The following is a 57671-nucleotide window of genomic DNA, read 5'->3' as shown; positions in this document are numbered from 1 at the left end:
TCTCCCAGAACGGATGTGGAGGCCGAGGGGAACTTCCTGATCCCCAACGGAACCTTCTTCGTCGAGCTTTTGATCTTCCTGATAGTGCTCGGTGTCATCTGGTTCTTCGTTGTTCCGCCGGTGCGAAAAGTGCTGGCGGAACGGGAGGCACGGGTCAACGAGACGACGGCGACCGCCAAGGAAGCAGCCGAGATATTCGGTGAAGCCGAAGCCCGCTACGAGTCGGCACTCGCCAAGGCCCGTGCCGAAGCGGCAGAAATTCGCAACGAAGCCAGGACCGAGGGCCGCGCCATCCTCGACGAGATGCGCGGCCAGGCCCAGCAAGAAGTCGACGGCATCGTGGCCGAGTCCACGGCACAGCTGCGTGCCGAATCCGACCAGGTTGCCGCCGAACTCCGCGAATCCGTCGAACCACTGGCCCAGGGTCTCGCAGACAAGATCCTCGGTGTGGACGATCGTGCCCGGACCAGCGCGGGCCAGCAGAGAGGACGGGGGTCTGAATGATCCTCACCAACGGCCTTCTCGCCGACGGCGGTTACAATATCGTCTTCGATTGGAAAGTCTTCTTCAGCCAGCTCTTCGGTTTCGCCGTCATCGTCTGGTTCATTGTGAGATACATTGTGCCGCCGTTCAAAAAGATGGTGAACAACGCCCAGAACAACATCCGCAAGCAGCTCGAAGAGAGTGAGCAGGCGGCGCAGCGCCTGACCGACGCCAAGACGGCCTACGACTCGGCGGTCGCCGAAGCGAAGGCCGAACTCGACCGGATGCGCGTGGAGGCCCGCGAGGACGCCGACCGCATCATCGCGCAGATGCGTGAAGCAGCCGCCGAAGAGGTCGAACGGGTCCGCAAGCAGGGCCGCGATCAGATCCTGCAGTTCCGCAGGCAGATGATCCGCGACTTGGAGGCCGACCTCGCGGCCGCCATGCTGGCCCTCACCGAGGAGAAGGTGCGCGAGCAGATCAGCACACCGCAGGCCCGCGCCGACAGCATCGAGAAGTTCCTCGAAGATCTGGAAGCCCTGGCCAATTCGGGCGAGGCGACGGTGAAATCGGGCGAGGCGACCAGAGGCCGCCAGCCCGAGAGAGAACGCAACTAGTCGAATTTCAGGCAGGTTCCCGTCCGGTCAGGCAGTACTGCTGACCGGACGGGTCTGTCATGACGATCCAATGCTTGCCCTGCTGCCCGCGCTGCGCGCCGAGCCGCTCGTGCCAGGCCGCGGTGGCCTCGATATCCGTGCAGGCCAGATCCACATGCCCGGCGGTGGGACGATCCTCGCCCAGCCGCTGCAGCAGCAGGTCGATCGGGATCCCGGGCCGCGCCGAGAGGCGGGAGAACTCCGGCAGACTGCCGGGGCGCCAGGCCCAGCCGGTCAGCTCGGTCCAGAAGCGGGCCTCGGTCTCGTAATCGTTGGCGCCGATGTCCAGGCACACCTGATCGAGTCGGCTGCGAGCGCCCTCCGGTCCCTCGACCGCCGGTGACAGGCCCTCGACGGCATCGCGAAAAGGCGTGAAGCAGAACGTCATTCCGTGCGGTGAACGCAGCACCGCATAGCCGATGTGCTCGGTGAGAATGTAGTCCGCCACCAGCGTCGCGCCCAGCGCCACCGCGCGATCGGTGGCCGCCTGCACATCGTCCACGTCGAAATCCAGGTGGATGCGCGGATCACCGCCGATGGCCTGCATCTTCACCGTCGGCGAGCCGGAATCCGGTAGCAGCGTGACGAATTCGCCGTGCTCACCACGCGGCGCCGACAGGCTCGTACCGGTGACCGCGGTCCAGAACTCGGCGCAGTCGTCGAATTGCGCGGCCGGCCGGTCGAGGAACGCCCAGACCCAGCGGATCGTCGTCATGCTGTCTCCTCATGCTCGCGAAAGGTCTTGCTTGCGAAACGTCTTGCGATAGGTCAACGGTGGCACACCGAGTTCCAGGCGCATGTGGTGGCGTAGCGAGGCGCTGGTGCCCATGCCCGCGGCGCGCGCGACCTCGTCGATGGGGAGGTCCGTGGACTCCAGTAGATGGCGTGCGTGGCGCAGCCGCTGCTGCAGGATCCACGCGCCGGGTGCGAGACCGGTCTCGGCTTTGAACCGGCGGGTGAAGGTGCGGACACTCATCCGGGCATGCGAGGCAAGGCAGTTCAGGGCCAGGTCACGGTCCAGGTGCCGCAGCGCCCACATTCGGGTGGGTGCGGTGCCGTCGATGCCGGGCTCGGGGATGTGGCGTTCGATGAACTGGGACTGACCGCCGTCCCGGAACGGGGGCACCACGCAGTAGCGGGCTGCGCGGTTCGCGGGGCCGCTGCCGTGATCGGTGCGGATCAGATGCAGGCACAGGTCGACGCCGGCCGCGAGACCGGCTGCGGTCCAAACATTTCCGTCGTCCACGAACAGCAGGTTCTCATCGATGAGGACGTCGGGGTAGAGGGCGCGGAAGTCGTCGGCGTACTGCCAGTGTGTCGTGGCGCGGCGTCCGTTCAGCAGGCCTGCCGCGCCGAGCACGAAGGCGCCCGTGCAGATGGACACGACGCGGGCATCCGGCCGGATGGTGGCCAGCGCCGCGGCCAATTCCGGGGGCAGGTGACCCAGTACGCGCGGTTCCCGCATCTGGGTGCCGGGGACGATCACGGTGTCGGCGTGGGCGAGCAGTTCCGGCCCGAATTCCGGGATGATCGCGTACCCGTTGGTGGCGCGGACCGGGGCCGTGCTCAGCCCGCAGACGTGCACCTCGTACAGCGGGTTGCCCGATTCGTCGACGGCCGCGCCGAGCACGGTCGGCGGAATGGTCATATCGAACCCGATGGTGGGTTCCAGGGCGAGCACGGCGACCAGATGCGGTGTGGGCACGGGCTCCTCCATCCTTCGTGGCTAGATATTGACGCATTGTGGCATTCCGGCCACTCGATCGGGAAGCGAATATCGGCGACGCTCGACGGGTGAGTGAACTTCGCATCGATCAGGCCCCGGAAAAGCCGCACGGCACAGGGGAATTGCCGCGCAGGCCCCGCCTGCATCCCGCCTGGATCGTGGCGGTCGTCGGATTCGTCGCACTCTTGGGCGCCGCCGGATTCCGGTCGGTGCCCGGGGTGCTCATGGATCCGCTGCACGACGAATTCGGGTGGTCACACGCCACCATCGGGGCGGCGGTCTCGCTGAACATGGTGTTGTACGGCGCGATCTCGCCGTTCGCGGCCGCGCTCATGGAACGGTTCGGCATCCGGCTGGTGGTGTCGTGCGCGCTGGTGCTGGTCGCGGCGGGGTCCGGGCTGACGGTGTTCATGACGCAGTCGTGGCAGCTCATGGCGACCTGGGGGCTGATGGTCGGGGTGGGTGTGGGGTCGATGTCCATGCCGTTCGTCGCCACCATCACCGGGCGGTGGTTCGTGAAGCAGCGCGGATTGGTCACCGGTGTGCTGACCGCGGCCGGGTCCACCGGGCAGCTGGTGTTCCTGCCGCTGATCGCATGGCTCGCGAACCATCACGGGTGGCGGACTCCCGCGCTGCTGGTGTCGGCGGCGGCGCTCGCGGTGGTGCCGCTGGTGCTGGTGTTCATCCGGGACTATCCCAGCGATATCGGGCATACGGCGTATGGCGCCGGGCCCGGCGATGAGAGCGGGCTGCGGACCTCGCATCCCGGTGGCATGACGCGTGCGCTCGTGGTGCTCGGGCGGATTGTGCGTAAGCCGGTGTTCTGGCTGCTGGCAGGCACTTTCGCCATCTGCGGCGCGACCACCAACGGGCTGGTTCAGACCCACTTCGTGAGTGCCGCGCACGATCACGGGATGCCCGCCACCACCGCGGCCGGTCTGCTTTCCGTGGTCGGCATCTTCGATATCGCCGGGACCATTGCCTCCGGCTGGTTCACCGACCGCATGGACTCGCGCTATCTGCTGATCACGTATTACGCGCTGCGCGGGCTCTCGCTGTTCGTGCTGCCGATTCTGCTGAAACCCGAAGTGCAGCCGCCTATATGGGCGTTCATCATCTTCTACGGCCTGGACTGGATCGCTACAGTGCCGCCGACGGTCGCGCTCTGCCGCGAGCATTTCGGAGCAGACGGACCGGTCGCCTTCGGTTGGGTCTTCGCCTCCCACCAGGTGGGTGCCGCGCTGGCTGCATTCGGCGCGGGCCTGATCCGCGACACGCAGGGCAGCTACAACCTGGCCTGGTTCATCGCGGGCGGACTGTGCGCGATCGCGGCCGTGCTGTCGGCCGGCATCCGGCGTCATCGTGCCGACGTCGCCATCGCATAGCCACTACGAAGCGGGCGTATTACCCGTCGATGGCCTTGTGTGGCCGTGACTCCAACGCGGCTTGATCGCGGCGGCCGTCCCAGCGGCTGGGCTCGTCCTTGGTGCGCGGGGGACGGTCGTTGGCGATCAGGACAGCGATCCACGGTAGCGGGATGGAAACGCCGATGATCAGCAAGGACAGCCACCAACTGTGCCAGAGACCGTAGGCGATGGCCGCGCCGACCAGGCAGGGGATACGCATCGCCATGATCAAGGTGTACCGCCGCACCCGGTCGCGGTGCTGCTGTTCCAGCGAGGTCGACGCCTCGGTGATCAGCGCCGGATTGGTCTTCTGCTCGCCAGGGAAGTACCCCTGCTGCGCACGCGGCGGCTTGGGAATCGAACCAGCGGGATGGAACTCGGCTTCGGGGCGCTCGCCGTCGCCGCTGGATTCGGCCTGGGGATCGCCGTCACGCTGCATACCTCGAGTCTTGCACTACCGCCCGTCGAATGCACACGCCCCCACTTCTCCCATACTTCCGGCAGCCTTCCGACCCCCGGCTGGCATTATTGATGTCGTGAGCGCAGACACCCTGGTACGTCCCGACGAGACCACCGACGAATCGACGGACAACGACACCCCCAAAGTCTTCCACTACGTGAAGAAGGACCGGATCGCCGAGAGCGCCGTCATGGGCACCCACGTCGTGGCCCTCTGCGGCGAGGTCTTCCCGGTCACCCGTTCCCCCAAGCCCGGCTCCCCGGTCTGCCCGGACTGCAAGCGCATCTACGAGATGATGAAGAAGGACTGACCGGTCCGTCTGATCGATTCCGTGGAGGACTGGGCCCGATGACCGCGGCACGTCAGATTCCCGATCCGTGGTCGGACAGCCGCGGCACCACGCACTGGATCCCGGCTCGCGGCCTGAGCAACGGCCTCCAGGCGCGAGCCTTCGGCGTCCTCGCGGACCTCGACGAGTCCCAGGTCTACCGAGTCCTCTTCGCACTCTCCGACGCCGGAATCGCCGGCTACGTCCTCCCGGTCCGCGTGACGGTGATGGAAGCCGGCGACCCGGAGATCCTCTGGCGACTCCGCGTGGACATCCCCCGCTACCGAGCCGCCGAGGACCTCCTCATGGAACTCCTCCGCTACGGCCGCCCCCGGCGCCCCCGCAAACCCCCACCCCAAGGCCGACGCCGCCGCATGAGCGTGGCGCTCGTTCGTAAAACGCCTCGAGCGTCTGCTCCGCACAGCCCGGCCGATCGGCAGCCGTGAACGGCTGAGCGGGATGATCGCGGGAGTCGCGGTATCCGGGATCGACTGACGGGGAAGGGGATTCGGCGGATAATCGAGGGGTTCCGGGGTGGCTGGGACGGGCGGGAGGAGGCCATCGTGGTGGGCTCGGGTGATCGGAAGTCGTTTGCGGTGGGGACCATGGCGGGGATCAATCCGCCGGTGGGGGCGGCGCGGTTCGTGGTGCGGATGGCGCGGGTGGGGCGGTTGGATTCGGTGCTGGCTACCGATCATTTGATCGGGGTGTTTCCGCGGGCGGCGTGGGATGGGGAGTTCACGCCGATGGCGAAGGGGGGAAGTCCGGACGAGCAGTTCGACTTCGCGCCGCTGCTGGCGCATTTGGCGGCGGGGGCCGGACGGGTGCAGTTGGGGGTGGGGACCACGGATCCGCATCGGCGGCATCCGGTGTTGCTGGCGCAGACGTTTCTGACATTGGCGCATCTCACGAAGGTGCCGCCGATTCTGGGGATCGGGGCGGGGGAGCGGGAGAATCTGGAGCCGTACGGGTTTGCGTGGAATCGGCCGGTGGATCGGCTCGAGGAAGCCCTGCAGGTGTTGCGTGCGGCCCTGAGTTCGACGGAGCCGATCGATTTCGCGGGGCGCTACTACCGGATGGACCGGGCGCCAATGGATTTGACGGTGCCGCCCGAGCGGATGCCGCAGATCTGGCTGGGTGCGCATGGGCCGCGCATGCTGGAGCTGACCGGTCGGTACGCCGATGGGTGGTATCCGTGGGAGACCATGTCGCCGGGCGAATACGAGCGCCGGTTGGCGGTCGTCCATACTGCCGCCCGCACGGCGGGGCGTGATCCCGACGCGATCGTTCCCGCGCAGATGGTCACGATCCTGCCCGCTCGTACCGAAGAGGGTGTGCGCCGGCTGCTACGCGCGCCGTCCGTCCGCTATGTCGGGCTGTTCGCGCCGGCCGCGGTGTGGGCGCGCTGCGGCGCGAAACATCCCTTCGGCGAAGACTTTCGCGGCCTGATCGATCTGATGCCGCACCGTCTGACGAAATCCGAGGTGCGGGAAGCGTCGGCCGAGGTCACCGAGGAAGTCCTGCGCGAATGGCTCTTCGCCGGTACGCCACGCCAGATCCTCGCCCGCCTGCGGGATCTGGCGGACGCGGGTCTGCGGCATGCGATCATCTTCCCGACCTCGGCCCTGGTATCCAATGCGGACGCGGCCTTCGGCTACGGCACCGTCCTCTGGCTGGCGGACCGACTACGCCGCCAGCCGAGACCGGAAAGCTGACAGGCGGTCAGCGCATCCGGGTGAAAGTGGCGTAGTGATCGCCGGTGTACCAGGCCGAACCGTCATCGCCGGTGACGATGCGCTCGGCATCGCGGGAGCGGCCCGGGATCTTGCAGTTGACGTCCCATTCCAGGTAGTTGACGCCGCTCGGCAGTTGGCCGCTGCGGTTCTGCCAGACCGTGCCGCCCTTGGTGCCGGGGCAGTCGCTCGGCGGCCATTGGCCCTGATCGATGAGACCCAGGGTGGTCCACGCCTGTTGCGGAACGGTGGCGGAGACCAGCTGGATATTCGCGGGGGCGGGCGCCGGATCGGCGGTCGTCCGTACGGTGTTGGCGCCTGGGAGCAGCAATGTCACTGCCGCGAGCAGGGCCAGTAGGACGGTAATCGCCCGGCGCGAGCGAACTTCCGATCGGAAAGTATTCCTCGTCATGAGGCCACACCGTCACCCCTGCGCATGAACCCCACGTCACGTCATGCTTTCCCGGGTGTGAACAACTGCGGTCCGGAGCAACCGGCACAGTATGTTCATGGAGGTCGTGAAACCGGCTGAGCGGGAACGTTTTCCGGATTTCCCGGATGCCGGGGTCGCGCGGCGTATGTTGGTAGTGATCATGTTCGGCCACGGGTGTGAGGGTGATGGTGGATGTTGGATTACGGTCTGGATCTGTCCGAAGTGAAGCGCGATATCGCCCTGCCCGACCTGGTGGCCGAGGGCGATGAACTGGACACGCTGGTCTCGGCGCAGGACGACTGGACCGTGCCGACACCGGCGGCAGGGTGGACGACTGCCCACCAGATCGCTCACCTCGCCGTAGCGGATGCGAACGTCGTCATCGCCATCCGGACGCCGGAGGCGTTCGACGATGTGCTGAAGCACGCGGAGGCCGCGGGCAGCCGATCCGCCGATCTCGATGCCGACGCGGGCGCCGCGAAACCGCGCGCGGTACTGCTGGACGAATGGCGTGCCGGGCGCGCCGAGGTCGCGGCCGCGCTACGCGATGTGCCACTGGACCAGAGCTTTCCGTGGTTCGGCTCGGAATTGACCGCGACCCTGATGGTGCCGCTACGGCTGATGGAGACCTGGGCGCACGGGCAGGACGTTTTCGACGCGCTGGGTGTTCCGCACCCACCGACCGGCCGGCTCCGCCATGTGGCCGCGCTCGGCGTCGTCGGCCGCGAACTGTCGTTCTACGCCGCCCAATTGCCCACTCCGGCAGAGCCTTTCCGCGTCGAGCTGAAGGGCCCCGACGGCGACACCTGGGCGTGGGGCCCGGAAGATGCCGTGCAACGAGTCCAGGGCAGCGCCTTCGACTTCTGCCTACGAGTCACCCACCGCCGCCCCCTGGCCGAGACCGACCTCACGGCGATCGGCGCGGACGCCCGGAAGTGGCTGGAGATCGCCCGCGTCTTCCTCTGACGCGACTGTGCATGCGAAACGCCGGTGTGTCCGCGAATGATCGATTGTGCCCGCGGCATGCCGGACACTGGTTTCTCGATATCTGGTGGAGGCGCTCATGGCGGGCTGGCGGACGATACTCGGGGTCGTGGGGGCGATGTTCCTCTGCCTGGCTTCCGCGCCGACCGCGCCGCGCGCCGCAGCGGCCGACCCGGACCGCGAACAATTCACCAATCCCGTCCTGGCCGCCGGGGCCGACCCCAGCATCACCTTCTACCAGGGCCGATTCCACCTGGTACAGGGCGACTTCTACAACGACGACAATATCGTCATCCGCAATTCCGACACGCTCGGCGGATTGCAGAACGCCGAACCACACGTGGTCTGGCAACATCCGGCGTGCCCGGCGCCGGCCTGCACCAAGATCTGGGCGCCCGAACTGCAGCGCATCGGCGACCGCTGGTGGATCTACTTCGCGGGCCAGCAGAACGACGACCCCACGACGCATCGGATCTACGCGCTGCAATCGGTGGGTGACGACCCCGCCGGACCCTACGACTTCCTGGGCGAAGTCAACCTGCCCCGCACCGTGGCCATCGACGGCGTCTACCTGACGTACCGGAATCAGGGCTACTTCCTGTGGTCCTGCCTGAAGCCGGAAGACGGCCGCGTACAACAGATCTGCGCGGTCCACATGTCGGACCCGATGACGGCCGTCGGTGACACCGTCGCGATCTCGACCCCGACCGCCGCCTGGGAAACCGTCCCCAACAATGCGGGCCTGCTCATCAACGAAGCGCCCCAGCCGATCTACGCCCCCGACGGCACCCTGTACGTAACCTTCTCCGCCAACGCCAGTTTCGACGACAGCTACCGCCTCGGCCTGCTACGCCTGACCCCCGGCGGCGATCCCATGGACCCGGCGGCCTGGACCAAATCCGGCGGCCCCATCCTCCCTGGCGGCCCGCACTCGATAGCCCCGGGCCACAACGGCTTCTTCACCATCGACGGCCAGCCGTGGATCACCTACCACGCCCGCCTGGACCCCGGCACCGGCTGGGCCGGCCGCAGTATCCGCGTGCAGCCCATGTCCTTCGGCCCCGACAACCGTCCTCAACTCGGCGCGGCCCTCGACCCCGACGTCACAGTCATCGTCGGCGACAATCGGCCACCGACTACTCCGGCCCCCGGCCGCCAACCGGCAGCCGCGGTTCCGGCACGCTGATCGCGTCGATCGGCTGCTCGCAGCATAGGAAGCGGGGTATCACTGCGGGTGTGTCCTCGATGAGCGGTAGTGCGAGTGCTTTCGGGCAGTGGACCGAGATCGACGGGCTCCCGGCCTTCCGATCCGTCCCGGTCGGCGACACCTGGGATCCGATCACCGATCCACCGACGACGCGGCGCTGGATCCACGTCGGCAATCGGCGCATCACCCTGGTGGCCGACACCGAAGGACGGTCGGGGCTGTGGGACGAATTCACCGGCTGCGATTGGCTTGTCGAACCTCGGCCTCGCGGTACCGGGGTCGCGACCGTCACTTGCGGCGACGGCGTGGTGACCAGTGATGGCGCCGCGCCGCTCTTCGGGCCGACCTTCGCTCGCACGTGCGCTGATGGGGCCGGGGCTCGGCTGGAACGCACGGTGCTGTGCCCGGAGGGTGAACAGCCGTGGGTGCTGATCCGGGTGGATGTCACCAACACCGCCGCGAACCCGCGGGCCTACACCGTGGCCGAGGACTGGGAAGTGCGTTCCCACCGTGTGAATCTCGAACTCGGGCCACCGCCGGAACACGTGCCGGGTGGGCATCGGACGATACTGCTCGAAGCCCTCGGCGGCGATCGTGTCCAAGGCAGTGAGGGGCTGCTGACAGTCAGCAGAGAACTGGACGTGCCCGCGGGGGAGACCCGGACCGTCTGGTTTCGCTGTGGACTGGATGACGGTGTGCCCGTGCCGGACCCGGCCGGACTCTACCGCGACAGCCTCGCCGGTCTGCGTGAGCGGCTGCCATCGGCCACCGCCGAACAGGCTCCGGAGGCCGGTGAAATCGCCTGGCATGCGGCCCTGTTGAGTGGCGGCGCGTGCGCTGACGGCGTGTACGGCGGGCACACGCTCAATCAGGGCTCGGTGTATGCATTTCGCCTCGGATCCAACTGCGCTGCGCGTGATCCGCTGCAGCACGCGCTTCCGCTCGTCTACACCGAACCCGACCTTGCGCTGTCGGTACTGCGGAACGTCTGCGCCTGGGCTACACCCGACGGCGATCTGCCGTACGGGCTGGACGGGGACAAGAAGCCGTGGACTTCGGTGTTCCGGCCCTCCGATCAGAATCTGTGGGCCCTGTGGCTCGCCGCCGAATACGCGGCCGCCACCGGAGATCTGGGGGCTTTCGCGGAGCCGCTCGGCCAAGGCACGCTGGCGGAGAACCTGCGCCGGCAGTTCCGGTTCTTCGTCGACGTGGTCGGCGTCGGTGAGAACGGGCATGTGCGCATTCTCAATGCCGACTGGAACGATCTGGTGCTCAGCGAGATCGGCGTCGAATGGTCGGTGATGGTGGAACACGGTGAATCCGTGCTGAATTCGGCCATGGCGGCCTGGGTGCTGCCGGTCTACGCCGGACTGTGCGAGCGGCTCGGCGACGAGGAAACCGCCGGAGAGGTACGAGAACTCGGTGAGACGCTGCGCCGCCGGGTCGCCTCGGAGTGGAACGGCCACTGGTTCCGGCGGGCCTACGGACCTGGGCGGGTATGTGTCGGCGACGAGGATCTGTGGCTGGAAGTGCAGCCCTGGGCCATCCTGTGCGGCGCCGCGACCGCGGCACAGTCGCGTGCGCTGCTGTCGACCATCGATCGCCTGTGCCGCAAGGGATCTCCGCTCGGCGCCCGGGTTCGCGGCGCGGAGGGCACACTCGACATCGGGATGGGCGACGCGATCTGGTATTCGATCAATATGACGCTGATCTGGGCCGCGGCCCGGCTCGACCCCGAACTCGCCTGGGACGAATGGCGGCGGATGACACTCGCCGCCCATCAGCGCGCCTACCCGGAGATCTGGGGTGGCACCCTGTCGGGGCCCGACGCGTATCTCAGCCCGGAATCCGAACGTCCCGGCGAGACCTGGGCCCTGGCCGGCCTCGGACTGGCCATGCAGGCCTATCCGGTCGCCAACCTGCACAGCCACTCTCAGCCATTACTGGCGTACCTGCGGTTGCTGGGCGTGGCGCCCACCGCCGGCGGGACGCTCACCATCGGCGCGCCGTCCGGGCGCGGCGCGAGCTTCGACAGTCGGGTGCTGCGCGTGCGGCCCGACGGAACGGGAGAAACACTGTGAGGCAAGCGATGTGGACCGCCGCGGCAGTGGTCGCCGGGGTGCTCTGCGCGCCCGGGGCCGCGCAGGCGCAGCCCACCGGGAATCCGGTGCTGATCGTGCACGGCTGGACCGCCGGGGGAGCATTTCCGCTCGCCCCGAACTGGGCCGACGCGTTGCGCACCGCGCTCGAGAACGACGGGCATCCGGTCTATGTCGTCGATCTGCCCGGCGAGCTGAACATCCCCAACGCACAAGCGATCTCGCAGACCGCACAGCGCGCCGCGGCGGAACACGACGGGGCGAAGGTCGACGTGATCGGGCATAGCATGGGCGGGCTGTCGTCGCGCTGGTTCCTGAAGTTCCTCGGCGGTACCGAGACGACAGCGCACTACGTGTCCATCGGGACCGGCCAGTACGGCTGGGCGCCCACCTGCATCCTGCCCGCCACGCTGGGCGGCGAGATGTGCCCGGCGAGCCCGTTTCTCACGGCCCTCGACCACGGCGACGACACGCCCGGCGACGTCTCGTACACGACGCTGCGTACCCTCGCGGACGATTCCAGCGGATCGCACACCGCGACGGATGATCGTCCGCTGCAAGGGCATTCCTGCATCGACACCGGGATCGACGGTGGCCCGCACGCGGATGAACCGTCGAATCCCGTCGTCATTGCCGCGGTGCTCGAGGCGCTGCACGACCACTGCCCGGGACAGGTGGTGGACGAGCCGATCACCCGATGACCGGAGACTCCCGGTCAGCGGCCGCCGCTCGGGTGGTGAAGGAAGGTGGCGCGGTACTCCTTGGGCGTCACTCCGACTATCCGGCGGAAGTGATGCCGTAGCAGCGGACCGGTGCCCATACCTGTTGCGCGAGCAATCTGTTCGACGTCCAGGCTGGAGTCTTCGAGCAGGTGCTGGGCGTGGCGGATGCGCTGAAGAGTGAGCCAGCGGTGCGGAGTGGTACCGGTCTCGGCGGTGAAGCGGCGCAGCAGGGTACGGGTCGACATGCTGGCGCGGCGGGCCAATTCGGCCGAAGTGTGTTCCACCGTCAGGTCATCGAGGATCTCGGCGAGGACCGGTTGCAGGCTCGCGTCGGCGGTTTCGGGGACCGGGCGATCGATGAACTGGCGTTGACCGCCCTCCCGGTGCGGGGCCACGACCATGCGGCGGGCGATCAGATTTGCTGCGGCCGAGCCTATTTCGCGGCGGACCAAGTGCAGGCAGGCATCGATGCCCGCGGCGGTGCCCGCACTGGTGATGATCGATCCATCGTCGACGAACAGAACGTCCGGATCGAGGTCTGCGCGCGGGAACGTGCGGCGGAAGTCGTCGGCATAGCGCCAGTGGGTGGTGCACTTCCGGTCGTCGAGCAGACCAGCGGCGCCCAGCAGGTAGGCGCCGCTGCAGACTGACAGCAGGGTCGTGCCCCGCTCCGATGCGGCACGCAGCGCATCGAGTACGGCTGGTGAATAGTCGCCGCGGACCGCGGCCGCCGGGACGACCACCAGGTCGGCGTCGGCGAGACCCGTCAATCCCACGGCCGGGACGACGGCGAAACCTTGTGCGCAGTACAGGGGTTCGCCGGGATGTTCGCCGCAGACCCGGAAGTCGAAGGCGGGACCGCCTTCCCCGGTGCGGTCCACGCCGAACACCTCGCAGACCACGCCCAGTTCGAACGGCGTGAAGTCCTCGACCACGATGGCGGCGATCGTGTGCAGCATGGCACCACGCTATGCGCGGGGCCCGCGAACAGGGGTTTCCGCCACGCTATTGCGCCACGACGGCGGTGCCCTCGCGGTGGTAGAGCTTGGCCACGATCATCCAGAGGCCGTCGATCAGCAGCAGGTTCAGGTAGTCGACCATGATGTTGTCGTTGAGCCGCAGTCGCACCTTGGCGACCGCCATCTCCGGTGAGAGCGCGTCGATCCGGAGCACGGTGTCCTCGCGGGGCGATCCGTTCTGTTCGGGTGAACGCCGGGCCCGCATGAGTTCCCGGTACTCCTCGCGCGGTCGCACCACGATGAGCCCGTCCTGCGCGGAGTAGAGCACCGCCGAGGGGTGGAACACGCGGTCGAACAGGCTCATGTCCTGGGTGTAGAGCAGGTCGAAGTAGTCCTGCAGCAGTTCGTCGATCCCGGCAGTGGTGGCTTTCGCGCTGATGCTGGTCATTGCTGATCTCCTCGCTGGTCGTCGATGCTCCAGCGATTCTTCAGCAACCACAAGGGCCCGCACCAGCAGTGAAAACGCCGTTCACTGACAAGAAAACGCCAGGGTGATGGCGGGAAGCAGGCCGCGTAACCGGCGGCGAAGAGCCCAGGGCGGGAACCGGAATGGCCGAACCGGTCGTGCGACTGTCCATGCGTCTCGGGACTAAGGCTTCGGGTTCCGGTGGCGGGCTGCGGGCTTGCGGGACGCCCACCAGGCCTTGATCTGCGCCCAGCGGGTGGCGCGGGCCGGCCAGAACTCCTGCACGCTCGCATTGAACTCGGCGCCGAGAATGATGGCGAAGCCCAGGAAGAACGTGAACAACAGGAAGGCGATCGGCGTGGCCAGCGCGCCGTAGCTGATCCCGGTCTGCGTGACCCAGGCCAGGTAGCGGCGCAGGCCCGTACTCGCGGCCATGAAGAACACGCCCGCCACCAGTGCGCCGCCGAACAGGCGATGCCAGGGCAGGGTGCGATGCAGGGCCAGCTTGTAGAGGAAGGTCAGGCCGACGATGAGGATCAGGCCGGTGGCCGGGTAGTAGAAGGCGTCGATGAGCCGCAGTCCGGGTTCGCGCCAGCCGTGTGGCAGGACGCGGCCGACGATCGTCGGGCCCAGCGCGATCAGCGGCAGCAGCAGCACCGCCACGATCAGGAACCCCACATAGAGCAGCAGCGCGAAGGTGCGCTGCCACACCGGATGCCGGGCGGCGGCCTGCCCGTGCGCGGCGGTGATGGCGTCCACGAAGGTGGCCATGGCCGAGGAGCCGGCCCACAGCGACAGCACGAACCCGACCGAGACCACGCCGCCGTGGCCGCGCTTGAGCACGTCGTTGACGGTCGGGGCGACCAGATCATCGACGACGCTGGAGCTGAAGGCCCGGCGCGCGAAGTTGATGATCTTGGATTGCACGATATTGATGGTGTTCGGCCCGAACCAGTGCCCGACATAGCCGAGGCTGCCGAGCAGTCCCAGCAGCAGCGGGGCCAGCGACAGGGTCTGCCAGAAGGCGGCGGCCGCGGACTTGGTGAAAATCGAATCGTCCCAAGCCTTTGCGGCCACGTGCACCACGAGCTGCCAGATCCGGCGCAGCCGGGTGGCGGCGAGCACGGTGGCCGGCGGAGTGTCAGGCGGCGTCTCGGGTACCGGTTCGAACTGGATGGTCGGTTCTTCGTCGGCCGGAGTGTCCGGCATTGGTGCGAACCGGATGGTCGGTCGGTCGTCGGGCCAGTCGTCCGGAAGATCGGTGAATGGGGAATGCGGAACCCCGGAAGGCCGGGCATCGGTCGCCCCGGCGGGTCGGGCCTTCGGCACTGCGGTCCCGTCCGACACGGAGTCGTCGGCGTGTCGCGAAGGATCGTCGTGCTCGTTCATCGTGGCTACAGCATCGCTCACCTGCGTCGGGAATGTGGACGGACGCGCGATGTGTCGTGCGGCACTCCAAGGGGCTGTGTCGGATTGGAAGAGTGTCGGTCCGGGTGGCTAATCTCTACCGAGTGACTTCGGGTGGTGGCGGTTCTTTACGTGCATGGCAGCGCAGGGCTCTCACCAAGTATCTGACGACCAGGCCACGCGATTTTCTGGCTGTCGCCACTCCGGGTGCGGGTAAGACGACCTTCGCGTTGCGGCTGGCGGCTGAGCTGCTCAACGACCGGACTGTGGATCAGTTGACGGTCGTCGCGCCGACGGAACATCTCAAGCATCAGTGGGCGGCCTCGGCGCAGCGGCTCGGGATCCAGCTGGACTCCAACTTCTCCAACTCCACGGGATCCACCTCGTCGGACTATCACGGCGTGGTGGTCACCTATGCGCAGGTGGCGTCGCATCCGTTCAAGCATCGGGTGCGCACCGAGAACCGGCGCACGCTGGTGATCATGGACGAGGTCCATCACGCCGGCGATGCCAAGAGCTGGGGTGAGGCGGTCGAGGAGGCCTTCGGCGACGCCACTCGGCGGCTCGCGCTGACCGGTACCCCGTTTCGCAGTGACGATTCCAAGATCCCGTTCATCACCTACGCGGTCGACGAATCCGGGTTCGAGAAGTCCAAGGCCGATCACACATACGGGTATTCGGAGGCGCTGGCCGACGGCGTCGTGCGGCCGGTGGTCTTCCTCGCCTACTCCGGTGAGGCGCATTGGCGCGACAGCGCGGGCGACGAGTACTCCGCGCGGCTGGGCGAACCGCTCAATGCCGAGCAGACCGCGCGCGCCTGGCGGACCGCGCTGGACCCGGCCGGTGACTGGATGTCGAAGGTGCTGACCGCGGCCGATACCCGGCTGCGGCAGTTGCGGGCCACCGGTATGCCCGACGCGGGCGGCCTGGTCATCGCCACCGACCAGGACAAGGCGCGCGATTACGCCGAACTGCTGGAACATATTTCGGGCAGCAAGCCGACCGTCGTGCTCTCCGACGATCCGTCCTCCTCGGACCGGATCGGAGAGTTCAGCAATAACACCAATCCGTGGATGGTCGCGGTGCGCATGGTGTCCGAGGGCGTCGACGTGCCGCGCCTGGCGGTCGGCGTGTACGCCACCAGCGCTTCCACGCCGCTCTACTTCGCGCAGGCAATCGGTCGTTTCGTGCGTGCCCGCAAGACCGGTGAGACCGCCAGCGTGTTCCTGCCCTCGGTGCCCGTGCTGCTGGATCTGGCCGCGCAGCTGGAAGTTCAGCGCGACCACGTCATCGGTAAGCCGCACCGCGAGAAGAACGAACTCGACGACGAACTCCTCACCGACGCCAACCGGCAGAAGGACGAGCCCGGCGAGGAAGAGAAGAAGTTCATCGCCCTGGCCGCCGACGCCGAACTCGATCAGGTCATCTACGACGGCGACTCCTTCGGCACCGCAACCTTCTCCGGTTCCGACGAGGAAGCCGACTACCTCGGTATCCCCGGCCTCCTCGACGCCGACCAGATGCGCGCCCTGCTGCGCGAACGCCAGGCCAAACAGATCCAGGACCGCAGCGCCGAGGCCGCCCGCCCCCCGGGCCCCAGCGTCGAGGCCGCCGCCGAACGCGCCGCCACCGCCGACAAACTCGGCGAACTCCGCCGCGAACTCAACAGCCTCGTCGCCATGCACAACCACCGCACCGGCAAACCTCACGGCGTCATCCACGGCGAGCTACGCCGCGAATGCGGCGGCCCCCCAACCGCCCTCGCCACCGCCGAACAACTCACCGAACGAATCGCCGCCCTCCGCCGCCTCTAGATCCCGCGGCCCCGCGGTGAGCGCTAGGCGATCTCCAGCGAGAGCTCGACGGGTTTGCCGGGGGCTAGACCCTCGGCGGTGCGGACCGACTTCTTCACGGGGAGAACGTAGGTCGCGCGGGACTTGTCCGGGAAGATGGAGGTGGCCCAGCGGGTGGCACCCACCGTGACCTTGACGCGGACCGAGCCGAAGCCGGCCGCCTTGTGACCGTGGAAGGCGTCGATATCGTCGGCGACGGCTTCGGGGAGGCTCACGAAGTACCAGGAGGCCTGGGATTCCCATTCCCAGAGCTCCGCGGTGAAGGCGTATTCGGATTCGGCCATGCCCCGACGGTAGCGGGTGGGTGTGACAGGTTCAGCGGGCGAAATAGCGGCCGGGGGAGAGGCCGACCTCGCGGTGGAAGGCCGCCACATAGGCGCTGGGAGTGGCATAGCCGACACGGGCGGCGATCCGGGAGATGGGGAGGCCGGACGCCAGGAACGGGAGGGAGGCGGCCAGGCGCAGCTGGGTTCGCCAGTGGCCGAAGGTGATTCCGGTGCCGGCGCGGAAGGCGCGGGCCAGGGTGCGGGGCGCGATCGCGGCCGCGGCGGCGAACTGCTCCAGCGTGCGCGGATCGGCGGGGTCGGTCAGCAGCAGCTCGGCCACCAGGCGGGCGCGCGGGTCCTCGGGCACGCGGGCGCCGAGCGGGACGATGTCGACGGGCTCCAGCAGGTCGAACACCACCGCCTCCGCGCGCTGCCGCTGCGGCGCGGTCGGATGGTGCCGGGTCAGGTGGTCGAAGAGCTCGTGCAGCAGCGGGGACACCCGCAGCATGGTGGGCGCCGGGAAGTCGACCGGCGTACGCACGGGATCCAGGAAGATCCCGCTGAACACCGCCCCCTCGGTGGTGCCGGTGCGATGCCGGACGCGAGGCGGAATTCACTGCGCGCGGGTGGGCGGCAGCACCCAGCGGCCGTCACCGATCGCGATGGTCATCACACCCTGTGCGGCCCAGGCGATCTGGTGCTGCGGATGCTCGTGCTCCTCGAACCAGTGGCCGGCGGGCAGCGGCGCCGCGCCGAACACCATGGCCGTGGGGCCGAGCGGTGCGGCCAGCACCAGGCTTTGACCGTCTCGCGACATAGTCTGTCACCGTAGTCCCTAGTGGTCAGCGATGTCGCGGCTTAGCGTTCTGACCATGGGGATGAACTTCTTGCACCAGCTGTGCTGCCGCTCCGCCTACCGGGAGCGTCACAGCGCGACCAACATCGTGCCGTGGTCGCTCGAGGGCCTCGACCTCGGCGACAACACCCTCGAGGTCGGACCCGGTTACGGCGCGAACGTGACCGCACTGCGCGCCCGCACGGCCACGCTGACCGGACTCGAGATCGATCCGGAACTCGCCGCCCGCCTACGCGAGAAACGCGCCGGCCAGCTGCGCGTCATCGACGGCGACGGCACCGCAATGCCCATGAGCGACAGCGAGTTCAGCACGGTCGTCTGCTTCACCATGCTGCATCACGTGCCCACGCCCGAGCAGCAGGACGGCCTGTTCGCCGAGGCGTTCCGCGTCCTGCGCCCCGGCGGCACGTTCGCGGGCAGCGACGGCATCGACAGCCTGCCCTTCCGGCTCATGCATCTGGGCGACACCTACAACCCGGTTCCGCCCGCCACTTTGACGGCCCGCCTCGCCCGCGCCGGCTTCACCGATATCGCGGTCGAGACCGGCACGGGCATCTTCCGATTCGAAGCCCACCGCCCGGCGAGCTAGCGCGCGAGCCCGAAAAAGCTTGCGGGATCCAGGGTGTCGAGCGGCGTCCAGCGCGTCTCGGGGCTCCCGGCCTCGGCCTCGCCGGCCGACGCCGCCCGATCGATACTCCGATAACCCTGTAGATCCAGTGCGAGCCACGGAGTTTCATCGACCTTGCGGGCAAGCGCATAGCAAGTGACGAGCATATGCAGGCACCGCTGATTACGCGCCGGGCACGAGCAATCCGCACTCACCAGCCGCGGGGCCAGCGAAACGCCCGCATCCACGATCGCCGCATGCAACTCGTCGCCGAGCCCGATGGCGTCACCGGGAACCAGCGCACCGATCGTGTCGATCGCCGCCCGGCTCAACGGCGCGAACTCCAGATACGTCACCGATGCCGAGGCCCCGCGATGTATGGCCGCCCGCACCGTGACCCCTTCGATCTCCAACTGCACACCGCCGGTGCGGGCAATGCTCCGCGCGCGCGGCAGCATCGGCTCGGGTTTGCTCATGCTGAGCGGCTCGGCCAGCCGGACCCAGTTCTTGCCCCAGGCGGTGTAGCCGAAGTCATTGTCGGGCATGTCAGTTGCCTCGCTTCCGGCGCAGCAGTTCCAGCAGGTGCTCGTCGTCCAAACGCGCCAGGTCGGCGACACCGGCGGCATCGCTGAGGTCGGTGAGCGCGGACTTGCGGTCGTGCATGCCGGCGATGTGCTCCTCGATGGTGGTGCCGGAGGTCAGCGTGGTCACGGTGACGGTGCGCGTCTGCCCGATCCGGTGCGCGCGATCGGAAGCCTGCGCCTCGACCGCCGGATTCCACCAGCGGTCGAAATGAATGACATCGGCCGCGCGGGTGAGCGTGAGCCCCGTTCCCGCCGCCCGCAAGCTCAGCACGAGAATCGGTGGGCCGCCGGGTGCTTGGAAGCTGTTCACGATATCGGCCCGCGCCTCCTGGTTCAGCCCGCCGTGGAAGAACGGCACCGTCACACCGAACTGCTCGGCGCAATGCCGCACCAGCAGGTCCCCGGTCTTGCGGTACTGCGTGAACACCAGTGTCGGCGCATCGTTCTCCAGGTTGCCGGCCAGGATGTCGGTGCAGACGTCGAATTTGCCGGAGCGGCCCGCCAGTTCGCCCAGCTCGCCGGTGATCAGGCCGGGATGGTTGCACACCTGCTTGAGTTCGGTGAGCACCGCCAGCACCCGCGTGTGCCGTTGTGCGCCGCTGCCGAAGCCCGCCTCCTCGGCGCGGTTCAGCAGCTGGTCGTAGAGCCGCTCCTGCTCGGTGGTGAGATCGCAGATCAGGTCACTGTGGATCTTGGGCGGCAGCGTCGCGGCCACCTGAGACTTGCGGCGCGCCAGCACGATCGGCTCCAGGGCGTCCCGCAGCCGCACCACCGCCTCGGCCGAGCCTTCGCTGATGGGCCGCACGAACCGCCGCCGGAACTGCGCCTTGTGCGTGAACGCCTGCGGCACGACCAGGTTCAGCAGCGCCCACAATTCGTCGAGATGGTTCTCCACCGGTGTGCCGGTGAGCGCGATGCGGGCCGCGGCATCGAGGCCGCGCGCCGCCTTGGACACCTGGGTACGCGGATTCTTGAGCACCTGCGCCTCGTCGAAAACGACGCTCGCCCAGCGTTGCCCGGTCAATGCGGGCCCGTGCCCGCGCAAGGTCGGATAGCCGGTGACGAGGACCGTTCCGGCCGTCGTATCGCCGGGCAATTGCCCGCCACGCCAGGCGAGCGGCCGCAGTCCCGGCGCGAAGCGTTCGATCTCGTGCACCCAGTTGCTGACCAGTGAGGTCGGGCACACCACCAGTTGCGGTCCGTCGCTTGCCTTTCCGAGCAGGGCTCCGATGGCCTGCACGGTCTTGCCCAGGCCCATCTCGTCGGCGAGGACCGCGCCGCCGTGCGCGGCCGCCGTCTCACGCAACCAGGTGATGCCCCGGGACTGGTAGGGCCGCAGCTCGGCCTTCAGGCTGGAACGCAGCTCGGCGGTCAGCGCGACCGTGTCCTGCAGGGTGCGCAGTGCGCGGGCCGCGGAGACGACGGCGGTCCCGCTCGGGTTGGGTGCGGCGTGCGCTGCGGGCGGCAGCAGGGCGGCCTGGAGCTCGTTCTCCAGCGCTGTCCGCCACAGGTGCACCGAGGGGCCCGGATCGGGGATATCGAGGGCGAGCAGCCGTTCCGGTTCCACCAGTGCGCATTCCACGTCGGCGACGGTCACGCCACCGGCGGCCGGCACGGCCAGGGGGAGGGTTTCGCGGACGCCGCAGTCGCGCGGCGCGGGTCCGGGTTCGTGTCCGGTCCAGGTCCAGAGTCCGAACATATGTCGATCGGGCAGGTAGGTGGCATGAACGGGGGTCGGCACCCGTCCTTTGTACGCGGGTGTAACGGCTACTCGCACATGGATTGTGGCGTGCGCCACATTTGTTGCGCTCGCCCAGGTCAGTACGTCTCCGGGCCGCGAACCCGGCCCCGGAGACAACGCAACGGGCGACCGTGTGGTCGCCCGTTGTGGGTTTTTCTGTTGGGAAGATTCACTTGTTCGAGCGGGCTCCCCGGGGGCTGTGGATCCAGTTCCCCGAGGTGGAGGAGCTGTTACAGCGCCGGCGCCGACTCCGTGTCGATCACGGCTTCGAGTGCACGGAGACGGTCCATGTGCTCGTTGGCGTGATGCTGGCAGAAGAGCAACTCTCCACCGGCGGGAAGGGTCGCGCGCACGCGCGCGGCTGCCCCGCAGCGGTCACAACGGTCGACCGCGGTCAGTGGGGTGCTTGTCAGGGTTCCTGGCATGACTCCTCCAATCCTGGCTCCGGGCGCTCGCGGCGCCGTTCGCCTGGTGTGGGGGTCCGCGGACCATTCCGCGAACCTCGCTACCGCTACTTCCCAGCAGTGGTTGATGACTACTCTGTCAGACGTTCGGGGCGAGGTCTTTGTTCCCGCGGAGTTTCCATTGTGTTTTCGCTAACACGACCTGGGATTTCGCTGAAAGCGAACAGGCCCGGCACAGTGGCCGCGGAGTCGTCGAACGCTCCTCCCGTACACGCTGATCGAATTGTCTACCGGGAGACTACCCGGCAGCGCCGACACCCACACTTCGATTGGATAACCGTCCGGCAAAGGGCAGCAAGCTCACAGCCATGCCGGGTCGAGGTCGGCGGTGGTGCGGTCGCGGGAATCCAGCAGCTCGAACTGTGGAGTGGTGCGGGGCAATTCCCATCGGAAGAAGTAGCGGGCGGCCGCGCGCTTGCCCAGTCCGAAGGCGTCGCCGCGGGCGGCGAGCGGGGTCGCGGCGAGCGCGAGCTGCAACCAGATCCACGCCATGATCACATGCCCGAACGCCTCCAGATAGACCGCTGAATTGGCCAGTGCGGCCTCGGGATCGCCGTCCCGCCACAGACCGGCGGTGGTGGCGGCCAAGCGGTTCAGCGTGGCTTCCAGGGCGCCGGCGAAGTCGATCAGTTCTGTATCACCGGAGGCGCGTGCGGCGATGAGAGTAATAGCAATCGTCTCTGAGAGAGTCGCAAGTGCCGCACCGTCGTCCAGCGTCACCTGCCGGCCGAGCAGGTCCAGACTCTGGATGCCGTGCGTGCCCTCGTGGATCGGGTTGAGGCGATTGTCGCGATAGTGCTGCTCGACGTCGTAGTCGCGGGTGTAGCCGGCGCCGCCGTGTACCTGGATGGCCAAATCGTTGGCCGTCAGGCACCACTGGCTCGGCCAGCTCTTGGCGATCGGGGTCAGGATGCGCAGCAGGGTCGCCGCGCGGGTGCGGTCGGATTCGGTTGCGGCCGTGCGCTGTTCGTCGACCAGGCGGCCGCAGTAGAGCTGCAGGGCCAGCGCGCCCTCGGCGTAGGACTTCTGGGCCAGCAGCATCCGGCGGACATCGGGATGCTCGACGATATCGACCTGTGCGCCGCCGCGCGTGCCGATCGGACGGCCCTGCGGGCGGTTGCGCGCGTAGTCCAGAGCCTTCAGGTAACCCGTGTAACCGAGCGCGGTCGCGGCCAGGCCGACGCCGATCCTGGCTTCGTTCATCATCGTGAACATCTGCGCCATACCGTGATTCGGCTCACCGACCAGATAGCCGATCGCGCCGGCCGCGCCGCCGGGCCTGAAGTTGCCGTCGCCGAAAACCGGTGCGGTATTGACGGTTCCGCGCCAGCCCATCTTGTGGTTGATGCCCGCGAGCACCACATCGTTGCGCTCGCCGGGCTTGCCGTCGGCATCCGGCAGGAACTTGGGCACGATGAACAGCGAAATGCCCCGTGTCCCTTCGGGTGCGCCCGGAATGCGGGCCAGCACCAGGTGGACGATGTTCTCCGAAAGATCATGGTCGCCACCGGAAATCCACATCTTGCGGCCGAAGATCCGGTAGCCGCCGTCCTCCTGCGGGACGGCGCGGGTGGTGATGTCGGCGAGACTGGAACCGGCCTGCGGCTCGGACAGCGCCATGGTGCCGAAGTTGCGGCCGTCCAGCATGGGGCGCACGAAACGGTCGATCTGCTCCGGGCTGCCGTGTGCGGCAAGCAGATTGGCATTGCCGACGGTGAGCATGGCGTAGGCGGTGGTGCCCACGTTGGCGGCGTGGAACCAGGACATGCAGGCGGTGTGCACGACGTGCGGGAGCTGCATGCCGCCGATCTCGTAATCCATTGCCGCGCCCACCATTCCGGCGTCGGCGAAGGCGCGCAGGGCCTTGCCGACAGCGGGGACGATGTGCACGCGCTCGCCGTCGAAGGTGGGCTCGTGCAGATCGCTCTCGCGATTGTGCGGGGCGAAGTAGGTGGTGGCCAGGTCCTGGCAGAGCCGCAGGACCTGATCGAAGGTCTCGCGGGAGTGGTCGCTGAAGCGGTCCCGTTCGGTCAGGGACGCCACGTCCAGCCAGTCGTAGAGCAGGAACTCGATATCACGGGCGGACATGATCACGGACGGGTTCATGGTTCCTCTGGGACGGTCGGGTACGTGGGTGCGTACCTGCCGGTCTACCAGATCGGGAATACCCGACTCTCCACACTCTCAGGGGCAACCCCTGAAACCCCGATGGAGCGGGCCGTGGTCAGTAGCGGACGGCGGCGCGGCCGCGGTGCAAGCGGCCGAAGTGGCCGGGGGATTGGCCCTTCCAGGAGCGGAAGGCCGAGGCGAAGGCGGACACGCTGGCGTAGCCGAGGCGGTCGGCGGCCTGTTCGACGGTGAGGCCGGCGATGAGCAGTTCTTCGGCGAGCATGCCGACGGTTTCCAGGCTGAGCTCGCGGAAGGTGGTGCCCTCCTCGGCGAGGCGGCGGCGCAGGGTGCGGACGCTGACGTCGAGGTCGGAGGCGATGCGGGTCTGATCGGCGGAGCCGCCGTGGCGGATGAGCAGCTGGCGGACGCGGCCGCTGAGTCCGCTGCGGCTGTGCCGACTCTCCATGAGGTCGGCGCACTGCTGCTCATAGAACCGGGCGGTCGACATATTCGATTGGGGTAGTGGGGTTTGCAGCGTGCTCGCCTGAAAGCTGATGCGGGATTGCGGCATCGAGAAAGCCACATCCTCCACCCCGAAGACCGCGCCGAACATCTCGTAGATCGGATGCGCGTCGACATACAGCTCCACGCGCACCGCGGGCAGGCGGATGGAGATCAGATCCTGCTGGATGGTCTGGATCGCCGCGAGATCGCGCTCTAGCGCGAAACGCCGGATGTCGTCCGGTAGCGCGCTGTCGTCGCGCACCACCCACACCTCCGGACCGCGATCGTCCACATAGTGCCGGGCCGCGCTGAACGACAGATCCGCGTAGCGCAGCGCAATATCCATGGCGTGGCGCAGAGTTGAGCTGCTCATGAGCGCGAAACCGAGTACGCCCAGGGTCGGAGGATGGCAGAGCATGCCCGCCAGCAAGCCCATGCCCGGTTCGTCGTCGACGCCCTTCACCACATTGCGCATGACCGAGAACTCCTGGGCCATGGTGATTTCCGTGGACGGATCCCGCAGATCGGATTCCCGCAGGCCGGTGTCCCGCAGAACGGAGCCGAGCGGCAGGCCGCGACCCAGTGCGAAGTCCGCCAGCAGCGCAGTGCTGGTGATGGAACGCAGTTGCGCCAACTCTTCCGTCACTCAGGCAGTCTCGCAAACAATCGGCGTTCGCGAGGCGTTACCGGCCGGTAAGTTGCCTGGCTGAGGCCCATATTCGCCGATTCCTGGCCCAACGCAAGCTGGTCGGCCGAAACCCTCAGCCATACGGTGAGATTCATGCGCAGCGCGCAATACACACAGACCCAGGTGCCGGATGCCGGAAAGGTCCGCCCGCCGATGCTCACCGTGATCGCACCCGCCGACGGCCGCGTGGTCGACACCATCCCCACGGACACCCCCGAACAGGTGCGTGCCACCGTCGAACGACTGCGCGACCACAGCGAATTATGGCGTTCGCTGGGTGTTGTCGGGCGCATCCACTGGCTGACGACGTTCCGAAACTGGTTGCTGGACAACCGGGATGAGGTCACCGCGTTGCTGGCACTGGAGACCGGCAAACCCGAGTCGGAGGCCGAGACCGAATTCGATCTCGCCGTCGACGCCGTCGACCACTACCGCACCCAGGGCGCCGAATTCCTGGGCGGCCGCCACCCGCAGGTCTCGCTGCGCCCGTCCGCCGCCATGCAACTCGCCGTCACCCAGCACGCGTGCTCGGTGGTCGGGGTGATCGGGCCGTGGACATATCCGCTGGCGCTGGCCGTATTCGACGCGATCCCCGCGCTCGTCGCCGGGGCGGCCGTGATCGTGAAGCCGTCCTCGGAGACGCCGCTGACCATGCGGGCGCTGGCCGCCGGCTGGGCAAAGATCGGCGCCCCAGCGGTTTTCGAGACCGTCGCCGGGCACGACGCCGGCCCCGCCGTCCTCGACACTGTCGACTATGTCCGGTTCACCGGCAGCGTCGACACCGGCAAGGTGGTGGCGCTGCGCGCCGCCGGCCGGCTGATCCCGTGCTGCCTCGATCTCGGCGGCAAATCCGCGGCCGTCGTGCTCGCCGACGCCGATCTGGATCAGGCGGCCGCGTGCATCGCCCTCGGCGGACTGGCGAACAGCGGGCAAAGCTGCCGCAGCATCGAGCGCGTCTACGTCGAAACCTCCGTCTACGACGCGTTTCTGGAGAAACTCGCCGCCGAGGCCGCCGCCTTCGGCCCCCTCATCGACGACGAGATCGGCACCGGCGTCATGACCTCCGCCGCCCAGGCCGAACACGTCCGCACCCAGCTCGGCGACGCCCTCATCGCCGGCGCCACCCTCCGCTGCGGCGGCTCCGGCACCGGCCACACCATCCCCCCGACGGTGCTGGCCGACGTGGAACCCACCATGTCCATCCTCACCCACCAGACCCTCGGCCCCATCCTCCCCGTCGTGCGGGTGGCCGACGCGGGCGAAGCGTTCGACCTCACGCTGCGGCCACCCGCAGGGCCCTGCGTGAGCATCTGGACGTCCGACGCCTCCGTCGGCCCCCGCGCCTCGACCCGCCTGGCCCCCGCCCAGGTGACCGTCAACGACATCACCCCCCACATCTCCCACCCCACCGCCTACTGACCGCCGCGCGTCCTAGAGTGTCCGGGTGGGTACTGGAGCTGGGATGACGCCGGATCGGTTGTTGCACATCTGTAGTCGTGACGAGTGGGATGCGGCCCGGGGAGCGGGGGAGTACCGGGCGCCCTCACTCGACGAGGTGGGGTTCATCCACCTCTCCGCGCCTTATCAGGCGCATCTACCGGCCAACCGATTGTTCGGGGGCAGGCGGGATCTCGTGCTGCTGTGGCTGGATCCCGAACGGCTGGGCGCGCCCGTGAAATGGGAGCCCGGAGTGCCCACCGATCCGGAGTCGATGCGGTTCCCGCATCTGTACGGGCCGCTGCCGCTCGCGGCCGTGGTGGAGGTGACCGAGTTCCTGCCGGGGGATAACGGAGAATTCGCGCCGATCACCGATCTGTGAGGTAGATCGCGGGGAATCGGACACTCTGCCCTAATCTGGACGGCGTGAACGTCGACGTGACAGCGCTGCCAGGAATCGGTGTACGCAAGGACTTCGAGGTGCGTTCGGGGCGCCGGATCGGTGTGGTGACACACCGGGACGGCGGGATCGACCTGATCGTGTCGCAGCTCGACGACCCCGATGCCTGCCAGGCGCAAGTGCCACTGACCACCGACGAAGCCGCCGTGCTCGCCAATTTGCTGGGCGCCCCGCAATTGGTCGAGCGGCTCAAGGAAGAACACTCCGACCTACCCGGGATCACCACCCGCCAGCTCGCCGTGAGCGGCGACTCGCCCTACCGCGGCCGCATGCTCGGCGAAACCGGCATGCGCACCCGAACCAAGGCCTCCATCGTCGCGGTCATGCGCGCCGGACAGCTGCACCCCTCGCCCGGACCGGACTTCGTCCTGGACTCGGGGGACCTGCTGGTAGTGGTCGGCACCCCGCACGGGCTCGACGCCGCCGCTCGCATCCTCGTCGACGGTTGAGCGCGTGGACTCGAGCAGCCTAGCCCTGGTCGAACTCGGCGCGATCTTGTTCGTGCTAGGCCTGCTGGGCCGGTTGGCCGGCCGAGTCGGCATGTCCCCTATTCCGCTGTACCTGCTCGGCGGGCTCGCCTTCGGTGAAGGCGGGATATTCGAAATGCGGGCGGCCACCGAATTCGGTCACCTGGCCGGCGAGATCGGCGTCGTACTCCTGCTGCTTCTGCTCGGATTGGAGTACACCGCAGCCGAATTGGTGACCGGACTTCGAAGATCCTGGCTGGCCGGCATCGTCGACATCGTCGCGAACGCGACGCCCGGCGCGGTGGTGGCCTTGATGCTGGGGTGGGGAGCGGTCGGCGCCGTCGTCATGGGCGGCGTCACCTACATCTCCTCCTCCGGCATCGTCGCGAAGGTGCTCAACGACCTCGGGCGACTCGGTAACCGCGAGACGCCGGTCATCCTGTCGGTCCTGGTGTTCGAAGACCTGGCCATGGCGGTCTACCTGCCCATCCTCACCATGATGCTGGCCGGCGTCGGTTTCATGAGCGGCCTGCGGTCGCTCGCCATCGCCCTCATCGCCATCACCGTGGTGCTCGTGGTGGCGCTGCGCTACGGCCGCTACGTGTCCAAGATCGTGGACAGTCACGATCCGGAAGTATTCCTGCTCGCGCTGCTCGGCGCGGCGCTGCTGGTCGCCGGTCTCGCCTCGGCGCTGAAGGTGTCGGCGGCCGTCGGGGCGTTCCTGCTGGGCATCGCCATCTCCGACTCCACCGCGCACGAGGCCACGAAATTGCTGGAACCGCTGCGAGATCTGTTCGCGGCCATATTCTTCGTGGCCTTCGGGCTCAGTATCGATCCCACGGCCATCCCGCCGGTGCTGGGCTGGGCCATCGCATTGGCGCTGATCACCGCCCTCACCAAGATCGGCACCGGCTGGTGGGCGGCGAAACGGCAAGGGATACGCCGGATGGGCCGGGCCCGCGCCGGCGCGGCGCTGGTGGCGCGCGGGGAGTTCTCGATAGTCATTGCGGGACTGGCGGTTTCGGTGGGCGGCGTACCCGCCCGGCTGGCCGCCCTCGCCTCCGCCTACGTGCTATTGATGGCGGTGATCGGCCCGATCGCCGCCCGCCTGGTCGAGCCCGCCGTCCGCCTGCTCCAGCGCGACCTGCGCCGCCGCCCCGACCCCGACCCCGTCGCCGGCTGAGGTGCCGGTGGCCGCCGATCCGTCGGCGGCCACCGCGACATCCTCGGGCGCCGGCACCTCCGCAGGCGCCGATCCATTGCGGGGCGCGGAGGAATCGGCAGGTATCGACACCTTCGCGGACGCGGCCTTGCCCGTCCGATCGGCCTTGGCCGCCGCTCGCGCCCGCACCGCCACCCGGCGATGCGACAACGCCACCGCGATCGCGCCGACCGTGAAACCGATCAGCACCGCGAAGAAGTGGCCGTAATCGGTGAACGTGCGGCCCTTCCACACGCCCCGCGCGTACCAGACCAGCAGCCCGGCCGCCCACAGATAGCGCGGCCACCCGCGCAATCGGAAGGTCAGCACCGCCAGCATGGCCGAAATCCCGTAGCTGGGGCCGACATCCGAGGTGAAGGCCACCTTCGTCGGAATCAGATGCCGGTCCAGCTTGTGCGCGATACCGAGCACCGTGATGAGCGTCGCGCCCACATGCCCGATCGCCACCGCCAGAATCCAGCGCAACGACCCCAGCCAGTACTCGGCCAGCGCCATCACCGTGATCAGAATGAGGATGTCCCCCCACGGGAACCCGGCACTGTCCGTCCAGAACGCGGACGCGACCAGCACCTGGATCGGTTCCTTCTGCATATTCCGCAGATTCGTCGACGCCGACAGGATCAGGCGCTTGCCGACGATATTGCTGGCCCCACGCAACGTCCACCAGGTGACGAAGAGCGTGAACGCGTACGCGATCGACGCCGGCGCCGCCGCCAGCAGATCGCGGTACGCCTGGACCGCACGGCCCACACGGTTCGGTTGCTGCAACCAGCCGCCCAGACCCCGGAGTTCGCCGACCAGGTCGACGGTGCGGAGCCAAGGTGGCTGGTAGATACCCGTTGCCATCGGATGGAGTCCGTTCTCCTGTGCGCTGAGGGAGGCCCGTCATCGGAACCGGCGGACCCAGGGGAGCGTCTTCGCCATGGTAACCGGAGGTCACGGGCGATCAGGCGCTTGCGCGCGCCCGATTCGGCGGCTCGCACGGCGTAACGCGGATTAATGCGCCGGGAAACCGGTGGTTACATCGCAGCAATACGCGCCCGGAGGATCGGAACGATCACCGGCCCGCGCCGCAAAGGACTTTCGATGACCGTGTACCACCAGCATCTCGGCGGTGTCACCCACACCTTCGACGGCCTGGTCGACCTGCTCGCCAAGGCCACACCCCGGCGCAGCGGCGATGAACTCGCCGGATGCGCGGCACATTCCGACGCCGAACGAGCCGCCGCGCAGTGGGCGCTGGCCGAGGTGCCGCTCACCGTGTTCCTCGACGACCCCGTGGTTCCGTACGAGACCGACGAGGTCACCCGGCTCATCATCGATACCCATGATCGGCTTGCGTTCCAGGCGATCTCGCACCTCACCGTGGGTGGGCTGCGGGACTGGCTGCTGGCCGTCGCCGCGACCGCCGACGCGCCGGCCACGCTGGCCGCGGTAGCGCGCGGGCTCACACCCGAAATGGTCGCGGCGGTCAGCAAACTCATGCGCAATCAGGATCTGATCGCGGTGGCGAAGGCCACGCAGGTGCTGGTCGGGTTCCGGACCACCATCGGATTGCCCGGTACCCTGCCGACCCGCCTGCAGCCGAACCATCCCACCGACGATCCACGCGGGATCGCCGCGGCCGTACTGGACGGATTACTGCTGGGCTGCGGGGACGCCGTCATCGGCATCAACCCGGCCACCGACTCACCCAAGGCCACAGCGGATCTGCTGTACCTGCTCGACGAGGTGCGGCAGCGGTTCGACATTCCGACGCAATCCTGTGTGCTCTCGCATGTGACCACGACCATCGGATTGATCGAGGCCGGGGCACCGGTGGACCTGATCTTCCAGTCCATCGCGGGCACCGAGGGGGCGAATTCGGGCTTCGGCGTGAACATTTCGCTGCTGCGCGAAGCCGACGCCGCCGGGCGGTCACTGCGCCGCGGCACCGTCGGCACGAATGTCATGTACCTGGAAACCGGTCAGGGGTCGGCGCTTTCGGCGGGAGCGCACCTGGGCACGGGTGGCAGGCCGGTCGATCAGCAGACCTTGGAGGCGCGTGCCTACGCTGTTGCGCGGGATCTGGATCCGCTGCTGGTCAATACCGTTGTGGGGTTCATCGGGCCCGAATATCTCTATGACGGGAAGCAGATCATCCGGGCCGGGCTGGAAGATCACTTCTGCGGCAAGCTGCTGGGTCTGCCCATGGGAGTGGATGTCTGCTACACCAACCACGCCGAAGCGGACCAGGACGATATGGATACGCTGCTGACCTTGCTGGGGGCGGCCGGTTGCTCCTTCGTGATCACCGTGCCCGGCGCCGATGATGTGATGCTGGGTTATCAGAGCCTGGCGTATCACGATGCGCTCTATGCGCGGAAGGTGCTGGGGCTGCGGCCCGCTCCCGAATTCGCCGCCTGGCTCGATCGCCTCGGCATGATGGGGGCGGACGGCCGGGTGCTGCCGGTCGAGCCGTTGTCCTCGCCGTTGCGTGCGCTGACCTCGCGGGGTGCGGCGTGAGAGAGCATTCCCTCACACCGGTGCCGGGTTCCACTGAAGGCGTTGCTGCGCAGCAATTCTGGGATGAGCTGCGGCGCACCACGCAGGCGCGGATCGGCCTCGGGCGGACCGGGGACGCGTTGCCGACCTCGGAGGTGCTGGCATTGCGGGCCGCGCACGCGTCGGCGCGGGATGCGGTGCATTCACCGCTCGATATCTCCGGGTTCGCCACGCGGGTCGCCACAGTGGGGTTGGGTAGTCCGGTTCATGTGCCCAGCCGGGCGGCCGATCGATCCGAGTACCTGCGGCGGCCGGATTTGGGGCGATTGCCTGCGGAATCTGCTGCGCTGGCGGCGGTTCCGCGATCCGGCGCCGATATCGGCTTCGTGCTGTCCGATGGTCTGTCGCCGCGGGCATTGACCGATCACGGTGTACCCATGCTGGCGGCGCTGATCGAGGCGCTGGAGGATCGATACAGCCTGGCGCCGCCGGTCATCGCCACTCAGGCGCGGGTGGCTCTCGGTGACCATATCGGTGCGGCGCTGGGGGTTTCGACCGTGCTGGTCCTGATCGGTGAACGGCCCGGACTGTCCGTGGCTGACAGTCTCGGCATCTACCTGACGCACCTGCCGCGGCCGGGCCGATCGGATTCCGAGCGCAACTGCATCTCCAATATCCATCCGCCGGATGGTCTCGGCTATGCGCGTGCGGCGCAGGTGGCGGCCGGGCTGATCGAAGGTGCGCGCCGGTTGGGGCGCTCGGGCGTGGATGTGAAGGACACTTCGGGCAACAATGCGCTGACCTCGGTCGATCCGGAATTGCCGCGGGCCGTGTGAAACATTGTGGTCGGCCGCGCCGATCGAGCGGGCATACCGGCATCGAAGTGGAGGCCGATCATGTCCCTGGGTATTCGTGTGGTGAGTGCGGCGGTGGGCGGGCTGGCGGTGCTGGGCACGGCAGCCCCGGCGCAAGCGCAGCCCGCCGATGATGTCGGCCCGTCCGCCGTGACTCTCACAGTGGCGAAAGGGGATTCGCTCGACAGCTCCACCGATCAGCGCACTGTACTGCTCGTGTGCGCGCCGGTGCAGGGCGGCACGCATCCGAATCCGGCCGGCGCCTGTGCGGAAATCGCCGCCGCCGGAGGTGATTTCGAGAAGTTGCGCGGCCATCCGGAACGGTTCTGCCCCATGATCTACGAGCCGGTGACCCTCGCCGCCGATGGCGTGTGGAACGGGCAGCAGGTCAACTACCGGCAGACCTTCGCCAACCAGTGCCAGGCCGACAATCGCAGCACGACGGTCTTCCACTTCTGAGCTTGGCTTGCGCTTCCCGAACGGTGGATTTGCCGCGAAGTCCGGCCGTTCGGCCGAGGTCCCGGCGGCGGAATCGGCCGAATGGCCGAGGCCGCGAGGTCTCTCACGCGCATAACGTCGGCGCCGACCGAAAGGAAGGTGTCCATGCGAAAGTCCACTGTCGTCATTCTCGCGGCCCTCGTGGCGGTGCTGACCGGTGCGGGCGTCGTCACGGCGCTCGAGGTGCGCGGCGGCGATCGTCAGCGCGAGCGGGTGACCGCTGTGCTCCGGCAGACACTGCCACCCGGATCGACCATCGCCGGCGTCGATCCGCACGGTCGCCCGTTCCTGCTCGCGGCGCGGCAGGACAGCGTTTCCTCGGCCTACGCCGAGGTGAGCGCGCCGGGTGGGCAGCCGGTGCGCATGTTCCTGCGGGAGATCACGCCGTCGACGCAGAAGATCGGGGGCGCAGCGGGTTTCGTCACACTGTCGCTGCCCGAACCGGTCGCGCCGGTGACCGAACCCGATGGCTCGTCGACCGATCGGGGTCGCTACCGCGACGCGGAGGTGCGCTATACCGCCGGACTGCACGGTGACCTGCTTCAGGTGAGCGCGTCGGACCCGGCCGCGCCCGTGCCGGCGGCGATGCAGGTCGCATTGCTACCCGGGTTGCAGCCGGTCGGAGTCCACGTGACCGATCGCGGAGTGATGGTGGTGCTCGATACGGACAGTCCGCCATGGCGCTGAGGCCTGCCGCGGCGGTCCTGACACCCGCGACCGCGGTGATGTACGCGGGAGTCGGTGATGGTTAGGGTCGAAGCCATGAGTCGCCCGGTATTTGCCCTGTGCGTGATACCGGCCGGGCTCGGGGCGTTCGTGGAGTTGGTGTCGTCGAATTCGCTGCCGCAGGTCGGTGTGGATCTGGTGGGCGCCGCCATCGGGACCTCGGTGTGTGTGCAGGCGGCGCGTGGCTGGCCGGCGCCGATCAGCCGGGACGGCCGCTTCGCCGCCGGCCTGGCGGCGGTGATCCTGGTGATCGCCGCCGTATCGCTGGTGTCGTCGAGCTATACGCCGTGGGCCGCCGCGTCGGTGTGGCTGATGGTGGTCGCCACCGGCGTCGCGGCCTCGCGCATAGTGTCGCCTGTCGATGCCGTGATCACCGCGATACCGGTGGTGGCGGCACTCGGATCGACACTGAGTCTGATGCCGCGCGGTCACGAGGATCCGACAGTGACTCTGGCCCTGACGATTCCACTGGTGACCGCCCTCGGTGTCGGGCTGCTGACGCGCTCGCATCGGCAGCGGCTGGTGGCCGAACGCGGCGCCGCGGTGGCCGACGAGCGGGCACAGATGGCGCGGGAACTGCACGATGTGATCGCACACGAGGTCATGGGCATTGTAGTGCTCGCGCAGGCGGCCGGGCCGGGCGCGGACGAGCGCACCCGGCCGCTGCTGGCGCGTATCGAGGGTTCGGGACGGCGGGCGCTGGACGATATCCGGGCGCTGGTCGGCACCCTCAACGAGAACGCGGCCGCGGCACGCGACACCAGGGATCTCACCGATCTGGTGTCGCGGTTCTCGGAAACGATTGCCGCACAAGTGATTGCCGATATCGATCCCGCGGTCGGGCCGCCCCGGATTTCCAGTCCCGTGCAGCTGGCCACCCATCGCATCCTGCTGGAGGCGTTCAACAACATCCGCCGGCATGCCGGCGACGCCACCCGCGTCGAGGTAGCCGTCCGCCTCGACGCCGGGTCGGTCACGATTCTGGTGTGCGACAACGGCTCCGGCGAGTCCGGGCTCGGCGTCGGCGGGGGAGCCGGGCTCACCGGATTGGCCGCCCGTGCCGACGCCGTGGGTGGGACCCTCACCGCCGGCCGGCTACCCGACGGCCGCTGGCAGCTCGCGGCCACCCTGCCCGCCACCGAAACCGCCGGAAGGACCTGATGATTCGCGTAGTGGTGGCCGACGACCAGGAAATGGTGCGGATGGGCTTCGCCATGATCCTCGACGCCGCACCGGATATCGAGGTGGTCGCACAGGCGGCGGACGGCGTGCAAGCGGTGCAGGCCGTCCGCGACGCGAATCCCGATGTGGCGCTACTGGATATCCGCATGCCCCGGATCGACGGGCTGGAGGTGTGCAAACGCGTCGCCGGCGACACCCGCGTCGTCATGGTCACCACCTTCAATGACGACGACTACGTCGACACCGCACTCGCCAATGGCGCGACCGGATTCCTGCTCAAGGACTCGGGGCCCGATCTACTACTGGCCGCCGTGCGCGCCGCGGTAGCCGGAGACGCCCTCATCAGCCCCGAACTCACCACGGGCCTACTCCGCCGCACCCGCGCCGGCGCCGACCGTCGAGTGCCCGCGGAAGTCGCCGAGGCCGTCGCCACCCTCAGCCCCCGCGAGATCGAAGTGGCGCGCCTGGTCGCCGAGGGAGCCACCAATGCCGAGGTCGGTGCGCGACTGTTCCTCTCCCTGGGCACGGTCAAGACACATATCGCCGGTATTCAGCGGCGACTGTCGGCCCGCAACCGCGTCGAGATCGCGGCCCGGGTCTGGCAGGCCGGGCTCATGGATTGACGCCGCGCTGCTCGTTGGATGCCTGGCTGTTGGATTGATGCTGTGCTGCTGGTTGGGTACCTCGCTGACGGATTGATTCCGCGCTGACGGATTGATTCCGCGCTGACGGATTTACGCCACGCAGGCGGATTGCCGCCGGGTTGATGGACTGATGCCGGGTTTGATGGGTTGACGCTGGCTGAGGGGTTGACGTCGGGTCGACCGATCGGCGGTGCGGCTCATCCATTCGGATGAGCCGGATAGGCCGGTTTCTGGCCATCCGGCGGATGCGGCGGCTACCCCTCCGCAACGAGGATGGATGCCATGAGACGACTCCCGAGCCTGGATATCCTGCGCGGATTCGCCCTCTGCGGCATCCTCTTCGCTAATGCCCCGGCCATCCTGCACTTGTCCTGGACACGCAATGGCTCGGTGGATCCGATGGTGCGCTGGCTCGAGTTCACCGTCCACGGTCGTTTCTTCCCCCTGTTCTCGGTGCTGTTCGGCGTGAGCTTCGCGCTCATGTGGCGGTCGGCCAGCATGCGCGCCCGCTCGCCGCGCATCGTCATGCTGCGGCGCATTCTGGTGACCGGCGTGCTGGGTGCGCTGCATCAACTCCTGCAGCCCGGCGAGGCACTGCTGCCGTACGCCATCGTCGCGCTCACCCTGCTCCTGCCCGCGACCTTCCTCCCGAACCGCTGGGCGGGTCCCGTAACCGGCCTGGTCGGTGCGCTCTTGACCGCCTGGGCGGCCACCGGAACCAATGGATTACTGGCCGTACCGGGCCTGTTCCTGCTCGGTTTCGCCGCAGGCACGATCGGCATGCCGCAGCGGCTCGAACGCATCGATTCGCAGATGCTGCTACTCGGCCTGGTCCTACTGGTCCCCGCCGTGGTGGGCGCACTCATCCTGCAGTCGGCGCACCCGGGGTTCGGCGTGGCAGCGGGCCTGGTCATGGCGCTCACCTACGCTGGCGTGGTGCTCATGCTGCTGGGTAATCGCTCCCACGGCCCGGCCGCGAAGGTCCTCGCCGCCCTCGGCCGCACCGCCCTCACCAACTACCTCCTCGCCACCGTAATCGTGGTCGCCGTAAGGTTTTTCGCCCCCCAACTCGGCCTCGCCCCCGAAGACCGCACCGCCTGGGCCCTGACCCTCCTCCTATGCGTCCTGATCCTCACCACCCAGGCCGCCCTCTCCCTCTGGTGGCTCGACCACTTCCACCAGGGCCCCGTCGAATGGCTCGTCCGCCACCTCACCTGGACCGGCGCCGCCCCGGCAACCGCTGCGGCTCCGGCAACAACTGCCACTTCGGGGACTGCTGCTGCGCCGAAGGCGGCTCATGGTCCACTTACCGCGGTGGCGGCGCAGGGGTACGTGTCGGTCGAGCGTGTGAACGGTACGGATTCGGGGGCGCGGTGACGGTGGCGAATTCGCTGCTACTCGGAGTGGGGGCGTTGCTGGCGGTGTTCGGGGCGGTGCGGGTGATGCGGGAGCCGCGGCGGATTTCGACCGGGCTGGTGCTGCTGGCTGCCACTGTGCTGCTCGCGGTGTGGGCGGTGTCGGTGTTGCATATCGTGGCTCCGGGGCCGGCGCTGGAAGTCGGTGTGGGGCTGATGATTCTGCTGCCGATTCTGTCGCTACTGGCGGGTGGGGTGGGGCTGGTGGCTAATGGGGTGGTGATCACGCGGCGGGAAGGGTTGCGGATTGCGACCGCTATTGCGCCGGTGGTGGGGGTGGGGTTGATTGCCTTGCCGCTCATTGCTTATCAGGTGATCGATCCGGGGACGGATCGGCCGCTGTGGGTGCCGGTGCTGGCTGCGGCGGTGACGCTGATCGGGTTGCAGATTCTGGTCCAGTTGCTGGCTTTCACCGGGTACGCGGTGTTGTATGCGCGGTTGCCGCGGCGGGTGGATTCGGATGCGATCGTGGTGCTGGGCTGTGGATTACGTGATGCGGCGGTCACGCCATTGCTGGCCTCGCGGCTGGATCGGGCTGTCGAGGTGTATCGGTCCGAGGTGCAGCGGGGTGGGACGCCGCTGCTGGTGACCTCGGGCGGGCAGGGGCCGGGGGAGACCGTGGCGGAGGCCGACGCCATGGCCGATTACCTGGAGGCCCAGGGCATTCCGCGGTCGGAGATCGTGCGGGAGAACCGGTCGCGCAATACCGAGGAGAACCTCCGTTTCACGCTGCGCGAGCTACGTGGCCACGATCTGGATCCGGCGCAGTTGCGAATCACGGTGGTCACCAGCGATTTCCATGTGCTGCGCACCGCGACGCTGACCCGTCGTGTGGGCCTGAACGCGCAGGTCGCCGGGTCACGTACTGCCCGCTACTTCGTCCCGGCGGCTTTCCTGCGGGAATTCGCGGCCATCCTGGTGACTCACAAGCGGGTGAATCTGGCCATCGCCGGTGTCTTGCTCACCCTGGTGGGTGCGGTGGCGATCTACTCGATGCTGCCGGTTGGGCTGGTCATCTCGGACTAGCTTGCGGAGTAGTTCACCTTCCGCGTAGATCCAGGCGGCGCATCACCCGGTCGACCACGTCGGGCGGGATACCGGGCTCGCGACGCGCGGACAGCGCTTCGGTGCGACCGGCCTCCAGCACCTCATTGGTGATGGCGCGGATCTTCGTGGTCATGGCCAGCGCGCGACTGTTCTCGAGACGCGCATTGTCGTCGGCCGCACCCGGATCCGCGTGTGCGAGACGACGTTCGAATCCGTCGCGCAGTCGTTCGTAGACTTCCTCCGGTAGCTCCTCGACTTCCGCGAGCTGCTTCAGATGGGTGAGTTCCGCCCGCAGCACCCGCGTCCACAATTGCCGTTCCATCACGCGCTCAGCCTCGGTATCGCGGTGCACTCCGGTCGTGCGCACCACCGCGGGCAGGGTCGGTCCCTGCAGCAGCAGCGTGAACAGCACCACCGCGAAGGCGATGAACAGAATTTCGGTGCGGCCCGGGAACGGCTGCCCGCTGTCCGTGGTGAGCGGTACGGCCAGCGCGAGCGCGACGGTGGCCACCCCGCGCATACCCGCCCACCAGGTGACGATCGTCTCCCGCCAGGTGAAGGTCTCATCCACGTCCCGATTCCGCCGCCAGACCCGGAAGATGCTGGTGGTGAACAACAGCCAGACCAGCCGCAGCCCCACCACGACCGCGATCACGGCCGCCGCCCCGCCGAGGAATCGCGGCCAATCGGGTCCGGCATCGCGCAGCACGGTACTCAATTCCAGGCCGATGAGGCCGAAAGCGAAACCTGTGACCAGCATTTCGGTGATCTCCCAGAACGAGTCCCCGACCAGCCGATAGTCGCTGTCCCCGAAATCCGTTGCGGCATCGGCGAGATACAGCGAGCACACCAGCACCGCCAGCACCGCCGACCCACCACGCGAGTCCGCGATCCAGTAGGCGGCGAACGGCAGCAACAAACCCAGCGCCACCTTCCAGTGCGCCTCGCCGAGCTGTCCCATGATCTTGCTGCCGGCCCAGCCCAGTACCAGTCCCACCACCAGGCCGACCACGGCCGAAATGGCGAAGTCCCGCGCCGCACCCCATGCCGAGAATTTGCCGGTCACCACCGCCTGAATTGCCACCGAATAGATGACGATGGCGGTCACGTCATTGAACAGGCCCTCGCCCTCGAGCACCGCCACCAGACGGCGGGGCAATCCCAGCTTGCTCGCCAGCGCAGATACCGCCACCGGATCCGGTGGCGCCACCAGCGCGCCGAGCGCGATCGCGGCGCCGATCGGAAACGCCGGATACCAGAGATGGAACACCCACGCCACGGCCGCGGTGGTGACGATGACCAGCACGACGGCACGCAGGCTGATGGCGGTCCAGTTCTCCGCGAACTGCCGCCACGAGGTACGCCGCGCGGCCGCGTAGAGCAGCGGTGGCAGCACCAGCGGCAGGATGATCTCCGGCTCGATCTCGATATTGGGCACCTGTGGCAGCAGCGCCAGCACCACGCCGAAGGCGGTCATGAGCACCGCGGGCGCCTGGCCCAGCCGCTTCCCCAGCGGTTGGGCCAGAATTGTCGCGAACAGGACCAGGAAGATCAGCTCGAACTGATGGTGCGCCACGGCTGACAGTTTGCTGCCCGTATGCCTGAATGTCGAACCAAGTAAGTGCGAATGTCGGGCACTGCTCGGCGGAATGCCGAGCACAATGCCGTCTTTCCGGCGCTCCCGCGCCCTCGATTCTCAGGAAGCGGGCGCCGGTCTCAGGCGGCGATCAGAAACCGGAGTGCCGCCCGCCGCTGGGCAGGACCGGTCCACTGCCCGAATTGCGCTGCGGCAGGCTCCGATTGCCGCGCAGCGCGTCGAGATTGTGCTGCAGCTGGTCGGGACGATCATGCAGCGCCGACAGGCCGCTCGCCGCGGCGCCCGGCCGGTTGCGTGCGGCGGCCGAATTCTGCTGTGACGCAGCCAGATCGGTGCGCGGCGCGCGGGCCTCCGGCGAGTCGGCCGGCAACGGCACGGGTTCGGGCAGCATGGCGCGGTCGTCCACCTCGGTCAGCCCGACGTGAATGAGCAGCACCAGCGTCACCATGCTGACGGAAATCATGAGTGGCGCCAGCAATCCCATGGCGCTCACACCCGACGGCGTCGACGCGTGATCGGACATGTGGGCGCTCATGGAGGCCATGCCGGTGTAATGCATTCCGCAAACCGCCACACCCATGATCAGGGCGGCCGCGATTGTGGCCCAGATCCCAGTGATGACCAGCGTGAACCACAGTGCGACGGTGGCCGCGACCACCGCGATGACCATGGACACCGTCACCAGCAACGGGTCGTAGTGGATCACCGCGTCCGTCTTCATGGCGTACATGCCCGAGTAGTGCATGGCGCCGACGGCGAGACCGGTGACGGTACCGCCGGCCAGCAGTCGTCCGAAGCCCTTGCCGCGCGCCACGATGGACAGTCCCGTCCACACGGCGACCATCGCGATCAGGGCGCTGAGCAGCGTAATCGGGATGTTGTAGCGAATTGTCGCGCCATGGATGGTGAATCCGAGCATGGCGATGAAATGCATGACCCAGATGCCGGTTCCCCCGATCGCGATGGATGCGGCGAACAGCCAGCCGGAGCGCCCGACCCCCGAGCGGGCACGCGCGGTGCACCGGAGGCCGAGGAGCGATCCGGTGACGGACATGATGTAGGCCAGTACGGGTGTGACCCACCCGTAGCTGAAATGGTGTATTTCCAGCACTCGAACTCCATTGCCAGAACAGGGATTTCGTCGATCGCGGCGGTGCGACGTGCGCACACTACAGGTCGGTCGACCGATTGGGAAATTGTAGGAACGAATCCTGCAAATTCAGTCCCGCACAGCGGCGCCGCGATCCGGATGCCGACGGCGCGAACCTGTTACGGTTTCCGATTGCCCGGCGGCTTCCGCAACGCCGCGATCGACGGCGCGATACGACTCTCCGCGGCCTTGCGATACCACCGATCCGCCTCGGCCTGCTCACCCCGGCGGCGCAGCAGATCCGCGAGCGCATACATCGCGACCATATCGCCCGCCTCCGCCGCTTTGCCGTACCAGAGTTCCGCTTCGGCGAACTCGCCGCGATTCTTCAGCATCACCGCCACCCGGACCATCGCGTTCCGGTCACCCGCCTCCGCGGCACGACGCTGCCGATACTCCGGCGAATCGGGGTCATCGGCAGGCGAATTCGACTGTTCGGGAACCGCTTCCGAAACTGGAGCGGCAACCGGCTCCGGAGTCAGCAATGCCAGCGCCTGTGCGATCGACGGCCGCGCTTCGGGCTGCTTCTCCATCAACCAGGTGACGAGCCGTGTGAGCCGGCCCGCATGCAACGGCGTCGGTGCGATCCCCAGCATGGCCGCCACCAGCGTGCCCTGCACGGTCTTGCGGCGGAACGGCGAAAACCCTTCGACCGCGTGATAGAGCGTGACACCCAGCGAGAACAGGTCACCGGCGGGCTGATCGTCACCGTCGATCCGCTCCGGCGCCAGATACTCGAACGAGCCGACGATCACATCCTTGGCGGTGAGCGTGTTCTCCGCATGATCGCGCGCGATCCCGAAATCGGTGAGCAAGATCTCGCCGGTCCGGGTCAGTAACACATTGTCCGGCTTGATATCCCGATGCACGATGCCGAGCTCGTGTGCCGCGCGCAATACCTGCAGCAGCGCCACCGCGATCGCCGCGGCCTCGTCGACCGACACCGTTTCGTCGCGGTCGAGCCGCTGCTTGAGCGACTCCCCGTCCACCAATTGCATGACGATCCAAGGCGTCTCGTCCTCGGTCACCACATCGTGCACGGCCACGATATTCGGATGATGTCGCAGCCGCGCGGCATTCCGCGCCTCCCGCTCCGCGCGCTCCACCCGTTCGGCATGCTCGGCATGCGATTCCGCGGGCGGCAGCCACACCTCTTTCACCGCGACATCGACCCGCAAGCGCTCGTCACGCGCCTTCCACACCCGCCCGAAGCCGCCGGTACCGAGCGGCTCGATCAAGCGGTAGCGACCGGCCAGCACCCATCCCGGCCGCTTCTCGGCAAACATGCTCCCCCAACAACCCTTTCACTGCCGCGGCACTATTCGAGCAGTGACGATGGCAGTGACCGTACCCGAAAAGGCCCGTTCAGGCGCCCGTGTCGGCCACGCGAAGATGTGCGAGCCGGACTACTCGTCGTCGGGGAAGTAGCGCGGGGATTCCATCAGCAGCAGCACCACATCGTGAACGGTCGCGTCCGCGGGCACGAACCCGCGGCGCACCGCCTCCGCCCACTCCGGCGTCGCGAGCAGATCCCGGAAGTTCCGCTGCCCGGCCGGATCGGCGAACAGGCGGTCCACGGCCGCAAGCAATTGCGACACTTCGGGTTTGTCCGAATCCTTGATATCGGAATCGGGCGGAAGATCACCCAGCTCGCGGATGTCCAACTCGGAACCCAGGACGATACTCAGAATCTCCTGGGCGGGCGCGGTCGCCACAATGGCCTGGGACAGCTGGTCACGTTCGTCATCGCTCAAGGGGCCGGGAGTGCCGCTCGGTGTGGAAGACATCGAGACAGTCTAGGCCCCCGGACAGCCGCGGAACGGTGAAGTCCCTACTGCCGCACGGTGAACAATGCCGCCGCGGCCACCAGCAACAGGATCGGCAAGGTGAGCAGACCCAGCGGGCCGACATACAGCGGGTCGGGGACATGATCCGACGCGGTAGTCAGCTGGGGGAGGGGGAGCGCGAACTCGTTCAGGCCGAGATGTGCGGCGACAGCGGGCCATACGGAGTTCGTGCGGATGCGGATCACGGCGATCAAGGCGCCCGCGCCTACCGCGACAGCTACCGCCGCTGGGATCGCGACGTAGAGGGGATGGCCGGGGTAGCTGCCGCCGAGGGCTGTCATGGGCAGATGCCAGAGACCCCAGAACAGGCCGCCGATGCAGATGCCGGTCACGGTGCCGAAGCGGAGGGTCAGGCGCGGCATCATGTAGCCCTGCCAGCCGATTTCCTCACCCAGATACAGGGGGAGTGAGACGAGCGCCGATAGCGGGAGGGCCAGAATCGACCACCAGGATTCCGGCCATACCGGGTGATAGACGCCGAGCGCGGCCGCGGGAATCAGGCCCAGCAGGGTGATCGCGGGTAATGCGGCCGTCGCACACAGGCATTGGAGGAGTGCGCGCCGGCGCGGGTGTGGGACGTCCAGCGACAGCAGGCGCGGCACACTGCACCAGGAATTGCGCCGCAAAGTCATGGCGATCGCCACCGCGGCGGGGACGAGCATCATGGTGAAAAGGCAGGCCGCCGCCAGCGGGCTCGCGTGCTGAGAGGCGGCCGCGCGCCGGAATCCGGTGATCCACAACGGTGTCGCGACCAGCCATGCGCCGAGGTAGACGGCGGGCAGGAAGACTCGCAACTCCCGCACGGCTTGTCTTCGACCCGCGTTCCGCTGGTCTGCGGGCAAGGTATTTCGGTTCGTCATGCCGGGCAACGCTAGGCAGCTCGCTCGCGCTGCGCGGTGTCGCTTTCACCAGGGTCGATGGTGGAGCCCGCTACACCGCCGCGATCGCCCCGGAATGACAGACTCGGGGGATGCCAGTTGCGTTGTGGTGGGGTCGGATCCGGTCCACGGCCGTGTCCAGCGTGGTCACGCTCGGACGGGGGCTGTATGCGGTGGTCGCGGTGCCGCTGCTGCTCTACACCGTCGTCACCTGCGTGGTCGGGATCGGATTCGTGCTGGTGCCACCGCAATTGTGGCTGCTCGGGCGGATTTCCGATGCCGAGCGGAGGCGGCTGGGGCGGGTTGCGGGTGGCCCGGAGGCTCCGGTGGGGCGGCGATTCCGATGGCTGCCGGGGCTGGTTTCCGACCGGACAGTTTGGCGGGAGCTTCGCTGGCTCCTTGTCATGCTTTTCGCCGGAACCTTTCTCGGCGTGCTGGGCGTCGCGCTCGTGATACTGCCGGTGTTGTGCTTCGCGTCGATCTGGCTTTGGTGGCTGTTCCCGGCCGATGACCCGATTCGAATCGTCGCGAATATCCCGATCAGCGGTTGGTGGTCCGCGCTCACCATCGGGACGCTGCAAACGGTGATCACCACCGCAGTATTGATCTTCTGTGGCCCGCTGATCGCCCGCGCGGGCGTGCTGGTGTCGCAGGCGGCGCTGAGCCCGAGCGTCAAACAAGATCTGGCACAACAGATCGCCGTGCTCCGGCGCACCCGCTCCGGAGCAGTCGACGCTCACACCGCCGACCTGCGCCGCATCGAACGCGACCTGCACGACGGCACCCAAGCGCACCTGGTCTCCCTCGCCCTGCGGCTCGGTTTGGCTCAGCGTGCCCTGCAACGCAATCCGGCGGCGGTGGCTCCCTTGCTGGAGCAGGCCCGAGCCGGCGCGGAAGCAGCCATGAGTGACCTGCGCACGGTCCTGCGCACCACCTACCCACCGATCCTCTCCGACCACGGCCTCGACGGCGCCCTCTCCGCCGTAGCGGCTCGCTGCACCGTCCCCACCACGGTCCGAGTCGACATCGGCCAACCCCCGCCCGCAGCGGTGGAGGCTGCCCTGTATTTCGTTGTCACAGAGGCGCTCACCAACACCGCCCGCCACTCCGAAGCCACCGCCGCGCACGTCGACCTGCGCATGGTCGACGGCTACGTCACCGTCGAGATCCGCGACGACGGCCGCGGCGGCGTGAACGAATGCCAGGGCACCGGCATCTCCGGCATGAGGCGCCGAATGGAATCACTCGACGGCCTGTTGACGGTCGACAGCCCGGTGGGCGGTCCGACAATCCTGCGAGCGGCGTGCCCATGCGGATAGTGATCGCCGAAGACAATGTCGTGCTGGCTCAGGGCCTGGTCCTCTTGCTGCGCGAAGACGGCCACGAGGTGGTCGCCGTAACCACCGACGCCCCTTCGTTTGTCGAGGCAGTCCTCGAACATCGCCCCGACATGACGATCATCGACGTGCGCCTCCCGCCCACCTTCCGTCACGAGGGCATCCGAGCGGCCCAGCAGATCCGCACCCTGATCCCCGGTCAGCCGATCCTCGTCTTCTCCCAATACGTCGAACACACCTACGCGCGAGACCTGCTACAGGCCGGCGGCAGCATCGGTTACCTCTTGAAGGATCGTGTAGCGCGAGTGGACGACTTCCTCCACGCCCTGCACCACATAGCCGCCGGCGGCACGGTCATGGACCCGGAAGTCCTGGACCAGTTGATAACCCGCCACGACCCCATCACAACGCTCACCCCCAGAGAACGTGAAGTGCTCGACTTGATGGCTCAGGGCTACGCCAATGCCGAAATAGCCCGCCTCCTGACGGTCACCGACCGGGCCATCCACAAACACATCACCAATATCTTCACCAAACTTGACCTGCCCCCGGAGGATTCCGGCCACCGCCGAGTCCTGGCCGTCCTCGCCTACCTCAGCCGCTGACCCGGAATCGCCTCGAAAGTGACACACGTCACATGTCGATTCCGGCGTCGGGCAGCTCTGCGATCCCTATGCTCGGACGGCTAGTTCTGGATAGCGGAACTGAGATTCCATAATATGGAATAGATGTCGTTGGTATAGGCGAGGTTTCGAGACGTGGCTGATGTCCGCCGGCGACGAGGACTGACCCTCGTCGCTCCCACTCGCTCCGATCGATTTCCGCATCTGCGCAACGCCACGATCCGCCCCGGTGATCGCTGGATCTTCTCCGCCGGGTTCGACGTACACCCCGACCTGCGCGAAACAGCCCCGATAGACGCGGAATTGGCCGACCTGACCTACCTGCTCGACGCGGGAGCCAGAGTCGCCATCCTGTCGCACCAGGGAAACCACCACAACCGCAGCGCATTACCGCTGCAATTCGTCGCAGAATATCTGACCCGAAAGCTGGCCCGCCCCGTCAGCTACTTCCCGGACTGCGCCTCACCAGCAGCATTCGCCTACGCCCAAGAATTGGCCCCGGGAACCGCGGCCCTGTTCGGCAACACCCGCGCCCACCCCGGCGAACAGTCGAACGATCCCGAATTAGCGCGCAATCTCGCGAGACTCGGCGACGCGGTCGCCATCGGAGGCTTCGCCAAGGCTCATCTAAGCCACGCCTCCAACCTAGGGATCCTGCAATTCCGCCCCGGCTTCCTCGCGAGCAGTATCGCCGACGAACTCGCCCTACTCGCCCCCTGGGCATCCGCCGACCCCACCCGATACTCGATCGCCATCCTCGGCGGCACGGACAGCGCCGGCACCCTCCTCGGACTGGACGCCTTCACCCGAAAATACGACCTGGTAATCCCGGCCGGCACGGTACTGAACGCCCTACTGGCAGCCCACGGTCACCGCATCGGCTCCTCTGTCCTGGGCCCCGATCCCGCCGCATGCATCGCAATAGCCCAACAAGTGTCGAGCCGCCCCGACCGCGCCGAAATACACCTCCCCGACACCGTTTTCATCGCCGACACCCGATCCGGCACCACAAAAGCAATCCCCATCACAGATGGCGTCCCCCACGGTTGGGCCATCATCGACTTCTGGCTCCACCCCTGGCTGGCCGAACGCATGCTCCGCCTCCGCGAAAACGGCGGCCGCGCCCTCCAACTAGGTTCCCCCTGCCTCCGCCCCCACCCCTCCCGCTCCAGCACAGACCTCTTCACCGACTACCTGACCCACCCCGCCATCGAAGCCCTACTCCTGGAAGACCCCACCACCACGGACCTCCCGTGGCCCGCCCCCCGCTCCTCCGGCGGCACCCCCGCCCTCTCCTACCTGGCCCAAGGAACCCTCCCCATCCTCGACGCCCTCAGTAGTCCGCCGGTGAACTAGGGAAGGACGTTCGGGATAATCTGCGGCGCCGCCTGGCCCACGAGCCCCCCAAGGAAAGACCCGGCGTAGTAGCCCACGAAAACCCCGGCCACCCCGCCACCGACAACCCCGATCGGAATAGCCAGCCCCGCAGTGGGCGCAGCCAGCAAACTCCCGATCGCACCCCCGGCCACGGCCCCCACAACCCCGCCGATCACCTGCCCCGCGGTCGACCCGATAACAGTCGCATTCTCTATGGGATCCCCGATCGGCGTCGCAACCGCGACCGTCTCCGCCTGCGGGATCGCCTGTACCGCAGGCACTTCGAATGGCTCGACAACCGGCGCCGACGCCGCAGTATCGGGAACGAACGCCACCGCACCGTCCTGCGCGATCCCCCCGACACGAGCCCCCGCCACTCCACCGGCCAGATCCCCGGCCTCAACGACCGGCACAGGCGCAGCCTGAGCGTTCCCCATCCCAGCAAAGCTCACAGTGGCAGCAACCGGAATCGCCGCCGCAAGAGGCAACCCCCGCAACCCCATCCCCCGCGTACTCACCGCACGATGCCGACCCGCCATGGAATCCACCTTCCAGAAATGCCCCAAATCCTCGCCCACCTATCGCCACCTGTCCCCCCGACGCGACACACATGTGACAGGCCTCGCACCCCTCCCTGTCCTGCATCAATCGATCGGTTCGCCCACCGACTGGATCCGGGTGCAACTACTCGGCTCAGAGGCTCAGGCACCTCCGCCATAGATGCGGTTCGCAGTTTCGTACAAGCTGCCCGCCCCGGATGCAAACCAGTAGAACCGGCCGCCCTGGGTGTTCGGGGTAATATAGAATTGGGCCTCCGAGCCGCAGCGTAGAGGCCCAACCATGCGATTGCCTCTAGTCGAGGTAGTCGCGCACTGAGGGTTAGGTTAGCGCTCTGCTGCTTAGAGGGGACCGGGGCGACGAGTGAGCGCGGGACCCACCGATATCTTTGACTGAGTTGTAAGGTCAGCCGAGGTCGTCAGTGGCATGCAGTGTCAGCGTGCTTGGCGCAACGTTTCGACTGTACTGCTTGTGAGCATGTCCGATGCAAGGAAATTCGCTGTCAGGAACCGCCATAGGTGTGTTCCGGTGAGTTCTGAGAGACTCACGAAACTGCCGAAGGGGCTGGTGCGTTCGCAGAGATTCTCAAGTTCGACAGTCAGTGCCGACCATTCTGCTGTATCGACGTACCACACGACGCCAAGATCTGGATCGGCATCCGGTTTTGTGAATTCGTACGGCAACAGCGGAATCTTCTCTGTGGTGCCGGCTAACTTTGAATTCGAGGTTACGGAATAATCCGACACGCGTAGTGCCCATACCAGGGCGGCACTCCGAGTCTCGATCGGGATGTCTTTTTCGAATTTATAAGTGAGCCAGGGTGGGGCTACCTCCGACATGTCAGGGATGAACCTCACATATATTCGCGAGTTTAGGCCGACGACATATCCGCCTCGCAGCAACTCTGGATTATCGAACGCAACGGCCGAGTTCAGTGGCTCCGCGTGGACCAAGAAATCACGCAGGTTGGGCACTTTCATTGCATTCGTCCCTTCAATATACGGCCGGATCGTTCGTACATGAACACGAGAAAGTCCATGTCTGGGAAGTAATCTTCGGCCCATGCCTTGTCTAGAGTAGCCTTCGAACCGCGAGCATATACCACTCCTCGATAAGAATCCCACCCTTCTTCTACGAGTGTAGCCTGCTCATCAAGGATGTCTTTGGAGGCGCCACGATTGACCAACCACAGATACTCCTTCAGTCGAATGTGAATCTCTGCAATCTTATCCTGTCGGCTAGTGTAGTCACCTGGGGTGTATGGCAGATTTCTATCGAACTGCTTCCCGGGGATTCTCTGGATACGTCCATGAATCGGAGGGTTATCGCCGAATCGGTACAGGATCTGATCCAGATGCCCGAACTCATGTTCGAGGTCGAGGAAGCGCATGCCTCGAATGCCGCGTACATATTGTTCGAATCCGACGATGTTCTTTTCCTTATCCACGATTGCGTTTCGGACCACGCGTGGTGACTGCCCGGCGTAGTCCTCAATCCTCAGTGGATACCCAAGTCTTTCCATCTCGGCGGTGATGGTAGGAAAGCTCGGGTGCTCTTCCATTCGTACAGTCCCAAGACGGATACTCTCGGGTGCCGGCGCAACACCTTCATAAGGAGAAGGTCTGGCTTTCGCCATGAAGGAGGGACTAGTGATCTCGTTCTCGGCTGCTCCGATGAGATTGTTCTGTCTGGGCAAACCTGTCACAGGGCTGTCCGGTATCGACCGTGGATTTTCCAGACTCGGTGCGCCGTTCCGGGTCCTGATGCTCACCTCGGTTTCGAGGGAGCGCGCCGTGGGTGCGGCGGCCTGGCCGGCAGCAGACTTTGGTATCGCTGGTTGCGAAGTCTGCTGTGTCAGTGGAACAACATCATTCGCAGCAGGACGTGCGCCTGCGGTAGTCGCGGCATCCGGGACGGCCGCAGGACGTAATGCGGCCCCTGCTGAGGTGATGTCCGGTGCTGCCGCATCGGTAGCGAGCCGACTCGCTGCGGTCGTGGCCTCGCTTGCGGCCTTGCCTGCGTTGCGGGCGAGGATTTCGGCAATCTTGGGAAGCACCCTGGTGCCGGCACGGACCGCGAGGTAGCTGAGTCCTTCACCGGCGGCGGTCCAGATGATTGTCTCGGCGATGGCGTTGGTGATGGCTTTGCCAGTTTCTTCGGGGGTCGGTGGACGACCGGGATCGGTGGCCCAATGCAGACCAGTACCGTTCTCGACGAGGAGACCGCCGCCTTCGACCTTGTACATGTGTTGTGCGGAAACACCATCGGGTACCTGGATTTCCGAGATTGCGGCTAAATCCCCGTTTGGTAGCTCGACAACGAAGGGCCCCGTGGTGTTCGGGGATACGGGATATCGCAGGGGCCCGTCGGGCTGGGGTCTGTCGGAAGGTATCGACGATGAGGGCCCGTAGTCCGGGGTCGACAGCGGCGGGGGCACAAAGGATGCTCCGTGGGGTCTGTCGGTACGTACTCCGTTGCTTCCGAACACTCGTGCTTCTTCGGCAGCCGGATTGTTGGGCTGGACCGGTGCACCGCTGTCGTCGACGCGAATGCGTTCCCCATTCAGCTCGACGATCCTGTACCCGTCGGGGGTCCTCACCGTGCCGTCGGGGCGGCGGTAGAACTCGAAGTACCTCTGGGTTTCCTGGTCGTAGCTGATTCCGCCGGCGTTGAGGACCAGCACATGCTCGCTTCCGTCGGCGGCCAGAACAGTCAGGCTGGTGATTCGGCCGTTCTTGTCCTTGATGACGGTGATCGGTGCGTTCGGGTTCGATGTGAGTCGGTCGAGCGCTTCGACCAGCTGGCGTGCGTCTCCGGCGTCGTTGATACCGGATCCGAAGACTGATGTGGGTTTGGTTGTGGCGTTGGGCTTGTTCTGGTCCAGCATTTGCTGCTGGACCCGGCCGAGTTCGGTGCGGGCCTGGGTGGCTGCGTCGCCGTAGGACAGGGTTGTGGCGGTGCGGCCGTTGGGGAGTTGCTCTATGTCGATGCCGGTGTTGTTGTTGGTGAAGGTGGTGGTGAAGCCGTTTGCCAGAGTGACTGTGGTGTTGGTCTGCCAGCCGTCGGTGGTGGCGGTGATGGTCTTTTCCACAGTTCCGCCACCGCCCAGCGATGTGGTGCCGCTGTTGTTGTCGGCAAGGGCGGTGGGGAGGTCGACCATGTCGCGTGCGGTACGGTCCGTGGCTTGCTGCTGTGGGGATTTCCGCGTGCCGTCGGGGTTGTACATGGTGCTGAGGCTCGGCAGGGCGGCGAGTGCTGACGGATCGATTCGGTCCGGGATCTGACTCGACTCGTCCGGGACCGGCACTCCGGCCGGTTGCGCCTCTGGTTGCGGCTGTTGGGCATTCGGTTGCGGTGCCGGATTCTGCTGTGGCACAGACTGTTGTGGTGCTGGACCTTGTTGTGGTGCTTGGTTTTGGGGCTGCGGGTTCGACTGTGGTTGGGTTCCTTGCTGATCCTTGGGGGATGATGCCGCGTCGGTCTGCTGGCGCATCATGTCCTCGACCGACGCAGGAACGGGTCCAGACGAGGCGCCTGGCGGCAGTGTCGGTCCGTAAATGTCTCCGAAACTGGGGCCGGCGATCGGGGAGGCGTGCGCGGGCGTGTTCCGTGCGGTTGCGACGAGATCTTGGACGTTCTGGACGCGGCCGAACCTGCGTGCTGCTGAAATCGGGTTCAGTCCGTTGAAGGTGTGGACTTTTCCGCGGGCGGCAGTGGGCGTCTCGACGACATGATCGACGGCAATGGCGGGGGTTAGGCTGGCCAGCCATCCGGGCTGAGTGACCGGATCGGCCAGTGCAGCCATCACAGATGACCTTCATTACGTGGTGCGATATGGCGTGTTGCAACAGGATTCGCCGTTGACATGAATTCTGGGCAAGGGTCATAGCTGGGCATCTCGGGGATTTGCTTGCCGGGCATGGGTTTGGCAGTCCTTCCGAATCTGGGCATGAAAAAACCCAAGCCCGGTCTACGGACTTGGGTTGCAATGGTCAGATCTCGTGCGCCAGCCTGGTGCGCTGCGGCCGATACCCCGTCAAGTGCCGACGGAGCAGATTGAAACCTGAGGCTGGAGAGAGGATTTCCGGTAAATTCCGGAGTAAGGCGCAACTGTGGCGCTGCCACGAGCTTGACTTAAGCGGCTCGCAGTGTCAACCCGAAGGATGATGGATCATGTGAAGGCGCAGGTAGATCGCTGTGCCTGCCCGAAAACAAGAGTGGGCCCCGGAGCCGTAGCTCGGAGCCCACTCTTCGATCGAACTAATCCAGGTAGTCGCGCACTAGAACTGCACGGACACTGTGCCCACCCGAGGTCACCGAGGTGACTCGTGAGCGTGAACGCGCCCAATATCTTTGACTGAGAGCTAGAGCGGGCCCATCGATCAGCAACCGGCTGAACGCACGCTCATGCCGACCATGATCGCGGCGTTCGGCTTACGGTTGGGCGCGATCGCGGGAGGGACGGAATTCCGCGCTGCGTCGTCGAGATTGACAGTGGACCAAAAGAATTGGGCCTCCTTCACGATATCGAAGGAGGCTCGTTCGTCACTCTGAGTCGCTCTAGACTGCGCGACGCTTTACTGTTTGACGAAATCGCCGGGCTTGTACTGCCGGTCGAAGAACGCCTCGGTGGGGCCGTTCCAGTGGATGAGGCTGACCAGCCTGGCCTGGGGCATTGATTTCCGGAGGCGGACTCCGAATAGATCGCTCCGGCACTCACGAACCGACCGACGCCGTGCCTCCTTCCGGTACCGGCCCGAACGCAGCTGGATGGTCCGGTCCTCTCCCGACAGACAGGATGCTGGGCTCAACGGCCACAGCACATGGGAGATTCAGCCGCCGCGCCGCGCCGCTGTCAGGTCGAGCTGACCCGAACACTCGTCTTCGACACGCCGGGCTAGTGTCGAGATCGAAAGCGCAGGGGTTGTTTTCGGCTTCGTTTCTGGGGAGGCATTGATCGGTGGTCTGCGCCCGAACCGGATTCGCTGACACAGTAAGGAACGTCGATGTTCGATCAGCACGATCGTTGGCTCGAGGAGTTGATGCTGTACACGGGTCGGAAGGAGCTGATCACATGTACTGCTGGCCGGATGCCGCTGACCGCGATCGTGGCAGAAATCGCCGAGGCGTGTTCGGATCCACGCGTACATGACCGACAGCGCAGTTACGACTGGCAGTCGATGGCATCGGATCTCGAGGCGGCCCTCGAATGGATCGGTCCGGAGCTGTCTGCGCTCGTGGACTCGACTTCTCGAGCGGTTCACACGACCATCACCGCAGACCTGCTGGTGTCCACGAAGAATGGCGCGTTGGCTGTCGACGACAGCCAACGGCCAGCAGTAACGGCGAAGATCGCTGCTGTCACCGGAATCCTGAGTGGTGATCTTCTGCTTGTCGCCGCGTGGCGCGATCTGGTGACCGCATGCCGCGATATCGACCACACCCTCTACCCGCATGAACGAGTTGCCTATCTGCGCGACACGCTGATCGCGTTCAGCGAACTGCGCAATCAGGACCGGCGGCACTGGAGCCCGGTATCGATCGCGGCCAGGGTACTGCTCGGTACCGAGGCAGCCGTCAGGTACGCGCGAGCGACGGTCGGCGACACCGTCGACACGGCCACATTGTTCGATCCCACCGCGGCTGCGGATAGGCGCGAAGCAGAACTCTTCGATCTCGCTGAGCGCTGCCTCGTCCAGCGACCGTCAACCGGAACGTGCGTGGTCTGGTTTCGACTGCAGCCCGCATTCGTCAAGAGCGTCTCGTGCGTGACCTTTGGCGCGGTCACGTTTTATGACGCACAGACGCTCGCGAGTGCACTCATCGATCACGGGCGGGCGCGCGAGTTGTTCGAGGTCGTGCCAGAGGAGCTTCTGACCGAGGAAATCCGTGAGCTGCAACGCTCGTCCGAGGTCGACGAGGTCCAGGAGTTTGAGCATGTGCCGCAACTGGTCTACGCGCGCGTCACCGTCCGCGAGATCGAAGGCCATCGTGCCAAGGAGACCGCGCGGATGTACTTGGACACCGTGCTGGCGGTCGTCGACATCGCTCCAGGGATGTGGCAAGTCCTCGACGGCACACTATGTTTCGATGGTTCACCTTCGTATGGTTCAGCTGTCGAGTGGGGGCTGAAGGCACCGTTGCCCGCAGCGGTCTTCTCCGAGAACGACACCGTCACCCGGACGTTGCGCGAGATGACTGCGGCAGGTCACACCTTCACTGTCGAGACCGCGCGGCGGCTACAACCTGTCCTGCGTCTTCAGTCGGCGCTGTTGAGTGTGCCGAGATCGGATCCGGAAGCGGTGGTCATGGCTGCGGTCAGGGCGATCGAGCACTGCAATACTTGGATCGCCCCGCTCGAGAAGTATCGCTGGTACGGGTTTGTCGAGCAGTATCTGTTCGACGAATACCTCGTCACCGGGTTCGCCAATCGTGTAGCCGGCGAGGTGTTCTCGGCCGTGGTCCAGTACCTCCCAGACCGTTCTCCGGGGGCTCGGGCGCAACCAACACTGCGCGCGATCCGCGACGAGATCACGGTAGGTGGAGGTCCAGCCATCGATTCGAGCAAGGCCCTCGAGCACGTGAGTGCCTTGAAGGAGATCTATGCTGAACATTTTTTGGTGCGACAACTGAAGGAAACCGACGACATCGTTTCTTCGTCCGCGGCTCTACGTGCTGCTTTCGATTCCGAACGTCAGCAACTGGACGCGCGAGTGAAACGGCTGACGCGATCACGCAACGCCGCGATCCACGGAGGTGCCCTGTCGGTTGTGGCGTGCGAAACCGTTGCCGATTTCGCATTGATCATGGGGCGCACGGCGCTCAACACCGTCATCCGCGCACTGGTCGCCGGAGAGCCGGTCGGCCGCTACGCATCAGGCCAGCGGAACGAATTCCTTCAACGAGCCGAAAATCTCACCCAGGGGGGAGACTTGGGGAATCTGTTCAGGCTGACTCCCTAACCCCCAAGTGATCGGGCGCGGGTACGCCGCTATCGAGTCCGAGTGTCAGATGCTTGATCTACTCTGCGTGGGCATGGGGACCTTCGTCGAGCTTTTTGATGTGTTGGACACTCGGGCCGCGGTGCGGGGCAAGCAGTTCGAGCATCTGTGTCAGTGGTGGTTGACCAATGACCCGACGTACAAAGCCGTGCTGCGACGGGTGTGGTTGTGGGATGACTGGGACGGTTGGTGGGCTGCTGATGCTGGAATCGACTTGGTCGCTGAGGATTACGACGGAAAACTCTGGGCTATCCAGGCCAAGGCGTACTCGTCGGATCGTGCGGTCACCAAGGATGATGTCAACAAGTTCCTCGCCGAGTCGTCGCGTGCGACCTTCTCGTTTCGTCTCCTGATCGCCACCACCGACAAACTGCATCACATCGCTCGTCGAACGATCAACGACCAGGAAAAGCATGTCAGCTTTGTGGGTTTGAGTGATCTTCTGACCTCAGAGGTGGACTGGCCGAGTGATCCTGGTGACCTGAGGCCGTCGCCGACTCGGAATCCGGCCGCGCCGCGCGACTATCAACAAGAAGCGATTGACAACGTCGTGCGGGGATTCGAGACGGCCGACCGGGGGCAGCTACTCATGGCGTGCGGTACTGGCAAGACCCTCACGTCCCTGTTCATCAAGGAGACGCTGGACGCGGAACGCACTCTCGTACTGTTGCCGTCGCTGTCGCTGCTCAAGCAGACGATGCAGGTCTGGCAAGCACACAAGACGAAGGCATTCGTGCCTTTGCCGGTCTGTTCTGACGCGACCGTCGCCCAGAACGCCGACGAAGCGGTAATGCACACGAGTGAGCTGGGTGTGCCGGTGACAACAGAGCCCGCTCAGATCGCGGCTTTCCTGCGTCGGCAGTCGGGGCCGTGCGTGGTCTTCTCGACGTATCAGTCGTCTCCGCGGATCGCCGCTGCCTTTGCATCGGAGCAACTACCCGCGTTCGATCTGGTGGTTGCCGATGAGGCGCACAGGATCGCCGGTGACGAATCCAGTGTTTTCGCGACAGTTTTCGATGCTGATGCCATCAAGGCTCGTCGCCTCCTGTTCATGACCGCCACCCCGCGATATCACACCGGCCGCGTCCGGAAGGCCGCACGCGAGGCGGAACTGGAAGTCGCATCGATGGACGATCCGACCAGGTTCGGTGAGGTGCTGCATCGATTGAGTTTCGGTGAGGCGATCAGTCGGAAGCTGCTGACGGACTATCAGGTCGCCGTCGTGGGCGTTGACGATGCGACGTACCAGGAGTGGGTCGAGCGGGGCAAGCTGGTTGTGCGTGGGGGTAAGTCCACCAACGCCCGTACCCTCGCGGGTCAGATCGGTCTGGCCAAGGCGATGCATAAGTATGACTTGCGCCGGATCATCAGCTTTCACTCCCGCGTCGCCAGGGCGCGTGAGTTCGCCGCTGAGATGCCGGAGGTCATTGACTGGATGCCGCCTGATCAGCGCCCGACTGGCATGTTGTGGACTGGATACGTTTCGGGAGAGATGACCGCTGGTGAACGCCACCTCAAGCTTCGCCAGCTGCGTCAGCGCGAAGAGGGTGAGCGCGGACTCTTGGCGAACGCCCGGTGCCTGTCCGAGGGGATCGACGTACCTACCCTCGACGGCGTCGCGTTCGTCGACCCCCGCCGCAGCGAAGTAGATATCGTGCAGGCGGTCGGCAGGGCCATCCGGCTCGCGTCAGACAAGACGGTGGGAACGATCGTCTTGCCGGTGTTCATCGACACCCAGACCGATCCCGAATCGGCACTTGATGATTCCTCCTTCAAGCCGGTGTGGGATGTGATCAATGCGTTGCGGGCACACGATGAGGATCTCGCTGAGCAGATCGACTCCATGCGCCGCGAGCTCGGGAAGGCGGGTGGTCTCGCAAGGATTCCCGAGAAGATCCACTTCGATGTATCACCCAGTGTGAGTGCGAAGTTCGCCCAGGCCTTTGACGTTCGGCTGGTTGAGAAGACCAGCGCGAGATGGGAGTTCTGGTGGGGGCTGCTGGCGAAGTACTCCGCCGAGAACGGTACGGCACGGATTCCTGTTGATCTCGTCGTGGAGGAATTTCCGCTCGGCCAGTGGGCCAGTGTGCAGCGCGGCGAGTACTCGAAGGGAAGACTGAGCGACGACCGGCGTAGCAAGCTGGAAACGCTGCCCGGCTGGTCGTGGGATGTTCTCTCGGACCAGTGGGATGTGTGGATCGGGTTGATGAACGGGTTCGTCGCCGAACACGGTCATGCCAATGTGCCATTCCCCTATGCGGTCGGCGAGTTCAACCTCCGGAGCTGGGTTGCTACCCAACGTGGGCTATTTCGCCGAGGACGATTGTCCGAGGAACGTATCAGTGAACTTGAAGCTCTGCCGGGGTGGCTGTGGGACGTGCTCGAGGATCTCTGGCAGCAGAACTACAGCGCGCTCGAACAGTTCGCCCGACGCATTGGTCACTCCAGAGCCCCGCAGAGGCATAAGGAGAATGGGCTTAATCTCGGGACGTGGGTGGTTGTCCAACGGAGGACCCGTGCGGAGATGTCCCCAGAGCGTCGGGCACTCCTGGAAGCTCTCCCCGGATGGTCGTGGGACCCCTTTGCTGATCGCTGGGAGACCTCTTACGCGGAGTTGGTGACGTTCACCGAACGTGAGGGAGATGCCCGTGTCCCCATATCACATTGTGAGAACGACCTTCCTTTGGGGAAATGGGTAACGCATCAACGCAGCAGGCGGGACAAACTAACCGTCGAACAGCGAACGCGATTGGAAACGCTGCCGGGCTGGAATTGGGACGCACGGTCGGACATGTGGCACCGAAAATTTGCTCTGCTGCAACAGTTTCAGCGACGAGAAGGACATGCGCTCGTTCCGCAGGGACATGTCGAAGACCACATCAAGCTCGGCTCATGGGTTAATGAGCAACGCAGTAGAAGAGAAGAGATCAGTGCCGAGCGGTGCGAACTGCTGGAGTCCATGCCTGGTTGGGCTTGGGATCCGCACACCGCGGCGTGGGAGCGCGGATACTGCGAGTTGGTCGAATTCGTCGATCGAAAGGGACATGCACGCGTCCCCGCCGGACATATAGAGGGCAAAGTGAAGCTCGGTGTGTGGGTGGGCGAGCAGCGCGCAAACCAGGAAACAATGAGCCAGGACCGCAGGGTGAGGCTCGAAGCCATCTCCGGCTGGAGTTGGAACTCCGTCGAAGATTCCTGGATGGAAAACCTTGAGCAGTTGCGGGTTTTCGCCGCGAGAGAGGGACACACCAACGTTTCTGTCGACCACAGCGAGAACGGCTTGAAGCTCGGACAGTGGACACGGCTGCGACGGCGTGAGCATCTCAAGCTCACGCCACAGAGGAAGGCGCTGTTGGAAGCCATTCCAGGCTGGTTCTGGGGTACAAAGCAGGACTACATCTGGAGTCAGAAGCTCGGACTACTCGAGCAGTTCGTCGCCCGAGAAGGCCATTCGCGCGTTCCCGACGGCTACGTCCACGACGGTGTGAAGCTCGGAGGGTGGGTACGAGAACAGCGAGCAGAGAGGTCGAAGCTCTCCGCCGAACGGCGAGCCAAACTGGAAGTGTTGCCAGGTTGGACCTGGAATCTGTTCCAGGATGTCTGGGGCGAAAGATACGAAATGGTAGGGAAATTCGCTGCCCGGGAGGGGCACTCGCGGGTGCCACAGGGGCATATCGAAGACGGGGTGGCACTCGGTAGCTGGGTCGCGGTGCAGCGGCAGAAACAGCATGCGCTGACACCAGAGCAGCGGGCGCAGGTGGAGAAGCTTCCGGGTTGGGTGTGGAGCCCACACGATGCAAAGTGGGCCAGCATGTATGGGCTCCTTGGTCAGTACCTCGAGGAGCACGGAACCACTCGATTGCCTTACGACCGCACCTACAAGGGCGCGAAGCTCGGCAACTGGGTAAGCCTCCAGCGCAACAACTACGCGAAGGGAAAGCTGAGCGCCGATCGTCGTCACAGGTTGGAGAAACTTGTTGGCTGGGAGTGGAAAATTTCGTAGGTGCAGCCAAGGGGGTGAAATAGCTGACTGTCGGCTGCCAGGGGGAAGGGACCGTTTCGGAGCTGTTTTTGCCAGCAGGATGGGACCACCTCGTTTGCCACTGATGGGACCACCTGACTAGCG

General features: G+C 66.4%; 53 protein-coding genes (1 of these 53 running past the window's edge). 29 read left to right on the top strand and 24 right to left on the bottom strand.

The window, feature by feature from the left end; genetic code table 11:
• On the top strand, window positions 1-504 hold the 3' portion of the coding sequence (locus ACH438_RS27240) for a F0F1 ATP synthase subunit B (protein ID WP_397010109.1). It extends 3 nt beyond the left edge of the window; the window shows 504 of its 507 coding nt (coding positions 4-507); the start codon falls outside the window, past its left edge; the stop codon is at window positions 502-504.
• Window positions 501-1100 carry a hypothetical protein gene (locus tag ACH438_RS27235; protein WP_397010107.1) on the top strand — a complete coding sequence of 200 codons (600 nt, stop codon included), beginning with the start codon at window positions 501-503 and terminating at the stop codon, window positions 1098-1100. The genes ACH438_RS27240 and ACH438_RS27235 overlap by 4 nt, the downstream gene beginning before the upstream one ends.
• A 7-nt stretch (window positions 1101-1107) precedes the next feature.
• Here the strand turns inward: ACH438_RS27235 and ACH438_RS27230 are convergent, their stop codons facing one another.
• Together ACH438_RS27230 and ACH438_RS27225 are read right to left on the bottom strand one after the other, a co-directional pair.
• On the bottom strand, window positions 1108-1854 hold the full coding sequence (locus ACH438_RS27230; protein WP_397010105.1) for a VOC family protein: 747 nt from the start codon (window positions 1852-1854) through the stop codon (window positions 1108-1110).
• Window positions 1855-1863: 9 nt separating this feature from the next.
• Entirely contained in the window at window positions 1864-2787 is a 924-nt protein-coding gene (locus tag ACH438_RS27225) for a GlxA family transcriptional regulator (protein WP_397010777.1), read from the bottom strand.
• A 146-nt stretch (window positions 2788-2933) separates the two neighbouring features.
• Here ACH438_RS27225 and ACH438_RS27220 point away from each other — a divergent pair, with 146 nt between their 5' ends.
• The gene (locus ACH438_RS27220) at window positions 2934-4250 is read left to right on the top strand and encodes an MFS transporter (protein WP_397010103.1); all 1317 of its coding nucleotides are present in this window, start codon (window positions 2934-2936) and stop codon (window positions 4248-4250) included.
• A gap of 19 nt (window positions 4251-4269) precedes the next feature.
• Here ACH438_RS27220 and ACH438_RS27215 read toward each other — a convergent pair whose 3' ends face one another.
• A complete protein-coding gene (locus ACH438_RS27215) occupies window positions 4270-4710 on the bottom strand; it encodes a DUF3099 domain-containing protein (protein WP_397010101.1) in 441 nt (146 codons plus the stop codon).
• Window positions 4711-4798: 88 nt separating this feature from the next.
• On the opposite strand from ACH438_RS27215, the gene ACH438_RS27210 reads away from it, so the two are divergent.
• From ACH438_RS27210 to ACH438_RS27200, 3 genes are all read left to right on the top strand, one after another.
• Window positions 4799-5041: a DUF3039 domain-containing protein gene (locus tag ACH438_RS27210; RefSeq protein WP_397010775.1), complete on the top strand. Its 243-nt coding sequence runs from the start codon at window positions 4799-4801 to the stop codon at window positions 5039-5041.
• A gap of 38 nt (window positions 5042-5079) precedes the next feature.
• Window positions 5080-5505 (top strand): hypothetical protein, encoded by a 426-nt coding sequence (locus tag ACH438_RS27205; RefSeq protein ID WP_397010099.1) that lies wholly within the window; start codon window positions 5080-5082, stop codon window positions 5503-5505.
• A gap of 117 nt (window positions 5506-5622) precedes the next feature.
• The gene (locus ACH438_RS27200) at window positions 5623-6774 is read left to right on the top strand and encodes an LLM class flavin-dependent oxidoreductase (protein ID WP_397010097.1); all 1152 of its coding nucleotides are present in this window, start codon (window positions 5623-5625) and stop codon (window positions 6772-6774) included.
• Between the two features lie 7 nt (window positions 6775-6781).
• On the opposite strand, the gene ACH438_RS27195 is transcribed toward ACH438_RS27200, so the two are convergent.
• The gene (locus ACH438_RS27195; protein WP_397010095.1) at window positions 6782-7204 is read right to left on the bottom strand and encodes a ribonuclease domain-containing protein; all 423 of its coding nucleotides are present in this window, start codon (window positions 7202-7204) and stop codon (window positions 6782-6784) included.
• Between the two features lie 213 nt (window positions 7205-7417).
• On the opposite strand from ACH438_RS27195, the gene ACH438_RS27190 reads away from it, so the two are divergent.
• From ACH438_RS27190 to ACH438_RS27175, 4 genes are read left to right on the top strand one after another with little or no spacing between them, the layout of a single operon-like run.
• Entirely contained in the window at window positions 7418-8191 is a 774-nt protein-coding gene (locus ACH438_RS27190; RefSeq protein ID WP_397010093.1) for a TIGR03084 family metal-binding protein, read from the top strand.
• Window positions 8192-8237: 46 nt separating this feature from the next.
• Window positions 8238-9395 (top strand): glycoside hydrolase family 43 protein, encoded by a 1158-nt coding sequence (locus tag ACH438_RS27185; protein ID WP_397010091.1) that lies wholly within the window; start codon window positions 8238-8240, stop codon window positions 9393-9395.
• A gap of 59 nt (window positions 9396-9454) precedes the next feature.
• Window positions 9455-11497 (top strand): GH36-type glycosyl hydrolase domain-containing protein, encoded by a 2043-nt coding sequence (locus ACH438_RS27180; protein ID WP_397010089.1) that lies wholly within the window; start codon window positions 9455-9457, stop codon window positions 11495-11497.
• Entirely contained in the window at window positions 11494-12216 is a 723-nt protein-coding gene (locus ACH438_RS27175) for an esterase/lipase family protein (RefSeq protein WP_397010087.1), read from the top strand. The genes ACH438_RS27180 and ACH438_RS27175 overlap by 4 nt, the downstream gene beginning before the upstream one ends.
• Window positions 12217-12230: 14 nt before the next feature.
• On the opposite strand, the gene ACH438_RS27170 is transcribed toward ACH438_RS27175, so the two are convergent.
• The 3 genes from ACH438_RS27170 to ACH438_RS27160 form a co-directional block, all read right to left on the bottom strand.
• Complete coding sequence (locus tag ACH438_RS27170) at window positions 12231-13196, bottom strand: GlxA family transcriptional regulator (protein WP_397010085.1); 966 nt, start codon at window positions 13194-13196, stop codon at window positions 12231-12233.
• A 46-nt stretch (window positions 13197-13242) separates the two neighbouring features.
• On the bottom strand, window positions 13243-13644 hold the full coding sequence (locus ACH438_RS27165; RefSeq protein WP_397010083.1) for a nuclear transport factor 2 family protein: 402 nt from the start codon (window positions 13642-13644) through the stop codon (window positions 13243-13245).
• A gap of 201 nt (window positions 13645-13845) precedes the next feature.
• On the bottom strand, window positions 13846-14871 hold the full coding sequence (locus tag ACH438_RS27160; RefSeq protein WP_397010081.1) for a YihY/virulence factor BrkB family protein: 1026 nt from the start codon (window positions 14869-14871) through the stop codon (window positions 13846-13848).
• Between the two features lie 302 nt (window positions 14872-15173).
• On the opposite strand from ACH438_RS27160, the gene ACH438_RS27155 reads away from it, so the two are divergent.
• Window positions 15174-16883 (top strand): DEAD/DEAH box helicase, encoded by a 1710-nt coding sequence (locus ACH438_RS27155; protein ID WP_397010079.1) that lies wholly within the window; start codon window positions 15174-15176, stop codon window positions 16881-16883.
• A gap of 23 nt (window positions 16884-16906) precedes the next feature.
• On the opposite strand, the gene ACH438_RS27150 is transcribed toward ACH438_RS27155, so the two are convergent.
• The 3 genes from ACH438_RS27150 to ACH438_RS27140 are packed head-to-tail and all read right to left on the bottom strand — an operon-like array spanning window position 16907 to window position 18005.
• Window positions 16907-17206: a DUF1905 domain-containing protein gene (locus tag ACH438_RS27150; protein WP_397010077.1), complete on the bottom strand. Its 300-nt coding sequence runs from the start codon at window positions 17204-17206 to the stop codon at window positions 16907-16909.
• A 31-nt stretch (window positions 17207-17237) separates the two neighbouring features.
• Complete coding sequence (locus ACH438_RS27145) at window positions 17238-17756, bottom strand: helix-turn-helix domain-containing protein (protein ID WP_397010075.1); 519 nt, start codon at window positions 17754-17756, stop codon at window positions 17238-17240.
• Window positions 17757-17801: 45 nt separating this feature from the next.
• On the bottom strand, window positions 17802-18005 hold the full coding sequence (locus tag ACH438_RS27140; RefSeq protein ID WP_397010073.1) for a hypothetical protein: 204 nt from the start codon (window positions 18003-18005) through the stop codon (window positions 17802-17804).
• 55 nt (window positions 18006-18060) lie between these two features.
• On the opposite strand from ACH438_RS27140, the gene ACH438_RS27135 reads away from it, so the two are divergent.
• Entirely contained in the window at window positions 18061-18633 is a 573-nt protein-coding gene (locus ACH438_RS27135; protein WP_397010071.1) for a class I SAM-dependent methyltransferase, read from the top strand.
• Here the strand turns inward: ACH438_RS27135 and ACH438_RS27130 are convergent.
• From ACH438_RS27130 to ACH438_RS27110, 5 genes are all read right to left on the bottom strand, one after another.
• Entirely contained in the window at window positions 18630-19196 is a 567-nt protein-coding gene (locus ACH438_RS27130; RefSeq protein WP_397010069.1) for a hypothetical protein, read from the bottom strand. The genes ACH438_RS27135 and ACH438_RS27130 overlap by 4 nt on opposite strands.
• Before the next feature lies 1 nt (window position 19197).
• Window positions 19198-20934: a DEAD/DEAH box helicase gene (locus ACH438_RS27125; RefSeq protein ID WP_397010773.1), complete on the bottom strand. Its 1737-nt coding sequence runs from the start codon at window positions 20932-20934 to the stop codon at window positions 19198-19200.
• A 272-nt stretch (window positions 20935-21206) separates the two neighbouring features.
• Window positions 21207-21401 carry a hypothetical protein gene (locus ACH438_RS27120; RefSeq protein WP_040809921.1) on the bottom strand — a complete coding sequence of 65 codons (195 nt, stop codon included), beginning with the start codon at window positions 21399-21401 and terminating at the stop codon, window positions 21207-21209.
• Between the two features lie 339 nt (window positions 21402-21740).
• On the bottom strand, window positions 21741-23546 hold the full coding sequence (locus ACH438_RS27115; RefSeq protein WP_397010067.1) for an acyl-CoA dehydrogenase: 1806 nt from the start codon (window positions 23544-23546) through the stop codon (window positions 21741-21743).
• A 118-nt stretch (window positions 23547-23664) separates the two neighbouring features.
• The gene (locus tag ACH438_RS27110; RefSeq protein ID WP_397010065.1) at window positions 23665-24699 is read right to left on the bottom strand and encodes an AraC family transcriptional regulator ligand-binding domain-containing protein; all 1035 of its coding nucleotides are present in this window, start codon (window positions 24697-24699) and stop codon (window positions 23665-23667) included.
• Between the two features lie 135 nt (window positions 24700-24834).
• Between ACH438_RS27110 and ACH438_RS27105 the strand changes: the two genes are divergently transcribed.
• From ACH438_RS27105 to ACH438_RS27090, 4 genes are read left to right on the top strand one after another with little or no spacing between them, the layout of a single operon-like run.
• Complete coding sequence (locus tag ACH438_RS27105; protein WP_397010063.1) at window positions 24835-26160, top strand: aldehyde dehydrogenase family protein; 1326 nt, start codon at window positions 24835-24837, stop codon at window positions 26158-26160.
• 43 nt (window positions 26161-26203) lie between these two features.
• Window positions 26204-26560 (top strand): DUF952 domain-containing protein, encoded by a 357-nt coding sequence (locus ACH438_RS27100; RefSeq protein WP_397010771.1) that lies wholly within the window; start codon window positions 26204-26206, stop codon window positions 26558-26560.
• 44 nt (window positions 26561-26604) lie between these two features.
• A complete protein-coding gene (locus ACH438_RS27095; protein WP_397010060.1) occupies window positions 26605-27087 on the top strand; it encodes a cation:proton antiporter regulatory subunit in 483 nt (160 codons plus the stop codon).
• Between the two features lie 4 nt (window positions 27088-27091).
• A complete protein-coding gene (locus ACH438_RS27090) occupies window positions 27092-28288 on the top strand; it encodes a cation:proton antiporter (protein WP_397010058.1) in 1197 nt (398 codons plus the stop codon).
• On the opposite strand, the gene ACH438_RS27085 is transcribed toward ACH438_RS27090, so the two are convergent.
• Window positions 28178-29173, bottom strand: coding sequence for a rhomboid-like protein (locus ACH438_RS27085; RefSeq protein ID WP_397010056.1), 996 nt, complete (start codon window positions 29171-29173; stop codon window positions 28178-28180). The two genes, ACH438_RS27090 and ACH438_RS27085, sit on opposite strands and share 111 nt — an antisense overlap.
• Before the next feature lie 240 nt (window positions 29174-29413).
• On the opposite strand from ACH438_RS27085, the gene ACH438_RS27080 reads away from it, so the two are divergent.
• The 8 genes from ACH438_RS27080 to ACH438_RS27045 all read left to right on the top strand — a co-directional run bounded on the left by ACH438_RS27080 (window position 29414) and on the right by ACH438_RS27045 (window position 37156).
• On the top strand, window positions 29414-30832 hold the full coding sequence (locus tag ACH438_RS27080; protein ID WP_397010054.1) for an ethanolamine ammonia-lyase subunit EutB: 1419 nt from the start codon (window positions 29414-29416) through the stop codon (window positions 30830-30832).
• Window positions 30829-31647 carry an ethanolamine ammonia-lyase subunit EutC gene (eutC, locus tag ACH438_RS27075; RefSeq protein ID WP_397010052.1) on the top strand — a complete coding sequence of 273 codons (819 nt, stop codon included), beginning with the start codon at window positions 30829-30831 and terminating at the stop codon, window positions 31645-31647. The genes ACH438_RS27080 and eutC overlap by 4 nt, the downstream gene beginning before the upstream one ends.
• Window positions 31648-31707: 60 nt before the next feature.
• Window positions 31708-32124, top strand: coding sequence for a subtilase-type protease inhibitor (locus tag ACH438_RS27070; protein WP_397010050.1), 417 nt, complete (start codon window positions 31708-31710; stop codon window positions 32122-32124).
• Between the two features lie 144 nt (window positions 32125-32268).
• Entirely contained in the window at window positions 32269-32850 is a 582-nt protein-coding gene (locus ACH438_RS27065; protein ID WP_397010048.1) for a hypothetical protein, read from the top strand.
• A gap of 75 nt (window positions 32851-32925) precedes the next feature.
• Window positions 32926-34050, top strand: a complete 1125-nt coding sequence (locus ACH438_RS27060; RefSeq protein ID WP_397010046.1) for a sensor histidine kinase — start codon at window positions 32926-32928, stop codon at window positions 34048-34050.
• Window positions 34050-34694, top strand: coding sequence for a response regulator (locus ACH438_RS27055; protein ID WP_397010044.1), 645 nt, complete (start codon window positions 34050-34052; stop codon window positions 34692-34694). The genes ACH438_RS27060 and ACH438_RS27055 overlap by 1 nt, the downstream gene beginning before the upstream one ends.
• Before the next feature lie 303 nt (window positions 34695-34997).
• Window positions 34998-36092: a DUF418 domain-containing protein gene (locus tag ACH438_RS27050; protein WP_397010042.1), complete on the top strand. Its 1095-nt coding sequence runs from the start codon at window positions 34998-35000 to the stop codon at window positions 36090-36092.
• Window positions 36089-37156 (top strand): YdcF family protein, encoded by a 1068-nt coding sequence (locus ACH438_RS27045; RefSeq protein ID WP_397010040.1) that lies wholly within the window; start codon window positions 36089-36091, stop codon window positions 37154-37156. Before ACH438_RS27050 ends, ACH438_RS27045 begins: the two co-directional genes overlap by 4 nt.
• A 13-nt stretch (window positions 37157-37169) precedes the next feature.
• On the opposite strand, the gene ACH438_RS27040 is transcribed toward ACH438_RS27045, so the two are convergent.
• From ACH438_RS27040 to ACH438_RS27020, 5 genes are all read right to left on the bottom strand, one after another.
• Entirely contained in the window at window positions 37170-38753 is a 1584-nt protein-coding gene (locus tag ACH438_RS27040) for a Na+/H+ antiporter (protein WP_397010038.1), read from the bottom strand.
• A 151-nt stretch (window positions 38754-38904) separates the two neighbouring features.
• Window positions 38905-39885 carry an MHYT domain-containing protein gene (locus ACH438_RS27035; protein ID WP_397010036.1) on the bottom strand — a complete coding sequence of 327 codons (981 nt, stop codon included), beginning with the start codon at window positions 39883-39885 and terminating at the stop codon, window positions 38905-38907.
• A 158-nt stretch (window positions 39886-40043) separates the two neighbouring features.
• The gene (locus ACH438_RS27030) at window positions 40044-41210 is read right to left on the bottom strand and encodes a serine/threonine-protein kinase (RefSeq protein ID WP_397010034.1); all 1167 of its coding nucleotides are present in this window, start codon (window positions 41208-41210) and stop codon (window positions 40044-40046) included.
• Window positions 41211-41330: 120 nt separating this feature from the next.
• Window positions 41331-41711: a hypothetical protein gene (locus ACH438_RS27025; protein WP_397010032.1), complete on the bottom strand. Its 381-nt coding sequence runs from the start codon at window positions 41709-41711 to the stop codon at window positions 41331-41333.
• Window positions 41712-41755: 44 nt separating this feature from the next.
• Window positions 41756-42631, bottom strand: coding sequence for a CPBP family intramembrane glutamic endopeptidase (locus ACH438_RS27020; protein WP_397010030.1), 876 nt, complete (start codon window positions 42629-42631; stop codon window positions 41756-41758).
• Between the two features lie 110 nt (window positions 42632-42741).
• On the opposite strand from ACH438_RS27020, the gene ACH438_RS27015 reads away from it, so the two are divergent.
• The 3 genes from ACH438_RS27015 (at window position 42742) to pgk (ending at window position 45965) form a co-directional block, all read left to right on the top strand.
• Window positions 42742-43968 (top strand): sensor histidine kinase, encoded by a 1227-nt coding sequence (locus ACH438_RS27015; RefSeq protein ID WP_397010028.1) that lies wholly within the window; start codon window positions 42742-42744, stop codon window positions 43966-43968.
• Window positions 43959-44591 (top strand): response regulator, encoded by a 633-nt coding sequence (locus ACH438_RS27010; RefSeq protein ID WP_397010026.1) that lies wholly within the window; start codon window positions 43959-43961, stop codon window positions 44589-44591. Before ACH438_RS27015 ends, ACH438_RS27010 begins: the two co-directional genes overlap by 10 nt.
• 153 nt (window positions 44592-44744) lie before the next feature.
• A complete protein-coding gene (gene pgk, locus ACH438_RS27005; RefSeq protein ID WP_397010024.1) occupies window positions 44745-45965 on the top strand; it encodes a phosphoglycerate kinase in 1221 nt (406 codons plus the stop codon).
• Here the strand turns inward: pgk and ACH438_RS27000 are convergent.
• The 3 genes from ACH438_RS27000 to ACH438_RS26990 all read right to left on the bottom strand — a co-directional run bounded on the left by ACH438_RS27000 (window position 45962) and on the right by ACH438_RS26990 (window position 50349).
• The gene (locus ACH438_RS27000) at window positions 45962-46564 is read right to left on the bottom strand and encodes a hypothetical protein (protein WP_397010022.1); all 603 of its coding nucleotides are present in this window, start codon (window positions 46562-46564) and stop codon (window positions 45962-45964) included. The two genes, pgk and ACH438_RS27000, sit on opposite strands and share 4 nt — an antisense overlap.
• A 414-nt stretch (window positions 46565-46978) precedes the next feature.
• Window positions 46979-47524 (bottom strand): hypothetical protein, encoded by a 546-nt coding sequence (locus ACH438_RS26995; protein WP_397010020.1) that lies wholly within the window; start codon window positions 47522-47524, stop codon window positions 46979-46981.
• Window positions 47521-50349, bottom strand: a complete 2829-nt coding sequence (locus ACH438_RS26990; protein ID WP_397010017.1) for a hypothetical protein — start codon at window positions 50347-50349, stop codon at window positions 47521-47523. The genes ACH438_RS26995 and ACH438_RS26990 overlap by 4 nt, the downstream gene beginning before the upstream one ends.
• Window positions 50350-51550: 1201 nt before the next feature.
• On the opposite strand from ACH438_RS26990, the gene ACH438_RS26985 reads away from it, so the two are divergent.
• Together ACH438_RS26985 and ACH438_RS26980 are read left to right on the top strand one after the other, a co-directional pair.
• Window positions 51551-53506: a hypothetical protein gene (locus ACH438_RS26985; RefSeq protein WP_397010015.1), complete on the top strand. Its 1956-nt coding sequence runs from the start codon at window positions 51551-51553 to the stop codon at window positions 53504-53506.
• A 73-nt stretch (window positions 53507-53579) separates the two neighbouring features.
• Window positions 53580-57548, top strand: a complete 3969-nt coding sequence (locus ACH438_RS26980) for a Helicase associated domain protein (protein ID WP_397010013.1) — start codon at window positions 53580-53582, stop codon at window positions 57546-57548.
• Window positions 57549-57671 lie beyond the last annotated feature (123 nt).

The sequence above is a fragment of the Nocardia sp. NPDC020380 genome (assembly GCF_044386975.1).
Taxonomy (GTDB): Bacteria; Actinomycetota; Actinomycetes; order Mycobacteriales; family Mycobacteriaceae; genus Nocardia.
The sequence above is the reverse complement of the archived record's forward strand: the minus strand, read 5'-3'. Positions and strand labels throughout refer to the sequence as shown.

Bases quoted from the DNA above. Each gene is read 5' to 3' on its own strand.
- ACH438_RS27165 (WP_397010083.1), bottom strand. From the start codon at position 13,644: ATGACCAGCATCAGCGCGAAAGCCACCACTGCCGGGATCGACGAACTG.
- ACH438_RS26995 (WP_397010020.1), bottom strand. From the start codon at position 47,524: ATGAAAGTGCCCAACCTGCGTGATTTCTTGGTCCACGCGGAGCCACTG.
- ACH438_RS27065 (WP_397010048.1), top strand. From the start codon at position 32,269: ATGCGAAAGTCCACTGTCGTCATTCTCGCGGCCCTCGTGGCGGTGCTG.
- ACH438_RS27215 (WP_397010101.1), bottom strand. From the start codon at position 4,710: ATGCAGCGTGACGGCGATCCCCAGGCCGAATCCAGCGGCGACGGCGAG.
- ACH438_RS27025 (WP_397010032.1), bottom strand. From the start codon at position 41,711: ATGTCTTCCACACCGAGCGGCACTCCCGGCCCCTTGAGCGATGACGAA.
- ACH438_RS27015 (WP_397010028.1), top strand. From the start codon at position 42,742: ATGCCAGTTGCGTTGTGGTGGGGTCGGATCCGGTCCACGGCCGTGTCC.
- ACH438_RS27100 (WP_397010771.1), top strand. From the start codon at position 26,204: ATGACGCCGGATCGGTTGTTGCACATCTGTAGTCGTGACGAGTGGGAT.
- ACH438_RS27105 (WP_397010063.1), top strand. From the start codon at position 24,835: ATGCGCAGCGCGCAATACACACAGACCCAGGTGCCGGATGCCGGAAAG.
- ACH438_RS27150 (WP_397010077.1), bottom strand. From the start codon at position 17,206: ATGGCCGAATCCGAATACGCCTTCACCGCGGAGCTCTGGGAATGGGAA.
- ACH438_RS27235 (WP_397010107.1), top strand. From the start codon at position 501: ATGATCCTCACCAACGGCCTTCTCGCCGACGGCGGTTACAATATCGTC.
- ACH438_RS27055 (WP_397010044.1), top strand. From the start codon at position 34,050: ATGATTCGCGTAGTGGTGGCCGACGACCAGGAAATGGTGCGGATGGGC.
- ACH438_RS27050 (WP_397010042.1), top strand. From the start codon at position 34,998: ATGAGACGACTCCCGAGCCTGGATATCCTGCGCGGATTCGCCCTCTGC.
- ACH438_RS27205 (WP_397010099.1), top strand. From the start codon at position 5,080: ATGACCGCGGCACGTCAGATTCCCGATCCGTGGTCGGACAGCCGCGGC.
- ACH438_RS27085 (WP_397010056.1), bottom strand. From the start codon at position 29,173: ATGGCAACGGGTATCTACCAGCCACCTTGGCTCCGCACCGTCGACCTG.
- ACH438_RS27135 (WP_397010071.1), top strand. From the start codon at position 18,061: ATGGGGATGAACTTCTTGCACCAGCTGTGCTGCCGCTCCGCCTACCGG.
- ACH438_RS27070 (WP_397010050.1), top strand. From the start codon at position 31,708: ATGTCCCTGGGTATTCGTGTGGTGAGTGCGGCGGTGGGCGGGCTGGCG.
- ACH438_RS27225 (WP_397010777.1), bottom strand. From the start codon at position 2,787: ATGACCATTCCGCCGACCGTGCTCGGCGCGGCCGTCGACGAATCGGGC.
- ACH438_RS27020 (WP_397010030.1), bottom strand. From the start codon at position 42,631: ATGACGAACCGAAATACCTTGCCCGCAGACCAGCGGAACGCGGGTCGA.
- ACH438_RS27120 (WP_040809921.1), bottom strand. From the start codon at position 21,401: ATGCCAGGAACCCTGACAAGCACCCCACTGACCGCGGTCGACCGTTGT.
- ACH438_RS27160 (WP_397010081.1), bottom strand. From the start codon at position 14,871: ATGCCGGACACTCCGGCCGACGAAGAACCGACCATCCAGTTCGAACCG.
- ACH438_RS26985 (WP_397010015.1), top strand. From the start codon at position 51,551: ATGTTCGATCAGCACGATCGTTGGCTCGAGGAGTTGATGCTGTACACG.
- ACH438_RS27010 (WP_397010026.1), top strand. From the start codon at position 43,959: ATGCGGATAGTGATCGCCGAAGACAATGTCGTGCTGGCTCAGGGCCTG.
- ACH438_RS27060 (WP_397010046.1), top strand. From the start codon at position 32,926: ATGAGTCGCCCGGTATTTGCCCTGTGCGTGATACCGGCCGGGCTCGGG.
- ACH438_RS27130 (WP_397010069.1), bottom strand. From the start codon at position 19,196: ATGCCCGACAATGACTTCGGCTACACCGCCTGGGGCAAGAACTGGGTC.
- ACH438_RS27170 (WP_397010085.1), bottom strand. From the start codon at position 13,196: ATGCTGCACACGATCGCCGCCATCGTGGTCGAGGACTTCACGCCGTTC.
- ACH438_RS26980 (WP_397010013.1), top strand. From the start codon at position 53,580: ATGGGGACCTTCGTCGAGCTTTTTGATGTGTTGGACACTCGGGCCGCG.
- ACH438_RS27030 (WP_397010034.1), bottom strand. From the start codon at position 41,210: ATGTTTGCCGAGAAGCGGCCGGGATGGGTGCTGGCCGGTCGCTACCGC.
- ACH438_RS27115 (WP_397010067.1), bottom strand. From the start codon at position 23,546: ATGAACCCGTCCGTGATCATGTCCGCCCGTGATATCGAGTTCCTGCTC.
- ACH438_RS27230 (WP_397010105.1), bottom strand. From the start codon at position 1,854: ATGACGACGATCCGCTGGGTCTGGGCGTTCCTCGACCGGCCGGCCGCG.
- ACH438_RS27080 (WP_397010054.1), top strand. From the start codon at position 29,414: ATGACCGTGTACCACCAGCATCTCGGCGGTGTCACCCACACCTTCGAC.
- ACH438_RS27125 (WP_397010773.1), bottom strand. From the start codon at position 20,934: ATGTTCGGACTCTGGACCTGGACCGGACACGAACCCGGACCCGCGCCG.
- ACH438_RS27180 (WP_397010089.1), top strand. From the start codon at position 9,455: ATGAGCGGTAGTGCGAGTGCTTTCGGGCAGTGGACCGAGATCGACGGG.
- ACH438_RS26990 (WP_397010017.1), bottom strand. From the start codon at position 50,349: ATGGCTGCACTGGCCGATCCGGTCACTCAGCCCGGATGGCTGGCCAGC.
- ACH438_RS27195 (WP_397010095.1), bottom strand. From the start codon at position 7,204: ATGACGAGGAATACTTTCCGATCGGAAGTTCGCTCGCGCCGGGCGATT.
- ACH438_RS27190 (WP_397010093.1), top strand. From the start codon at position 7,418: ATGTTGGATTACGGTCTGGATCTGTCCGAAGTGAAGCGCGATATCGCC.
- ACH438_RS27140 (WP_397010073.1), bottom strand. From the start codon at position 18,005: ATGTCGCGAGACGGTCAAAGCCTGGTGCTGGCCGCACCGCTCGGCCCC.